This is a genomic window from Pseudomonas sp. MDT1-16 (genome assembly GCF_054898115.1).
Genome location: NZ_CM142717.1, coordinates 5,853,790 through 5,911,460 on the forward strand (window position 1 = coordinate 5,853,790; position 57,671 = coordinate 5,911,460).

Annotated in this window: 51 protein-coding genes and 1 pseudogene (2 of these 52 only partly in view); 20 read left to right on the top strand and 32 right to left on the bottom strand. The window is 57.2% G+C overall.

Annotation, left to right across the window (positions count from 1 at the left end; all coding sequences use genetic code 11):
* Positions 1 to 1,706 carry the 3' portion of a malate synthase G gene (locus ACYZT3_RS27125; protein ID WP_462031107.1) on the top strand. 472 nt of this gene lie to the left of the window's left edge, so 1,706 of the gene's 2,178 nt are visible here — the last part of the coding sequence; the start codon falls outside the window, past its left edge; the stop codon is at positions 1,704 to 1,706.
* 185 nt (positions 1,707 to 1,891) lie between these two features.
* Here ACYZT3_RS27125 and ACYZT3_RS27130 read toward each other — a convergent pair whose 3' ends face one another.
* A complete protein-coding gene (locus ACYZT3_RS27130; RefSeq protein ID WP_282381373.1) occupies positions 1,892 to 2,338 on the bottom strand; it encodes a response regulator in 447 nt (148 codons plus the stop codon).
* Positions 2,339 to 2,597: 259 nt separating this feature from the next.
* Between ACYZT3_RS27130 and ACYZT3_RS27135 the strand changes: the two genes are divergently transcribed.
* The 9 genes from ACYZT3_RS27135 (at position 2,598) to ACYZT3_RS27175 (ending at position 13,224) form a co-directional block, all read left to right on the top strand.
* The gene (locus ACYZT3_RS27135; protein WP_462031108.1) at positions 2,598 to 4,532 is read left to right on the top strand and encodes a putative nucleotidyltransferase substrate binding domain-containing protein; all 1,935 of its coding nucleotides are present in this window, start codon (positions 2,598 to 2,600) and stop codon (positions 4,530 to 4,532) included.
* Complete coding sequence (locus ACYZT3_RS27140; RefSeq protein ID WP_282381370.1) at positions 4,529 to 5,236, top strand: 3'-5' exonuclease; 708 nt, start codon at positions 4,529 to 4,531, stop codon at positions 5,234 to 5,236. Before ACYZT3_RS27135 ends, ACYZT3_RS27140 begins: the two co-directional genes overlap by 4 nt.
* A gap of 237 nt (positions 5,237 to 5,473) precedes the next feature.
* Complete coding sequence (locus ACYZT3_RS27145; protein WP_462031109.1) at positions 5,474 to 5,992, top strand: RNA polymerase sigma factor; 519 nt, start codon at positions 5,474 to 5,476, stop codon at positions 5,990 to 5,992.
* A complete protein-coding gene (locus ACYZT3_RS27150; protein ID WP_282381365.1) occupies positions 5,989 to 6,960 on the top strand; it encodes a FecR domain-containing protein in 972 nt (323 codons plus the stop codon). The genes ACYZT3_RS27145 and ACYZT3_RS27150 overlap by 4 nt, the downstream gene beginning before the upstream one ends.
* 228 nt (positions 6,961 to 7,188) lie before the next feature.
* Positions 7,189 to 9,618 (top strand): TonB-dependent siderophore receptor, encoded by a 2,430-nt coding sequence (locus ACYZT3_RS27155; RefSeq protein WP_462031110.1) that lies wholly within the window; start codon positions 7,189 to 7,191, stop codon positions 9,616 to 9,618.
* A 72-nt stretch (positions 9,619 to 9,690) separates the two neighbouring features.
* Positions 9,691 to 10,821, top strand: coding sequence for a PepSY-associated TM helix domain-containing protein (locus tag ACYZT3_RS27160; RefSeq protein WP_462031111.1), 1,131 nt, complete (start codon positions 9,691 to 9,693; stop codon positions 10,819 to 10,821).
* Positions 10,818 to 10,997, top strand: coding sequence for a hypothetical protein (locus tag ACYZT3_RS27165; RefSeq protein ID WP_462031112.1), 180 nt, complete (start codon positions 10,818 to 10,820; stop codon positions 10,995 to 10,997). The genes ACYZT3_RS27160 and ACYZT3_RS27165 overlap by 4 nt, the downstream gene beginning before the upstream one ends.
* A 287-nt stretch (positions 10,998 to 11,284) precedes the next feature.
* Complete coding sequence (locus tag ACYZT3_RS27170) at positions 11,285 to 11,914, top strand: glutathione S-transferase (RefSeq protein WP_462031113.1); 630 nt, start codon at positions 11,285 to 11,287, stop codon at positions 11,912 to 11,914.
* Positions 11,915 to 12,228: 314 nt separating this feature from the next.
* Entirely contained in the window at positions 12,229 to 13,224 is a 996-nt protein-coding gene (locus ACYZT3_RS27175) for an IS110 family RNA-guided transposase (protein WP_462031114.1), read from the top strand.
* Between the two features lie 150 nt (positions 13,225 to 13,374).
* On the opposite strand, the gene creD is transcribed toward ACYZT3_RS27175, so the two are convergent.
* The 5 genes from creD to ACYZT3_RS27200 form a co-directional block, all read right to left on the bottom strand.
* Positions 13,375 to 14,745, bottom strand: a complete 1,371-nt coding sequence (gene creD / locus ACYZT3_RS27180) for a cell envelope integrity protein CreD (protein ID WP_462031115.1) — start codon at positions 14,743 to 14,745, stop codon at positions 13,375 to 13,377.
* An 88-nt stretch (positions 14,746 to 14,833) separates the two neighbouring features.
* Positions 14,834 to 16,252, bottom strand: a complete 1,419-nt coding sequence (creC, locus tag ACYZT3_RS27185; protein ID WP_282380511.1) for a two-component system sensor histidine kinase CreC — start codon at positions 16,250 to 16,252, stop codon at positions 14,834 to 14,836.
* Complete coding sequence (gene creB, locus ACYZT3_RS27190) at positions 16,252 to 16,932, bottom strand: two-component system response regulator CreB (protein WP_462031116.1); 681 nt, start codon at positions 16,930 to 16,932, stop codon at positions 16,252 to 16,254. The genes creC and creB overlap by 1 nt, the downstream gene beginning before the upstream one ends.
* Positions 16,933 to 17,006: 74 nt before the next feature.
* Complete coding sequence (gene rloA2 / locus ACYZT3_RS27195) at positions 17,007 to 17,513, bottom strand: retropepsin-like aspartic peptidase RloA2 (RefSeq protein ID WP_282380515.1); 507 nt, start codon at positions 17,511 to 17,513, stop codon at positions 17,007 to 17,009.
* A 98-nt stretch (positions 17,514 to 17,611) separates the two neighbouring features.
* Entirely contained in the window at positions 17,612 to 18,163 is a 552-nt protein-coding gene (locus tag ACYZT3_RS27200; protein WP_282380517.1) for a DUF2780 domain-containing protein, read from the bottom strand.
* A 215-nt stretch (positions 18,164 to 18,378) separates the two neighbouring features.
* On the opposite strand from ACYZT3_RS27200, the gene ACYZT3_RS27205 reads away from it, so the two are divergent.
* From ACYZT3_RS27205 to ACYZT3_RS27215, 3 genes are read left to right on the top strand one after another with little or no spacing between them, the layout of a single operon-like run.
* Entirely contained in the window at positions 18,379 to 18,969 is a 591-nt protein-coding gene (locus ACYZT3_RS27205) for a fasciclin domain-containing protein (RefSeq protein ID WP_462031117.1), read from the top strand.
* Positions 18,970 to 19,023: 54 nt separating this feature from the next.
* Positions 19,024 to 19,659: an RNA polymerase sigma factor gene (locus ACYZT3_RS27210; RefSeq protein WP_462031118.1), complete on the top strand. Its 636-nt coding sequence runs from the start codon at positions 19,024 to 19,026 to the stop codon at positions 19,657 to 19,659.
* Positions 19,656 to 20,330, top strand: a complete 675-nt coding sequence (locus ACYZT3_RS27215; protein ID WP_282380522.1) for an anti-sigma factor — start codon at positions 19,656 to 19,658, stop codon at positions 20,328 to 20,330. Before ACYZT3_RS27210 ends, ACYZT3_RS27215 begins: the two co-directional genes overlap by 4 nt.
* 55 nt (positions 20,331 to 20,385) lie before the next feature.
* On the opposite strand, the gene fdhA is transcribed toward ACYZT3_RS27215, so the two are convergent.
* From fdhA to ACYZT3_RS27255, 8 genes are all read right to left on the bottom strand, one after another.
* Positions 20,386 to 21,585 carry a formaldehyde dehydrogenase, glutathione-independent gene (gene fdhA / locus ACYZT3_RS27220; protein WP_461966767.1) on the bottom strand — a complete coding sequence of 400 codons (1,200 nt, stop codon included), beginning with the start codon at positions 21,583 to 21,585 and terminating at the stop codon, positions 20,386 to 20,388.
* Positions 21,586 to 21,791: 206 nt separating this feature from the next.
* Entirely contained in the window at positions 21,792 to 22,649 is an 858-nt protein-coding gene (gene purU / locus ACYZT3_RS27225; protein WP_462031119.1) for a formyltetrahydrofolate deformylase, read from the bottom strand.
* Between the two features lie 191 nt (positions 22,650 to 22,840).
* Positions 22,841 to 23,473 (bottom strand): sarcosine oxidase subunit gamma, encoded by a 633-nt coding sequence (locus ACYZT3_RS27230; protein ID WP_282380528.1) that lies wholly within the window; start codon positions 23,471 to 23,473, stop codon positions 22,841 to 22,843.
* 134 nt (positions 23,474 to 23,607) lie between these two features.
* Positions 23,608 to 26,625 carry a sarcosine oxidase subunit alpha gene (locus ACYZT3_RS27235; RefSeq protein WP_462031120.1) on the bottom strand — a complete coding sequence of 1,006 codons (3,018 nt, stop codon included), beginning with the start codon at positions 26,623 to 26,625 and terminating at the stop codon, positions 23,608 to 23,610.
* Positions 26,622 to 26,951 carry a sarcosine oxidase subunit delta gene (locus ACYZT3_RS27240; RefSeq protein WP_131060659.1) on the bottom strand — a complete coding sequence of 110 codons (330 nt, stop codon included), beginning with the start codon at positions 26,949 to 26,951 and terminating at the stop codon, positions 26,622 to 26,624. The genes ACYZT3_RS27235 and ACYZT3_RS27240 overlap by 4 nt, the downstream gene beginning before the upstream one ends.
* Positions 26,952 to 26,965: 14 nt before the next feature.
* The gene (locus ACYZT3_RS27245) at positions 26,966 to 28,216 is read right to left on the bottom strand and encodes a sarcosine oxidase subunit beta (RefSeq protein ID WP_038981138.1); all 1,251 of its coding nucleotides are present in this window, start codon (positions 28,214 to 28,216) and stop codon (positions 26,966 to 26,968) included.
* 23 nt (positions 28,217 to 28,239) lie between these two features.
* Positions 28,240 to 29,493 (bottom strand): serine hydroxymethyltransferase, encoded by a 1,254-nt coding sequence (gene glyA, locus ACYZT3_RS27250; RefSeq protein ID WP_282380536.1) that lies wholly within the window; start codon positions 29,491 to 29,493, stop codon positions 28,240 to 28,242.
* Positions 29,494 to 29,684: 191 nt separating this feature from the next.
* Positions 29,685 to 30,401, bottom strand: coding sequence for a TraX family protein (locus tag ACYZT3_RS27255; RefSeq protein ID WP_282380538.1), 717 nt, complete (start codon positions 30,399 to 30,401; stop codon positions 29,685 to 29,687).
* A 133-nt stretch (positions 30,402 to 30,534) separates the two neighbouring features.
* Between ACYZT3_RS27255 and ACYZT3_RS27260 the strand changes: the two genes are divergently transcribed.
* From ACYZT3_RS27260 to ACYZT3_RS27270, 3 genes are all read left to right on the top strand, one after another.
* The gene (locus ACYZT3_RS27260) at positions 30,535 to 31,575 is read left to right on the top strand and encodes a threonine aldolase family protein (protein ID WP_282380542.1); all 1,041 of its coding nucleotides are present in this window, start codon (positions 30,535 to 30,537) and stop codon (positions 31,573 to 31,575) included.
* Between the two features lie 249 nt (positions 31,576 to 31,824).
* On the top strand, positions 31,825 to 32,358 hold the full coding sequence (locus tag ACYZT3_RS27265) for an REP-associated tyrosine transposase (protein ID WP_462031121.1): 534 nt from the start codon (positions 31,825 to 31,827) through the stop codon (positions 32,356 to 32,358).
* 230 nt (positions 32,359 to 32,588) lie between these two features.
* Positions 32,589 to 33,413, top strand: a complete 825-nt coding sequence (locus ACYZT3_RS27270; protein WP_462031122.1) for an SDR family oxidoreductase — start codon at positions 32,589 to 32,591, stop codon at positions 33,411 to 33,413.
* Positions 33,414 to 33,457: 44 nt separating this feature from the next.
* On the opposite strand, the gene gbcB is transcribed toward ACYZT3_RS27270, so the two are convergent.
* Positions 33,458 to 34,558 (bottom strand): glycine-betaine demethylase subunit GbcB, encoded by a 1,101-nt coding sequence (gbcB, locus tag ACYZT3_RS27275; RefSeq protein WP_462031123.1) that lies wholly within the window; start codon positions 34,556 to 34,558, stop codon positions 33,458 to 33,460.
* Positions 34,559 to 34,845: 287 nt separating this feature from the next.
* Here gbcB and gbcA point away from each other — a divergent pair, with 287 nt between their 5' ends.
* A complete protein-coding gene (gene gbcA / locus ACYZT3_RS27280; protein WP_282380548.1) occupies positions 34,846 to 36,141 on the top strand; it encodes a glycine-betaine demethylase subunit GbcA in 1,296 nt (431 codons plus the stop codon).
* A 708-nt stretch (positions 36,142 to 36,849) separates the two neighbouring features.
* Here gbcA and ACYZT3_RS27285 read toward each other — a convergent pair.
* From ACYZT3_RS27285 to ACYZT3_RS27315, 7 genes are all read right to left on the bottom strand, one after another.
* Positions 36,850 to 37,416: a GNAT family N-acetyltransferase gene (locus ACYZT3_RS27285; protein WP_462031124.1), complete on the bottom strand. Its 567-nt coding sequence runs from the start codon at positions 37,414 to 37,416 to the stop codon at positions 36,850 to 36,852.
* Positions 37,417 to 37,437: 21 nt separating this feature from the next.
* Positions 37,438 to 38,208 carry an electron transfer flavoprotein subunit beta gene (etfB, locus tag ACYZT3_RS27290; protein WP_282380552.1) on the bottom strand — a complete coding sequence of 257 codons (771 nt, stop codon included), beginning with the start codon at positions 38,206 to 38,208 and terminating at the stop codon, positions 37,438 to 37,440.
* A gap of 15 nt (positions 38,209 to 38,223) precedes the next feature.
* A complete protein-coding gene (gene etfA / locus ACYZT3_RS27295; protein WP_282380554.1) occupies positions 38,224 to 39,444 on the bottom strand; it encodes an electron transfer flavoprotein subunit alpha in 1,221 nt (406 codons plus the stop codon).
* On the bottom strand, positions 39,444 to 41,393 hold the full coding sequence (gene dgcB / locus ACYZT3_RS27300; protein ID WP_462031125.1) for a dimethylglycine demethylation protein DgcB: 1,950 nt from the start codon (positions 41,391 to 41,393) through the stop codon (positions 39,444 to 39,446). Before dgcB ends, etfA begins: the two co-directional genes overlap by 1 nt.
* A 173-nt stretch (positions 41,394 to 41,566) precedes the next feature.
* Positions 41,567 to 43,627, bottom strand: a complete 2,061-nt coding sequence (gene dgcA, locus ACYZT3_RS27305; RefSeq protein ID WP_462031126.1) for a dimethylglycine demethylation protein DgcA — start codon at positions 43,625 to 43,627, stop codon at positions 41,567 to 41,569.
* 15 nt (positions 43,628 to 43,642) lie between these two features.
* Positions 43,643 to 44,173, bottom strand: a complete 531-nt coding sequence (locus ACYZT3_RS27310) for a DUF5943 domain-containing protein (protein WP_003194877.1) — start codon at positions 44,171 to 44,173, stop codon at positions 43,643 to 43,645.
* Positions 44,174 to 44,251: 78 nt separating this feature from the next.
* Positions 44,252 to 45,229 (bottom strand): dipeptidase, encoded by a 978-nt coding sequence (locus ACYZT3_RS27315; protein WP_131060646.1) that lies wholly within the window; start codon positions 45,227 to 45,229, stop codon positions 44,252 to 44,254.
* A 234-nt stretch (positions 45,230 to 45,463) separates the two neighbouring features.
* Here ACYZT3_RS27315 and ACYZT3_RS27320 point away from each other — a divergent pair, with 234 nt between their 5' ends.
* A complete protein-coding gene (locus ACYZT3_RS27320) occupies positions 45,464 to 45,865 on the top strand; it encodes a lysozyme inhibitor LprI family protein (protein ID WP_462031127.1) in 402 nt (133 codons plus the stop codon).
* A gap of 11 nt (positions 45,866 to 45,876) precedes the next feature.
* Positions 45,877 to 46,107: pseudogene (locus ACYZT3_RS27325) on the top strand (helix-turn-helix domain-containing protein); the annotation flags it as partial.
* Positions 46,108 to 46,184: 77 nt separating this feature from the next.
* Here the strand turns inward: ACYZT3_RS27325 and ACYZT3_RS27330 are convergent.
* Positions 46,185 to 47,162, bottom strand: a complete 978-nt coding sequence (locus ACYZT3_RS27330) for a tyrosinase family protein (RefSeq protein WP_462031128.1) — start codon at positions 47,160 to 47,162, stop codon at positions 46,185 to 46,187.
* 231 nt (positions 47,163 to 47,393) lie between these two features.
* Between ACYZT3_RS27330 and ACYZT3_RS27335 the strand changes: the two genes are divergently transcribed.
* On the top strand, positions 47,394 to 47,810 hold the full coding sequence (locus ACYZT3_RS27335; protein WP_462031129.1) for a DUF3010 family protein: 417 nt from the start codon (positions 47,394 to 47,396) through the stop codon (positions 47,808 to 47,810).
* Positions 47,811 to 47,925: 115 nt separating this feature from the next.
* Here the strand turns inward: ACYZT3_RS27335 and ACYZT3_RS27340 are convergent, their stop codons facing one another.
* The 9 genes from ACYZT3_RS27340 to ACYZT3_RS27380 form a co-directional block, all read right to left on the bottom strand.
* Positions 47,926 to 48,291, bottom strand: a complete 366-nt coding sequence (locus ACYZT3_RS27340; RefSeq protein WP_462032433.1) for a helix-turn-helix domain-containing protein — start codon at positions 48,289 to 48,291, stop codon at positions 47,926 to 47,928.
* Positions 48,292 to 48,554: 263 nt separating this feature from the next.
* On the bottom strand, positions 48,555 to 49,904 hold the full coding sequence (locus ACYZT3_RS27345) for a KamA family radical SAM protein (protein ID WP_462031130.1): 1,350 nt from the start codon (positions 49,902 to 49,904) through the stop codon (positions 48,555 to 48,557).
* A gap of 162 nt (positions 49,905 to 50,066) precedes the next feature.
* The gene (locus ACYZT3_RS27350; RefSeq protein WP_462031131.1) at positions 50,067 to 51,194 is read right to left on the bottom strand and encodes a pyridoxal phosphate-dependent aminotransferase; all 1,128 of its coding nucleotides are present in this window, start codon (positions 51,192 to 51,194) and stop codon (positions 50,067 to 50,069) included.
* An 18-nt stretch (positions 51,195 to 51,212) separates the two neighbouring features.
* Positions 51,213 to 52,301 (bottom strand): aspartyl/asparaginyl beta-hydroxylase domain-containing protein, encoded by a 1,089-nt coding sequence (locus ACYZT3_RS27355; protein ID WP_462031132.1) that lies wholly within the window; start codon positions 52,299 to 52,301, stop codon positions 51,213 to 51,215.
* 128 nt (positions 52,302 to 52,429) lie between these two features.
* Complete coding sequence (locus ACYZT3_RS27360) at positions 52,430 to 53,770, bottom strand: MATE family efflux transporter (protein ID WP_462032434.1); 1,341 nt, start codon at positions 53,768 to 53,770, stop codon at positions 52,430 to 52,432.
* Positions 53,771 to 53,807: 37 nt separating this feature from the next.
* Positions 53,808 to 54,647 (bottom strand): hypothetical protein, encoded by an 840-nt coding sequence (locus ACYZT3_RS27365; RefSeq protein WP_462031133.1) that lies wholly within the window; start codon positions 54,645 to 54,647, stop codon positions 53,808 to 53,810.
* Between the two features lie 75 nt (positions 54,648 to 54,722).
* On the bottom strand, positions 54,723 to 55,835 hold the full coding sequence (gene blsG, locus ACYZT3_RS27370) for an arginine 2,3-aminomutase (protein WP_051414796.1): 1,113 nt from the start codon (positions 55,833 to 55,835) through the stop codon (positions 54,723 to 54,725).
* A gap of 145 nt (positions 55,836 to 55,980) precedes the next feature.
* The gene (locus ACYZT3_RS27375; protein ID WP_462031134.1) at positions 55,981 to 57,402 is read right to left on the bottom strand and encodes an asparagine synthetase B family protein; all 1,422 of its coding nucleotides are present in this window, start codon (positions 57,400 to 57,402) and stop codon (positions 55,981 to 55,983) included.
* A protein-coding gene (locus ACYZT3_RS27380) for an ATP-grasp domain-containing protein (protein ID WP_462031135.1) crosses the window boundary here: on the bottom strand, positions 57,403 to 57,671 show its 3' end. The gene runs 1,135 nt beyond the window's last position; 269 of the gene's 1,404 nt are visible here — the last part of the coding sequence; its start codon lies beyond the right edge, outside the window; it ends in the stop codon at positions 57,403 to 57,405.

Genomic DNA, 57,671 nt, shown 5'->3' on the forward strand with positions numbered 1-57,671 from the left:
AAGGCTACAACAAGGTTCGCGGTGACAAGGTCATCGCCTTCGCCCGCGCCTTCCTCGACGAAGCGGCGCCATTGGCTGCCGGTACTCACGTCGATTCCACCGCCTACAAGATCGTTGACGGCAAACTGGTGGTCGCCCTTAAAGGCGGCAGCAACACCGGCCTGCGCGACGATGCCCAACTGATCGGTTTCCACGGCGATGCAGCCGCACCGACCGCGATCCTGCTGAAGAACAACGGCCTGCACTTCGAAATCCAGGTCGACGCCAGCACCCCGGTCGGCCAGACCGACGCTGCCGGTGTCAAAGACATCCTGATGGAAGCCGCGCTGACCACCATCATGGACTGCGAAGACTCCGTCGCCGCCGTCGATGCCGATGACAAAGTGGTGATCTACCGCAACTGGCTTGGCCTGATGAAGGGCGATCTGTCGGAAGAAGTCTCCAAGGGCGGTCAGACCTTTACCCGCACCATGAACGCCGACCGCACTTACACCGGTGTCGATGGTAAAGAACTGAGCCTGCACGGTCGTTCGTTGTTATTCGTGCGTAACGTTGGTCACCTGATGACCATCGACGCAATCCTCGATAAGGACGGCAATGAAGTGCCGGAAGGCATTCTCGACGGCCTGGTCACCAGCCTTGCGGCGATCCACAGCCTCAACGGCAACAACTCGCGTAAGAACAGCCGCACTGGCTCGGTCTACATCGTAAAACCGAAGATGCACGGCCCGGAAGAAGCGGCGTTCACCAACGAGCTGTTCGGTCGCATCGAAGAAGTACTCGGTCTGCCGCGCAACACGCTGAAAGTCGGGATCATGGACGAGGAACGCCGTACCACGGTCAACCTCAAGGCCTGCATCAAGGCTGCCAGCGAGCGGGTAGTGTTCATCAACACCGGTTTCCTCGACCGTACCGGTGATGAAATCCACACCTCCATGGAAGCCGGCCCGATGGTGCGCAAGGCGGACATGAAGGCTGAGAAGTGGATCGGCGCCTATGAGAACTGGAACGTCGATATCGGTTTGAGCACCGGCCTGCAAGGTCGCGCGCAGATCGGTAAAGGCATGTGGGCCATGCCGGACCTGATGGCAGCGATGCTCGAACAGAAAATCGCTCACCCGATGGCCGGCGCCAACACCGCTTGGGTTCCGTCGCCGACCGCTGCTGCGCTGCACGCGCTGCACTACCACAAGGTCGACGTGTTCGCCCGTCAGGCCGAACTGGCCAAACGCGCGCGCGCTTCGGTGGATGACATCCTGACCATCCCGTTGGCCGTCAATCCAGACTGGACTGCAGAGCAGATCAAGAACGAACTGGACAATAACGCCCAGGGCATTCTCGGTTACGTGGTGCGCTGGATCGACCAGGGCGTCGGTTGCTCGAAAGTGCCGGACATCAATGACATCGGCCTGATGGAAGACCGTGCGACGCTGCGGATTTCCAGCCAGCACATCGCCAACTGGCTGCGCCACGGCATCGTCACCGAAGACCAGGTCATGGAAAGCCTCAAGCGCATGGCGCCAGTGGTTGACCGTCAGAACGCCAATGACGCGCTGTATCGTCCGCTGGCACCGAACTTCGACAGCAACATCGCCTTCCAGGCGGCGGTCGAACTGGTGGTCGAAGGCACGAAACAGCCGAACGGCTACACCGAGCCGGTTCTGCACCGTCGCCGCCGCGAGTTCAAGGCTGCCAATGGCCTGTAACTGAGCGCTGACGCGGGACAAAAAAAGCCCTGATCGAAAGATCAGGGCTTTTTTGTTTGTGGATTAGATCGTTCCCACGCTCTGCGTGGGAATGCCTCCACGGACGCTCCGCGTTCGGCACTGAATGGGACGCGGAGCGTCCCGGGCTGCATTCCCACGCAGAGCGTGGGAACGATCATCAGAACCTACACATCCATTCCCAACTCATGCTTGACCAGCGCCACCAGCTTGCCGGTATCGACAGGCTTGAGCAGGAAGTCGACCACGCTCAAATGCATCGCAGCGATCGCATCTTTCACGTCGGCGTCACCGGAAACAATGATGATCGGCATTGCCGCCCGAACCGACTCACGCACCTGGCGGATCAGGTCCAGGCCATCGACATTCCTCATCCGCAGATCCGTAATGACCAGACCGATCGATGGCGTCGTCTCCAACATCTTGAGTGCAGTTTCGCCACTGGCCGCCGTCATGCAGCGAATCCCGTCCAGCGCAAGAATCTCCGACAGCAACTCGCGTGCGTCTTTATCGTCGTCGACGATCAGTACCCGCTGCGGCGGCAGGTCAGGTTCCTGCATGACGGCACTCAGCGCCTCGCGCTCGGCGTCGCTCAAAATATCGTGGTCGGACATGGCTTTCTCTGCGTTTTCAATTCAATTGCCTATCACTTCCGTGTGACATCACCCAGCAGACCTTCAGGGTGCACTTCGTCGGAAAGTTTTCCTATAGCCAATGCAGGAGGTTTTTCCCACAGTTGCGTCAGACATTTCCCAAATACCGACAGCTTCATTGCCTACCTAGACTTACGTCCAATGGGCACCCTGCACGCAGGGGCCGACCATGTGTGAGTCATCCGACAACAACAATTCAAAAAAGACTGCGGTAATAGTTATGAGTAAAGCGGACGCCTTCACACAGGCAGGGAAAACCGCGGTGTTGCAGAACATCCAGGGCACTTTGCAATTCCTTCAGCGCTTCCCGCCCTTCAATCAAATGGAACACGCCCACCTGGCGTACCTGGTCGAGCAGTGTCAGCTGCGCTTTTATGCCCCCGGCGAGAGCATCATCAAGCCCGCCGACGGCCCGGTTGAACATTTCTACATCGTCAAACAAGGCCGGGTCGTGGGTGAACGTCCCCACACGGCCAAGGGCGGGACCGAAACCACCTTCGAAATCACCACCGGCGAGTGTTTTCCCCTCGCCGCGCTGCTGGGGGAGCGTGCAACCCGCACCGAACACCTCGCGGCCGAAGACACCTTTTGCCTACAGCTGAACAAGCTGGCGTTCATCAAATTGTTCGCACTTTCCAACGCGTTTCGCGACTTTTCCCTACGCGGCGTGAGCAGCCTGCTGGATCAGGTTAACCAGCAAGTCCAGCAAAAAGCCGTGGAAACCCTTGGCACCCAGTACTCGCTTAATACCCGACTGGGCGAATTGGCCATGCGCCACCCGGTGACCTGCAGCCCGACCACGCCGCTGCGTGAAGCCGTGACCCTGATGCACGAGCAGCAGGTCGGTAGCATCGTGGTCGTCGACGAACAGAAAGCGCCGCTGGGGATTTTCACCCTGCGCGACCTGCGCCATGTGGTGGCCGACGGCACTAACGACTTCAACGAAGCCATCGAACGGCACATGACCCAAGCGCCGTTTTTCCTGTCGCCGGACCACAGCGCCTTCGATGCGGCGATTGCCATGACCGAGCGGCACATCGCCCACGTCTGCCTGGTGAAGGATCATCGCCTGTGCGGCGTGGTCTCGGAACGTGACCTGTTTTCCCTGCAACGGGTCGACCTGGTGCATCTGGCGCGGACCCTCCGCAGCGCCCAGCGCGTAGAAAACCTGGTGGCGATGCGCGGCGAAATCGGCCAACTGGTGGAGCGCATGCTGGCCCACGGCGCCTCTTCAACCCAGATCACTCACATCATCACCCTGCTCAACGACCACACCGTGTGCCGGGTGATCGAACTGACCCTCGCCGAAAAAGGTGACCCCGGCATTCCGTTCAGCTGGCTGTGCTTTGGTAGCGAAGGTCGCCGCGAACAGACACTGCACACCGATCAGGACAACGGCATTCTGTTCGAAGCCCGGGACGCGGCCCATGCCGCCGAGATTCGCGGCAAGTTGTTGCCCATCGCCCAGCAGATCAACCAGAGCCTGGCGCTCTGCGGTTTCACCCTGTGCAAGGGCAACATCATGGCCGGCAACCCAGAGCTGTGTCTGTCCCGGGCCGAATGGTCGCGACGTTTTGCGGCGTTTATCCGCGAGGCAACGCCGGAGAACCTGCTGGGTTCGAGCATTTATTTCGACTTGCGGGTGGTCTGGGGCGACGAGCAAGGCTGCGAGCAGCTGCGTCAGGGCATTCTCGATCAGGTGAATGACAACCGACTGTTCCAACGGATGATGGCCGAGAACGCCCTGCGTAACCGTCCGCCCGTAGGACGTTTCCGTGAGTTCGTACTGGCTCGCAAGAATGGCGAGAAAGCCACCCTGGATTTGAAAATCCAGGGGCTTACACCGTTTGTGGACGGTGCCCGACTGCTCGCGTTGGCCCATGGGATCGAGGCAAACAATACGTTGGAGCGCTTTCGCCAACTGGTGGAAAAAGAAGTCATCGAACGGCTGGACGGTGCGGCGTACGAAGAGGCTTATCACTTCATCCAGCAAGCCCGCATGCAGCAACATCAGCTACAGACCCGGGAGAACTTGCCCTACTCCAACCGGGTCGACCCTGACAGCCTCAATCATCTGGATCGACGGATCCTGCGTGAATCCCTGCGCCAGGCACAACGCCTGCAAAGCAGCCTGGCCCTGCGGTATCAGCTATGAGCCTGTTTTCATGGCTGCGCCCGGCAGGTCCGAGCCTTCCCGGCGAACTTCAACAACGTCTGCAACGCTTGCCCTTGGCGGCAGAGCTTGGCGAATGCAGCCTGCGCGAACAGCGCTGGGTGGTACTCGACCTGGAAACCACCGGGTTGAACCTGAACAAGGATCGGGTGTTGTCCATCGGCGCGGTGGTGATCGAGGACGGCGCGATCGATTTCAGCCAGCAGTTCGAACGCACGTTGCGATGCGCCGACATGAAGTTGGCGCCCAGCGTGTTGATCCATGGCTTGGGGCCGAGCGCGATTGCCGCTGGCAGCGATCCGGCTCAGGCCTTGGTCGAGTTTATGGAGTTCGTCGGCGACAGCCCGGTGCTGGCGTTTCATGCGCCGTTCGATCAGCACATGCTCGGGCGCGCGCTGAAAGACCATCTGGGCTACAAGTTGCAGCATCCGTTTCTGGATGTAGCAGACATCGCGCCGCTGCTTTGCCCTCAGGCGCACATTCGCGATGCCGGGCTGGATGAGTGGATCGACTGGTTCAAACTGGAAGTGTTCGAGCGCCACAATGCCAGTGCCGATGCGTTGGCCACCGCTGAGCTGGCGTTGATTTTGTTCAGCCGGGCGCGGCAGTTGCAGATTCATAGCCCGTTGAATCTGCAGCAGCGGATGAATCAGTGGAAGCGGCGACAGCGAGCGCCTTCCTTTTAGATCCGCTGCGCCTGTTCCGGCCCCTTCGCGGGCAAGTCGGATCGCCGCACCGCTCGCTCCTACAGGATTTACGCAAGCTCTTTGTAGGAGCGAGGCTTGCCCGCGAAGAACGATGACGCGGTCCAACTGAACACTTCGTCAAAACCACCCGACCAGCGCCAATTGCTTACCTCCCCCGCCTCTGCCACAATCGCGAACAATTCTCGTTAGTTAACACTTCCCAATCGGTGATGCTGCGTGTCGTCAGTCCAAAGCCCTCAAAGTGAGCTCGTTGGTGCGTTATATCGCGACCATCGCGGTTGGCTATTGGCTTGGCTGCGACGCAACGTGGCCTGTCCGCAACGAGCCGAAGACCTGAGTCAGGACACTTTTGTGCGCTTGCTGGGGCGTGAAGAGCTGAAGGAACCACGCGAGCCACGCGCGTTTCTGGTGGCGATTGCCAAGGGTCTGCTGTTCGACTATTTCCGCCGCGCCGCGCTGGAGCAGGCCTACCTCACGGAACTGATGCTGATCCCTGAAGGTGAACAACCGTCAGTGGAGGAACAGCACATGACCCTCGAAGACCTCAAAGCCATCGACCGTCTGCTCGGCAAACTCTCAAGCAAGGCCCGGGCGGCGTTTCTCTATAACCGTCTCGACGGCCTCGGCCACTCAGAAATCGCCGAGCGTTTGGGTGTGTCAGTGCCGCGAGTTCGTCAGTACCTGGCTCAGGGCATTCGTCAGTGCTACAGCGCTTTGTACGGTGAGCCGGTATGAGTCCGGTCAGCTCCAAACCCGTCTCGGCGCAGGTGCTGGATGCCGCGATTGCCTGGCAATTGTCCCTGGACTCTGGCAACCCGGTGGAGCGCGAAGAATTCGCCAAATGGCATGCCGCCCACGAAGAACATGCGCGGGCATGGCGCCAACTGGGCATGCTCGACCAGCGCTTCAGCGTTGCCAGCGGCCCGGCACGCACCGCGTTACTGCAATCGCGGGAGAGTATCCGCCGTCGAGTGCGCAAACTCGGCAGCGGCGTGGCCAGCATCGTCGCGGTGATCGGGTTGGCGCTGTTCGCCGGTGATCGTTATCTGCCGATCGACTATTGGCTGGCCGACCAGCGCACCGCCACCGGTGAGCAACGCACCCTGCACCTGACCGACGGCACGCTGATCAACCTCAATACCCACAGTGCCGTGGACGTGCGTTTCGATGAAACGCAGCGACTAATCATCCTCCATGAAGGGGAAATCCTCGTCGAAACCGGCCATGGTGACGCCCGGCCGTTCATCGTCGAAACCCGCGAAGGCAGCCTGCGCGCACTGGGGACAAGGTTTCTGGTCAAGCGCGAAGAACAAGGTACGCGCTTGAGCGTGCTGAAATCGGCAGTGGCGGCTCATCCCGAGTCGAGTCCTGAAGAACAGGTTCTGCGTGAAGGCCAGCAAGTCCTGATGCGCAGCAATGGCCTCGGGCCGATCGTCGCGCTCAACCTCGGCGCCGATGCCTGGACCCGCGGCATGCTGGTGGTGGACAACACACGGCTGGAAGACCTGGTCCATGAACTCGGTCGCTATCGCCGCGGGCATTTGGGTGTTGCACCCGAGATTGCCGACCTGCGAATCACCGGCAGCTTCCCGCTGCATGACACCGACAAGGCGCTGAGCGCGCTGTTGCCGACCCTGCCGGTGCAGATCGAACAGCACACGCCGTGGTGGGTGACGGTCGTGGCGAAGACTGACCCCAAGTGATGTGATTGATCGTTCCCACGCTCCTGCGTGGGAATGCAGCCCGTGACGCTCCGCGTCACATGCCGTAGCGGACGCAGAGCGTCCATTGAGGCATTCCCACGCAGAGCGTGGGAACGATCTTTATAAAGACTTTACTGAATCGAAATTATTTTCAATCAGCCCTATCACTTTTGAATTCTCGTTCGGCACCTAGGCAATTGAGAAATATTTCCATTCAGGAGCCGCCTTATGTCCCGTTCGCTAGACACCTTGTTGCGCCCCAGTTTGCTGGCAATCGCCATTGCCCTTTGCGCCCCTCTGGCCAGCAGTCAGCTGATCGCCGCTGAACAGGCGTCCAGCGTTCGCGCCTACAACCTGCCGGCCGCGCCATTGGCCAGCACCCTGAACCAGATCGCCAGCCAGGCGGGCCTGGCGCTGTCGTTGAATCCTTCACTGGCGGCGGGCAAGACTTCGGCACCGGTCAAAGGCCAGTTCGACGCAGCTGGCGCCCTGCGTGAGGCCTTGCGCGGCACCGGTCTGCAACTGGAACAGAGCAGCGCTGGCACCTACAGCCTGGTGGCCGTGCCCGAAGGCGTGATGGCCCTGCCGGAAACCGCCGTCATTGGCGTTGAAAACACTGAAAGTGCCTGGGGCCCGGTGGAGGGTTATTTGGCCACCCGCACCGCCGCCGGTACCAAGACCGATACCGCGCTGGTCGAAGCGCCGCGCTCGATTTCGGTCGCCACCCGCGAGCAAATGGACGACCGCAGCGTGCATAGCCTCGATGACGCGGTGCGCTACATGCCCGGCATCACCGCCAGCAGCTACGGCAGCGACACCCGCACCGACTGGTTACGCGTGCGCGGTTTCGAGCCGACTCAATTCCTCGATGGCCTGCCGCTACCAAAAGGCGTGTACGCCAACCCGAAACAGGAAACCTGGAACCTGGACCGCCTCGCCCTGCTGCGCGGCCCGGCCTCGTCGGTTTACGGCCAGACCCCGCCAGGCGGCTTGCTCGACATGGTCAGCCGGCGCCCCAGCGCCGAGTCGAGCAATGAAATCCAGGTGCAATATGGCAGTGACAACCATCGCCAGATCAACTTCGCCAGCACCGGCAAGATCGACGACGAAGGCCAGTTCCTCTACGGTCTGAGCGGTGTGGTGCGCGACAGCGGCACGCAGATCGACCACGTCGACAACAAGCGCTACAACATTGCGCCGAGCCTGACCTGGAACATCGACGAAGACACCCGGTTCACCCTGCTCACGCAGTTCACCCGTGACGATACCGGCATCACCAGCCAGTTCTTGCCGGTGCAGGGCACCAAGATCCATTCGCCCCTCGGCAAGATCTCCCACCACAAGAATCTGGGCGACCCGGACTGGGAGTTCTACGACCGCACCTACTACGCGCTGGGCTACGCCTTTGAACATCGTTTGAACGATGTCTGGCAGTTCAAGCAGAACCTGCGTTACACAAAATCGGACCTGTCCTTCCAGGCCCTCACCCCCGGCGCCTATCCGTTCACCCAAGTCGATGCCGAGGGCAATGTGGGTCGTTCGAGCACCAGTGTCGACGAGGACATCAGTCAGTTCGCCGTGGACAACAACTTTCAGGGCGACTTCGCGACCGGCGACCTCCGTCACACCCTGTTGATCGGCCTCGATCACCAACGCACCAACACCCACTACACCTCGATCTTCGGCGACGGTCTGACCACCAACGTCAACAACCCGATCTATGGCCAGCCCATCGTTCGTCCGCCACGCTCGGCGGCGTTCTACGATTACGACCAGAAGACCTACCAAACCGGTCTGTACATCCAGGACCAGATGGCCCTCGACCAATGGCGCCTGACGTTGGGAGGTCGTGAAGACTGGGTTCACACCAGCACCCAGTTCTTCAACAAGGGCGACGCCACCAACACCGAACGGGACAAGCACTTCAGCGGCAACGCGGCGATCAGCTATGTGTTCGACTCAGGCTTCGTGCCCTACTTGTCCTACGCCGAGTCGTTCCAGCCGACCAGCAAAGCCACGGCATCACCGACCGATTCGTTCAAGCCGACTGAAGGCAAGCAATGGGAACTGGGCATCAAGTACCAACCGCCTGGCAGCAGCACCCTGCTGACCGCTGCGGTCTACGACCTGACCCAGAAAAACGTCTCCGTCACCACGACCAACTCGAACAACGTTTCGATCACCAGCCAGACCGGTGAAGTGAAAGTCAAAGGTCTGGAACTGGAAGCCGTCTCCGACGTGACCGAGAACCTCAAGGTCATCGCAGCTTACACACTGGCCAAATCCGAAGTGCAGAAAGGCGACTTCAAAGGCAATCGCCTGCAACTGATGCCCAACCAACAGGCTTCGCTGTGGACCGATTACACCTGGCACAACGGCGTGCTGGACGGTTTCGGCATTGGCGCCGGCGCTCGTTACACCGGCAATACCTACGGTGACCAGGGCAATACTTCGCTGGGCAAGGCTGACGCCCACACCGTGTTCGACGCCGCTGTTCATTACGACCTGGGCCGTCTCGACAACAGCCTGAAAGGCGCGTCCCTGGCACTGAACGCCACCAACCTGTTCGACAAGGACTACATCTCCACCTGTGACAGCTTTTATTGCTACTACGGCGACCAACGCAGCGTCGTCGCCAGTGCAACTTACTCGTGGTAATCGCCTGACCTGACACGCCCAAGACCCGAGCCGTCCGAAATGGACGGCTTTGGTCTTTCTGAAGGCCAAGAAATGAAAAGTAAAACAATTCGCCGCTGGTCCTTCGTCCACACCTGGACCAGCCTGATCTGCACGGTCTTTCTGCTGTTGCTGGCGCTGACCGGCTTGCCGTTGATCTTCCACCACGAAATCGACCATCTGCTGGGCGATGCCGCTGAATTGAAGGCAATGCCGGCGAACACCCCGCCGCTGAATTTGCAGCAGTTGGTGCAGGCGGCTGAACAGCATCGTCCCGGCGAAGTCATGCAGTATTTCGGCTTTAACGAAGATGAGCCCAACGCCGCGATTACGATCATGGCGGCCACCGCCGGCACTGAACCGAACTCGTCTCACACTTTCATGCTCGACGCCCGCACCGGTGAAGCGCTGGAGATGCCGTCAGCCAACGGCGGTTTCATGATGATCATGTTGCGCTTGCACGTGGACATGTTCGCCGGTCTGCCGGGCAAGCTGCTGCTGGCATTCATGGGCATTCTGTTCGTGGTGGCGATTGTGTCCGGGACGGTGCTGTATCTGCCGTTCATGCGCCGTTTGAAATTCGCCACCGTGCGCCAGAACAAATCCACCCGCCTGCGCTGGCTCGACCTGCACAACTTGATCGGCGTGGTGACCTTGACCTGGGCCTTGGTGGTCGGCGTCACCGGCGTTATCAGCGCCTGCGCCGACCTGTTGATCGCGGCGTGGCGCAACGACAGTCTGAGCGCGATGATCGCACCGTACCGCGACGCGCCGCCGCTGATACAACTGGCGCCCGCGACCCGTTTGCTCGACATCGCCAAGGACGTCGCACCGGGCATGCAGCCGGACTTTATCGCCTTCCCCGGCACACGATTCTCCAGCGAACATCATTACGCGGTGTTCATGAAAGGCAGCACTCACCTGACCTCGCACCTGCTGACACCGGTGCTGATCGACGCCAGCACCCTGCAAGTCACCGCCGTGGCCGAACGGCCGTGGTACATGGACGCCATGGGCATGTCACAACCGCTGCACTTCGGTGATTACGGCGGCATGCCGATGAAGATCCTTTGGGCGACCCTGGATGGGCTGACCATTATCGTCCTCGGCAGCGGGGTTTACCTGTGGGTGGTGCGGCGCAAGGCTGCAAAACCTTTGCTCGAGAACGCGGAGCGTCCAGCATGAGGCCGAGGCAGTCGAATTTCTGGAAGGTCTTCTCCACCCCCTCGGTTATCGCCCTGCTCAGCGTTGCGGGGCTGTTCGCCGCATTGCTGGGCGATGGCGTGTGGGATGCCTTGAGCTGGCTTGGCCTGGGTGTTCCCGCAATCCTCGCCCTGCGCGGTCTCTTGCAACGTCGCTGATCCAAATCGATTGGCGGACTCCTGTAGCAGCTGCCGAGCAGCGCGAGGCTGCGTCCGGCTGCGCAGCAGTCGTGAATCCCGCGACCGAGTTGTTTCAGACAAATCGCGTTCGCCGGGCTGCGGCCGCTCCGCAGCCGAACGCAGCCTCGCGCTGCTCGGCAGCTGCTACAGAGCCGCAGATCACTGGAGTCACACGACGACATCCGCTTTGGGTTCGACGCCAACTGCTTGAGCTCCCGGACCAACGCGCTATGCTGCCCAGCACTGCCCTAGACCGAGACGCTGCCATGTCCGCCCCCAGCATGACCCTGTTCCACAACCCTTTGTCGCCCTTCGTTCGCAAAGTCATGGTGCTGTTGCACGAAACCGGTCAACAGGACCGCGTGGCGCTGCAAACCAGCGTGCTCACGCCGGTCAGCCCGGACCTTACCCTCAACGAAGACAACCCGCTGGGTAAAATCCCGGCCCTGCGCCTGGCCGATGGCAACGTCATCCATGACAGCCGGGTGATCCTCGATTACCTCGATCACCAGCACGTCGGCAACCCGCTGATACCGCGCGACGGCTCGGCCCGCTGGCGGCGCCTGACCCTGGCCTCTCTGGCCGACGGGATCATGGACGCTGCGGTGCTGATTCGTTATGAAGTCGCACTGCGTGCCCCGGAAAAACACTGGGACGAGTGGCTTGATGGCCAACGCGACAAGATTCGTCGTGGCCTGGCAGTGCTGGAAGCCGACGCGATTGCCGAGCTGACCAGCCATTTCGATGTGGCGGCAATCAGTGTGGCGTGTGCTTTGGGCTACCTGGATTTGCGCCATCCTGATCTGGAATGGCGCACGGCGAATCCGAAGCTGGCCGAGTGGTTTTTCGAGGTGAGCCAGCGGGCTTCGATGCTGGCGACGATGCCGAAGGTTTAATTTTTTGCGGTGACGATGCGGCCGCCTTCGCGGGCAAGCCTCGCTCCTTGTATGTTGACCCTGATTCCAACGAGAGAGGTTACGCTCAAGGATTCATACAACAGCAAGTGCGTTTCTGGGGGAGGCCGATCGCTCCTAAAGGCAGGATTTGCTCCTGACCTTGTCTGTAGAGAGGCCCCCCCGCCTCATTGCCCACCACGAAGAGTATCGAGAAGCCGACAAGTCGGACTTCGCATTACAAGGTTGCAGTGGCATGAAGTTCGAGGTCGGGGGAACCGGAAGCAATCTTACCTAAAGTCAGGGAAGTGAAAAGCATGAATACTCATGTCGGCATAGACATTGGTGCCAAAACGTCTGCCATGGGATGGCGGCAGAACGGCAAAACAGTCGGCCAGTGGGACATTCAGCACACGCCCAAGGGTCGTAAGGCCGCGGTGAATAAGATGATGGGCCTCAAACCGCTGAGCGTGGTCATGGAGGCCACCGGTATTTACTACCTGGATCTTGCGTTGGAGTTGCATGCCGCGGGCTTACCGGTCTCGGTGATCAACCCAAAAAGCTTCCACAACTTTGCCAAGTTGATGTTGCAAAACAGCAAGACTGACCAGATCGATGCGCAGTTGCTGGCTGAATATGGCGAGCGCATGGCACCCAGGCTTTGGGTCCCGCCTACGGCGGATCAAATGATGCTGCGTGCGATTGGCCGTCATATCAATCGACTGATTGGCCATCGGACCAGAGCCAAGAACGAATTGCATGCGCTACAAGCGACAGATACGAGTATTGAGTTGCTAATCGCAGATGAGAAAGACGCGATTGCAGCGCTGGACACACGGATTGATCGTTTGAAGAAAGCCGCACTTGATGCCATCGCCAAGTGCCCGAACCTGACCTTGCAGTTTCGCTGCATGATGGCGGCACCCGGCGTGGGAGAGGCTTCAGCGATTGCTGCACTGGCTGAGTTGACGACGCTACCTGTAACGCTCAAATCGGCACAGGTGAGCCGTTATGCGGGGCTGGACGTGAGATTGACCCAGTCAGGAACAAGTGTGAACCGCCCTGGCCGAATGTCGAAATGTGGCAACGCCTACTTACGCGCAGCGATGTTCATGCCGGCAATGACGGCAATCCGTTGCGATGAGAACGTGAAAGCCTTCTACGAAGCTCTGGTGGCCCGGGGCAAGAAGAAAATGCAAGCCATCGGAGCAGTGATGCGCAAGTACCTGACGGGTTTATGGGCTTGCATGCGCTCCGGCGAAGAATTTGATACGGCCAAGCTTTTTAGCGAAAAACATCTCGCGAAAGCTTGACCGTGAACAGAGTATCTACAGGTCTAGGTGATCTGTAGGAGCGAGGCTTGCCCGCGAAGGGATCGCCCCAATCCGGAGAAAACAAATTAGCTATCCGCATCGCCAGTAATTCGCCCTCTCGCTGATCCTCGCGCAACCCCAACGACCGGCTCATTCCACCGCTCCAATATCAAACGCCAGCGGCTGGGCCGACTTCTGCCCAATCCCATACCAGTCCAGCTTGCGGGTCAGCACCATGAACACGCCCAGCAAACCGAACAACAGCAGCGACCCCATCAACAACGCGTAATCCTCTGCACTCAGCAAGCCGTAGAGCAAGCCGTACAACGCCGCCAATCCCGCCGAAAAACTCAAGCCGTGACGTACGCTGCGCAACACATGGCAGACATAAAAGCCGATCAACAACACACAGCCGCTTGCCGACAACAGGTACGCCAGGGTAAAGCCGATGTGTTCGGACAGCGACAGCAACAGCAGATAGAAAAACGCCAAGGCCACGCCCACCAGAGCGTATTGCACTGGGTGTACCGCGAGGCTTTTCAGCACTTCGAAGAGGAAGAAACCAGCGAAGGTCAGGACGATAAACAGCAACGCGTATTTGATGGCCCGATCGCTTTTCAGGTACTGATCCACCGGGTCGATGAAGCTCACCCCGAAACTACGGCCGGTGTAGGCTTCGCAACCGCCGCCGGACACGCAGCTGCTCAAGGCCTCTTGAAGGTTGGTCGAGAAAAACGAGGTCTGCCAATGGGCAGTGAAGCCCTGATCGCTGACTTCACGTTGGGCCGGCAGGTAATTGCCGATGAAGCTCGGATGCGGCCAATTGGCGGCCAGCGAAACCTTGCTGGTCTTGCCCACCGGCAGGATCTGTAACTGACCAGTGCCTTGCAGACGCAGGTCGAAACCGAAGGCCAGTTCCGTGGTTTGTTTCGCGTTGAGCGCCGGCAGGGTGACATGCACGCCCTCCCCCAACCAGCCCACCTGGCTACCGGGGACGAAGTCGAGTTTCTGGCCATTGAGCTCGAGTTTCAGGGCATTTTCGATGCCGCGAATGTCGCTGATCCCGACCGCCAAAAACGGCTGGTCGAACTGGTAATCGACGAAGTCGTCCTTGATACCCAATTGAGCCGGTACCGAAAAATGCCCACTGATGCGGTTGTCCGCATGAAACAGACGCGCCTCATAAATGCCTCTAGCACGCAGTTCGGTCTGGACCTTGCCGTCGAGTTCGAAGCGCTCCGGGAGGAAATACAAACGGCCGCGTTCTTCACCCACTTCCTGGTAACGCTGGTTGGTTTTCTCGTTGAGCTTCCAGGTGCGCACCACTTTGCGATACGGCACCACCATCAACGGCCCGCTCAGTTGCTGGCTGTAGCTGGAACTGCGGGCGATGTCTTCGAGGACACCGTCGCGCAGTTGCTGACGGTCCTGGATGATGCCGTTGATCATCAGGAGCGGGATCAGCAACAACAGAATCAGAAGGGCAATTGCCCCGAGTTTTAGGGTCAGGCTGCGGTTCATGGGACTCTCCCTGTTTGGATGGGGAGAGTCTGGGATGGGCGTGTGGGGAATTTATGGGAGAACTGTGGAGAGTGTGTGGAGACTGGCGCTAAGGCAGGTGCAACATGACCTCTACACCACCATCGACGTTACCGATGCTCATCACGCCACCATGCAGCTTCACCACTTCCTCAACAAAGTTAAGCCCCAACCCCGTGCTCTTGCGCCCGCTGTCCGGTCGCGGCAATGAGTAAAACCGCTCACTCAACCTCGGCAGCGCATAGTCGGGAATCGCTTCCGCCTGGTTAAACAGTCTGAACTCGATCTGCTCCCCAATGCGCTCGGCACTGAATCGCAGCAAGCCATGAGTCGGAGTGAAATCCAAAGCATTTTCCAGCAGATTCCCCAGCGCCTGACGCAACAGAAACGGTTCGCCGAGCAGGTTCAAATCCGCCGCAATCCGTTGTTCCACGCGCAACTGCTTGCCTTCGATGCGCGCCGCCTGAGCGCTCAGCCATTCATCTACCAACTTCGCCAGCGGCACCGCCACCCGCTCCTCCAATCCTTGGCGCTGTTCAACTTGAGCCAGGTTCAACAGCCGCTCGATCAACTGCTGCATCCGCACACTTTCGCTGTCGATATTGCTGACAAAGCGCTGCCGCTGGGCCAGCGGTATCTCGCCTTGCAGCAACTCCGCCGCGCCGCGAATCGCCGCCAGCGGGCTTTTCAGTTCGTGGGTCAATGTATGTACGTAACGCTCGACGTAGGCTTTGCCTTCGAGTTGCGTACGCATCTGCTCAACCGCCGTCGCCAGTTGTTCCAGTTCGCCGCCACGATAGTGCGGAACCTCGACCCTGCGGCCCTCACTCACCGCTTGGGCGTACACCGTCAACCGCCGTAAAGCAGCGCTCAACCACCAGGACAACAACGCGCCGAACAGCAGACCAAGGCCGATCAGCCCGGCCCCCCAGGCGAGTAATCGCCGTTCAGTGCGATCAACGTAAGGCTGCAACGAGCTGTTGGGTTTGGCGACGGTGACCACGCCGATGATCTGGCCGTTGTCGCGAATCGGGGCACCGACGTGCATCACCGAGGCGTTCGGATCGCTCGGATCGCTGCGGCTGGAACGCGCGCCATATTCGCCACGCAGGGTCAGTAAAACGTCGTTCCAGCGCGAGTAGTCCTGGCCCACCGCGACGCCACTGGAATCCAGAACGACAATGCCCTTGGCATCGGTGACGTAGATGCGGTGGTTGACCTGGTTCTTCGGCAATCCCCAGATGCTCGCCTTCGGTTGCCGTTCGCCATAGGCCTTGAGCAGTTCGGGCCAGCGGTTCTGATTCAGGGTACCGGCCTTGAAGTCGTCGCGCAGGATTTCGGCCATCAGGTTAGCGGTGTCGACCAGCGTTTCTTCGGTGGACTGGCGCACGCCGGGACGGATTTCTTCCATCACGGTGTTCAGCACAAAGTAGCCGGTCAGGCCGATAAACAGCACGTAGACCAGAAAAATCCGGATCCCCAGCGGCATCAGCTACGCCCCGGGCTGTAGCTGTAACCGAGGCCGCGATGGGTCTGGATGGGTTCCGCGTCGGCCTTTACCCGGCGCAGTTTGGCGCGCACGCTTTTGATGTGGCTGTCGATACTGCGTTCGTAACCGGCATCAGCGGCGACCCCCAGCGCGTCGAGCAATTGCTCGCGGCTGAAGACGCGTTCGGGTTGGTCCAGCAGGCAGTGCAGCAGGCGGAACTCATGGCGCGTCAGGGTTAGTGGCTGACCGCGATAGTTGATCTGCACCCGCTCGCTGTCGATGCGAAACAGTGCCGATGACACCTCGGCCGCCGCTCGCGGCGCCATGCGTTTGAGAATCGCCCGGACCCGCGCCGCCACCTCTCGTGGGCTGAACGGCTTGACCACATAATCGTCGGCACCGATTTCCAGGCCCACAACGCGATCGATTTCCGCATCACGGGCGCTGAGGAAGATCACCGGCACTTCGCTGAAACGCCGCAATTGCTTGCAGGTCTCGAAGCCGCTGATATCCGGCAGACCAATGTCGAGAATGATCAGGTCGGCCGGGGTCTGGCGCTGATGCGCAAGCGCCGCCGCGCCAAGGCTCAACCAGGTGGTGGTGAAGCCCTCGCCCTGCAACGCGAACGTCAGGGTGTCAGCAATTGCCACTTCGTCTTCGACAATCAGGATATGAGGCATGGCGTCCGAGCCCGGCAGTTAAGTGGGCGAACGGTGCCCCAAGGCTCACGTCACGTCAATGAGCGCCCTTGAAATCAGCAGTCGGGTTTGTCCGCCGTAAAGCGCCGCGCCGGGTTCACCGCCGCGCCGAATTCACGCAAGGCTTTGGCACCGATCAACAAAGGGTAGTTAAAGCTGCTGCGGTCGGTGAGATTGACCTCCACCGTGCGTTTAACGTTGCCCAGGCACAATTCCAGATCGACTACCGGACGTTTGGTGGGTGCGCTGTCGTCCTTCTCATCCTCGTCTTCTTCGGAGCGGGTCTTGATCTTGCTGATCCGCGCGACTTTGTGTTCGTAGACTTTGTTGCTCGCGTCTTTGGTGCCGAGGCGGAAGCGCACCCACTCGTCGCCATCGCGGGTGAAGGTTTCGATGTCTTTGGCCGACAGCGACGCCGTCAGGGCACCGGTGTCCATTTTGGCCTTGAGGACTTCGCCGCCGATTTCCGGCAGTGCGATGTATTCGTAGCGCCCGTACAGGGTCGGCTCAGCGGCCAGGACCGGCAGGGCCACGAGGGAAAGCAGTGCAAGGAGGGATTTCACGTATTGGGCTTCCTTGAGAAGTGGACAACGGGATTTTAGACCGTTGTTGAGTTGATCGTTCCCACAAGGTTAACGATCCCAAGGTGAAACATTCGTCGTCAACTACCGGTGCCTGCGCCCCAGATCCCGCCCAGGTTTGCCAGCAGCGAACCGCCGACACCCTGCTGACCGAAAAATTGCAGAAGCACAGGGGCAAACAGGCCGATCATGCCAGTGTCCATGCCCAATGCGCTGAAGGCACTGTTCAGGTCGTTGGTGTTGTTCACGTTGCCCAAGACGTTGTTCAGACCTGCCGCTGTACCGGACGAGCCAAGCAAGCCGCTGAGGACGCCCAGTTCACCGCCACCCGACAGTAAGTCGATTCCGGGCACGCTTTTGGACAACTCCGAGTAGTCGGTCGAACTCAATTGATTCTTCGCCAGACCGAGCATCGCCCCGGCACCGCCAATGGCTTGTTGTGGCGTCACGTTCAATTGGCTGAGCGCACTCAGCAGACCGGCCGTCTGCGAGGTCGGCGCGGCTGCGGTGGCGTCATCGCCCTGCGTGCCGGAGATGGCATTGGCCGCATCGAACAGGCTGAACTGAGCAAAGACCGGGCTGGCCGCCAGACACATCAGCGAAGCCAGTACAAAACTGCGTGAAATCTTCATCCAGACATCCTCAAGTGCCATGAAAACCACCCGGCAATGGGCGGCGAAAAACTGTGTGTTTGACTGGCACCCCAGGGGATTGTTCCCAGCCTTGGCGAGCCCCAGACGAACAGTCAAAAAAGAATTTACCGGCGCTGCATCCACTCTGGCCCCGCCCGCGTATATCAAGCACGGACAGACATTCCTGACCGATTCCCTGCACGAGGATCATCACCATGAAACGCACTTCGATCAAAACGCCATTGATTGCCAGCCTGCTGACCCTGGCCTTGGGCGGCGGGGTCGCCCTGAACACCGTGCAAGCGGCAGACACGAACCATGCTGTCATCGTCGGCGGCCAGAGCATGCTGCCGAGCAAAGACATCATCGATAACGCGGTGAACTCCGCCGACCACACCACCCTGGTCGCCGCCGTGAAAGCCGCTGGCCTGGTGGAAACCCTCAAGGGCAAAGGCCCGTTCACCGTGTTCGCCCCGGTTAACTCAGCCTTCGCCGCCCTGCCCGCCGGCACTGTCGACACCCTGCTCAAACCCGCCAACAAGGCGACCCTGACTCACGTCCTCACCTACCACGTCGTCGCCGGGAAACTCGACATGATGACCCTGGCCGAGAAGATCAAGGCCGGTGGCGGCAAAGCCGAACTGACCACCGTCGCGGGCGGCAAGCTTTGGGCGATGATGAACGGCCCGCACAACATCACGATCAAGGATGAAAAAGGTGACGTCGCCGACATCACCACCTATGACGTGTACCAGTCCAACGGCGTGATTCAGGTCATCGACAAAGTGTTGATGCCGAAAAGCTGAGGGCTGCCGCCGACCCTGTCCATCGGGGTCGGCGGTTTTGCGAGGTGGCCACCCGTGAATGGAACAACCGCGCACCGTGAACTAACCTCTGCCTGCAACCGGCACCTCACGCAGCCCACCTCGATTGCCTGGAGAACTGCTATTCCCACCGTCGACGCCGATCAGCTCAGGCAGCTTCTGGCCCAGTGTTCACTGGGCGACCGCCGCGCTTTCGAGACGCTTTACCGCAGCGTCGGCCCTCGGCTGCATGGCGTAGCGCTGCGGTTCATGGGGCGGCCGGACCTGGCTGAAGAAGTGCTGCAGGAAAGCTTCGTGCGCATCTGGAACAATGCTTCGCGCTATGAGGCGCATCTGTCGGCACCGCTGACCTGGATGATCAACATCACCCGTCATCAGGCCATCGATCAGTTGCGCAAGCACCGCGACCGTCCGTTGACCGACCTTGAAGAACAGGCGCTGGAGGATGAAAGTCCTTCGGCCCACGAACAGCTCAGCAGTGCCCGTGAGGCCCGCGCCTTGAACCGGTGCCTGGAAAGCCTTGAAGGCATGCAGCGTCAATCGATCACCGTGGCTTACTTTCAGGGGTTGTCGTGTTCCGAACTGGCCGAACATTTGGCCGCGCCACTGGGCTCGGTGAAATCCTCGATCCGCCGCGGTATGGAGCGCCTGCGCAGGTGCCTTGAATCATGAACTATCAAACCCCGACCCTGCGCCGCGCCCTCGCCGCCGATTACGCTATTGGCTTGATGCCTTCTGCCGCTCGTCGGCGTTTTGAACAGTTGCTGCTGGCAGACACAGCGCTTCGCGCGGAACTGGCGCAGTGGCAGGAAAGCCTCGCGAGCCTGACCGAAGCCCTGCCGGAGCAACCGGTGCCGGATCGGGTGTGGCAGGGAATTACGGCGCGGATTGAGCCGCAAGTGTTGCATATGCCGGAGAAACGTCCGTTCTGGAGCTGGATGCGAGTGACGGCGGCGGTTTGCTCGCTGGTAATCGCCGTCACCTTGGGCCTGCTCTACAACCGCGACAGTGCGCGTTACAGCGCCACGCTGCTGACTGCCGACGCGCAGCCTGCGCTGAAGGTTGAAGCGCATGAGGATTATTTGAACGTCGAGCCGTTGACGCTGGCAGCGGTTGATCCGGGGCGCAGTCTGGAGTTGTGGGCGATTCCGGCGGATGGCAAGCCGATTTCACTTGGGGTGATTCCGACGGGCGGTAAGGGCCGCGTAGCGCTGAGCGATGTGCAGAAGGTGTTGATCGGCAAACCGATTGGATTGGCGGTGAGTCTTGAGCCGAAGGGGGGGTCGCCGACTGGGCAACCGACTGGGCCAGTTCTATATCAAGGCGCGTTGGCAGCCCTTTAATGACCGAACAAAAAAACGGCGACCCGAAGGTCGCCGTTTTGCATTGCCTGAAGCCTTACGCCGCACTGAACAACTTGTGCGGATCAATCACAAACTTCTTCGGTACGCCCGCATCAAACTCGCCATAACCACGTGGCGCATCATCGAGGCTAATGACCTCCACACCCACGATGTCGGCAATATGAATGCGGTCCCACATGATCGCCTGCATCAGCTGGCGGTTGTACTTCATCACTGGCGTCTGGCCGGTGTGGAAGCTGTGGGATTTGGCCCAGCCCAGACCGAAGCGGATGCTCAGGCTGCCCATTTTTGCGGCTGCATCGACTGCACCTGGATCTTCGGTCACGTACAGGCCAGGAATGCCGATTTTGCCGGCCACGCGAACCACGCCCATCAGCGAGTTGAGTACGGTTGCCGGAGCTTCGTGTTTCACACCGTCATGGCCGTGACCGCGGGCTTCGAAACCCACCGCATCGACGGCGCAATCCACTTCTGGCTCGCCCAACAGCGCAGCGATTTGTTCGTGCAGAGGGGTGTCTGTCGACAGGTCGGCGATTTCGAAACCCTGAGCCTTGGCGTGAGCCAGGCGGATCGGGTTGACGTCACCGATGATCACCACCGCAGCGCCCAGCAGGCGAGCGGAAGCGGCAGCCGCCAGACCGACCGGGCCGGCACCGGCGATGTACACGGTGCTGCCTGGACCAACGCCGGCCGTCACTGCGCCGTGGTAACCGGTCGGCAGGATGTCGGAGAGGCAGGTCAGGTCACGGATTTTTTCCATGGCCTTATCACGGTCAGGGAGTTTCAGCAGGTTGAAATCGGCATACGGCACCAAGGCGTATTCAGCCTGGCCACCGGTCCAGTCGCCCATGTCGACATAACCGTAGGCACCGCCGGGACGCGCCGGGTTAACGCTCAGGCACACACCAGTGTGCATTTCCTTGCAGGAACGGCAGCGCCCGCAAGCGACGTTGAACGGCACCGACACCAGGTCGCCGATCTGCAGGTTTTCGACGTCGCGGCCCTTCTCGATCACTTCACCGGTGATCTCGTGACCCAGTACCAGGCCGGTTTGAGCAGTAGTACGGCCACGCACCATGTGCTGATCCGAACCACAGATGTTGGTAGAGACTACGCGCAGGATGACAGCGTGTTCGATCTTCCTGCCGCGCGGGTCCTGCATTTTGGGATAGTCGATTTTCTGTACTTCGACCTGGCCATTGCCGAGATACACGACACCACGATTACCAGACATGCTTTCACCTCGCTGTTGTTTTTATGTAGCGGTCGCGTCGCCATGGATCGGCGGCGCGTTGATTGCTCGGGTTATTGCCTGTGTCTTTTTGCGTTGTTTGTCAGGGCCTCTTCGCGGGCAAGCCTCGCTCCTACAGGATTGAGGTTGTCTACATTTCCGCGATCGACCTCAATCCTGTAGGAGCGAGGCTTGCCCGCGAAAGCGATCTAGAGAACGACGGTGCGATTGGCGTTGAGGAACACTCGTCTTTCGATGTGATAACCAACAGCCCGGGCCAGGGTCAGCCCTTCGATATCCCGCCCCTTGGCGATCAGGTCTTCGGGGTAATGACTGTGGTCCACGGCCTCTACGCCCTGGGCGATGATCGGGCCTTCGTCCAGGTCGTTGTTGATGTAATGCGCCGTGGCGCCGACCAGTTTCACGCCCTTGTTGTAAGCCTGGTGATAGGGCTTGGCGCCCTTGAAACCCGGCAGCAGGGAGTGATGGATGTTGATCGCCTTGCCGTCGAGTTTGCGGCACAGCTCTGGCGACAGGACTTGCATGTAACGGGCAAGGATCACCAGTTCGGCGCCCGACTCTTCAATCACCTGCCAGACCTGACGCTCCTGCGACGGTTTGTCGTTCGGGTCCAACGGGAAGTGGTAGTACGGAATCTGATGCCAATCCGCCAACGGTTTGAGGTCCGGGTGGTTGGACACCACGGCGGCCACATCCATGGACAACTGGCCGATGCGCTGGCGGTAGAGCAAGTCGTTGAGGCAGTGATCGGCTTTGGACACCATGATCACCACTTTTGGCCGGTAGTTCGGCGCAGTCAGTTCGAAGATCATGCCGAAGGCTTGGCCACGCTCTCCCAGGCCTGCGCGGAAGGCTTGTTCGTCGAAGCCGTCGGGCTGGCGGAATTCCACACGAATGAAGAAACGGCCCGAGAGCCGGTCGTCGAAGGAATGGTGCTCGGTGACGTAGCAGCCCTGCTCGAACAAAAAGCGGGTCACCGCGTCCACGGTGCCGAGAACGCTTGGGCAGTCGGCGGTCAGAATCCATGTGTCTGGGGCGCGGCTCATAGTGCGGTGACTCCTGTTCGAAAGTGCAGCAACGCCGCTTTTGTAGCAGCTGCCGAAGGCTGCGTTCGGCGGCGCAGCCGTCGTAAAATCTGAATCCCGTGTCAACCTGATCGGACGCTACCGCAGGTTTCACGACGACTTCGTCGCCGAACGCAGCCTACGGCAGCTGCTACAGGGTTCTCGACTACTCATCAAGCCTGGACGCTAAGCCCGAACTCGGCAGAAGCATCCTGCAACCACAACCACCAATAATCCGAGAAGCTGCGACGAATCAGCAGTTCCCAGGTGTCTTCGGCGGTGTGGCGGATGACCAGTTGCGACTTGGCGAACACGGTGCCCACAGCCTTGCCCACCGGGAAGCTGTTGGGGTGCACGTCGTAGCTGGTGGACTTCATCAGCACCTGGCGCACGTTCGGGCCGCTCAGCTCGAGGATCTGCTGGCCGCCGCTGACGTTGGTGATCGCGATGTGCAAGTCACCCAGCGCTTCGCGCAGTTTTTGCTCGGCGGCGAATTCTTCACCGGTCGGCACGATCAGCAGCCATTCATCCGGCCCCATCCATTGCAGGCTGGTTTCGCCTTTGACGACGACGGTCAGCGCACCCGGCAATTCGATGCCGAGGGCCTTGTGCACGCCAGCGGCGAAGGCGGCATCGTGGCCATTGCCACGAATGGTCAGGTGGCCGAGGAGTTTTTTCTCACGCACGATCACGCCGGCGCTTTTTCGGCCCTTGCCCACCAGGCTGGCGAGGTCGGCATGATGCAGCGACGACTCGGCCTTGGCCCCAGTGGTTGGGCGTTGTTGGTAAACATTGGCTGCGGTCATAAAGCACCTGTCCTGAATTCTTGCATTTCACCTGTGGGAGCGAGGCTTGCCCGCGAAGGGAGCCACGCGGTCTGGCTGATGCACCGCGTTATCGTTCTTCGCGGGCAAGCCTCGCTCCTACAGGGGCTGTGGTGTCAGACGTTCTGGCGATCGCCTTTCGGATCGAAGAACACCGAAGAAACGATTTCCGCCTCGATCACGCTGCCATCCGCCAGCGGTGCGAACACGCGCTCACCGATGCGCTTCAAGCCGCCCTTCACCACACCCATGGCAAACGAATAGCCGAGGGAGTTGTGCAGGTAGCTGGACGTCACGTGGCCGACCATCGTCATCGGAATCGCTTGCTTGGTGTTGAACACCAGTTGCGCGCCTTCCGGCAGCCATTTGGTCGGATCGATCGGCTTCAGGCCGACCAACTGTTTGCGCTGATCACGCACGCAGTCTTCACGGTTCATGCCACGCTGGCCGATCCATGAGAACGGTTTAGTGCGACCGACGCACCAGCCCATGTTCAGGTCGTCCGGAGTCATCGAGCTGTCAGTGTCCTGACCGACGATGATGAAGCCCTTTTCGGCTCGCAGAACGTGCATGGTTTCAGTGCCATATGGCGTCAGGTTGTACTGCTTGCCAGCATCAACAATTTTTTCCAGAACGCCCATCGCATAGTCGGCTTGCACGTTGACTTCGTACGACAGTTCACCGGTAAACGAAATCCGGAACACCCGCGCCGGCACACCGCCGACCAGGCCTTCTTTCCAGGTCATGAACGGGAACGCTTCGTTGGTCAGGTCGATGTCGGTAACTTGGCTGAGCAGCTTGCGGCTGTTCGGCCCGGACAGGGTCATGGTTGCCCAGTGATCCGTCACGGAAGTGAAGTACACCTTCAGGTCTGGCCATTCGGTCTGGTGGTAGATTTCCAGCCATTGCAGCACGCGTGCAGCGCCGCCGGTGGTGGTGGTCATCACGAAGTGGTTGTCGGCGAGACAGGCAGTTACGCCGTCGTCGAAGACCATGCCGTCTTCTTTGCACATCAGGCCGTAGCGAGCCTTGCCCACATCGAGCTTGGTCCAGGCGTTGGTGTAGATGCGGTTGAGGAACTCGCGTGAGTCCGGGCCCTGGATGTCGATCTTGCCCAGGGTCGAAGCGTCCAGCAGGCCGACGCTGTCGCGCACGGCTTTGCATTCGCGTTTCACGGCGGTATGCAGGTCTTCACCGTTTTTCGGGAAGTACCAAGGACGTTTCCACTGACCGACGTCTTCGAACTCGGCGCCGTTCTTCACGTGCCAGTGATGCAGCGCGGTGAAACGCACCGGCTCGAAGATGTGCCCACAGTGACGGCCGGCCACGGCGCCGAAGGTGACCGGTGTGTAGTTCGGACGGAACATGGTGGTGCCCATCTGCGGGATGGTCACGTTCAGCGAACGGGCGGCGATGGCCAGACCGTTGACGTTGCCGAGTTTGCCCTGGTCAGTACCGAAGCCCAGTGCGGTGTAGCGTTTGACGTGTTCGACCGACTCGAAGCCTTCGCGGGTTGCCAGTTCGATGGCGGCTGCGGTGACGTCGTTTTGCAGGTCGACGAATTGCTTCGGCGCACGTGCGGTGTTCTTTTCATGCGGCACCTGAAACAGCGCCAAAGTAGGCTCTTCCAGACGACTCAGGGCTTTCGGCAAGGTGCCTTCGACCACGCTGAAACCGGCTTCGCTGGCTGCGCGAGCGCCGCCTTCAAAGCCATCGGCCAGGGAATCACCGAGCCCGTAGACGCCGTTGATGCCACCGACGCACACGCGTTTCTGCGGTGCTTCGCCCGGTACGAAACCGAGGATGTCTTCACGCCAGGTCGGCTTGCCGCCCAAGTGCGAAGCCAAGTGGACCACCGGGCTGTAACCGCCGGAAGTCGCAACCAAGTCGCAATCAAGCCATTCGCCAGGACTGGTCACCGCGTGAGCTTTGACATCGATCGCGGCAACGCGAGCAGCGGTCACGTGCTTGCTGCCACGGGTTTCGATTACAGCGCTACCGGTCAGGATGCGGATGCCTTTGGCGCGTGCTTCTTCCACCAGCGCACCGCGCGGATTGCTGCGGGCATCGGCGATGGCCACGACTTGCAGGCTGGCGTCGAGCCAGTCCAGAGCAACGCGGTAGGCGTGATCGTTGTTGGTGCTCAGGACAAGCTTCTTGCCTGGTGCCACGCCGTAGCGACGCACGTAAGTCGACACAGCGCCAGCGAGCATGTTGCCCGGCACGTCGTTGTTGCCGTAAACCAGTGGACGCTCGCAAGCGCCGGTCGCCAGCACCACACGCTTGGCGCGAACACGGTGGATGCGCTGACGCACCTGGCCAATCGGTGCGCGGTCGCCGAGGTGATCGGTGAGACGCTCGTGAATGGTCAGGAAGTTATGGTCGTGGTAGCCGTTAACCGTGGCACGCGGCAACAGCAGCACGTCCGGGGTGTCTTTGAGTTCAGCGATGACGCTGGCGACCCATTCGGAAGCAGGCTTGCCGTCGAGGCTTTCGCGGGAATCGAGCAGGCTGCCGCCGAACTCTTCCTGTTCATCGGCGAGGATGACGCGAGCACCGCTGCGAGCTGCTGCCAGTGCAGCGGCCAGGCCAGCAGGACCACCGCCGACGATCAGCACGTCGCAGTGCTGGTTCATGTAGTCGTAGGTGTCCGGATCGTTCTCGGTCGGCGAGCGGCCAAGACCGGCTGCCTTACGAATGTACTTTTCGTAAGTCATCCAGAACGATTGCGGGTACATGAAGGTTTTGTAGTAGAAGCCCGGCGGCATCAGCTTGCCGCCGACCTTGCCGAGAATCCCCATCATGTCGTTGTTCACGCTCGGCCAGCCGTTGGTGCTGGTGGCGACCAAACCTTGATACAGCGCTTGTTGCGTGGCGCGTACGTTCGGGATCTGCGTGGCTTCGGTCGCGCCGATCTGCAGCACGGCGTTCGGCTCTTCAGCACCGGCGGCAAAGATGCCGCGCGGACGGGAGTACTTGAAGCTGCGGCCGATGATGTCGACGCCGTTGGCCAGCAGTGCAGCGGCCAGCGAATCGCCTTCAAAGCCTTTGTAGGTCTGGCCGTTGAAGGTGAAGCTCAGCACTTTGTTGCGGTCGATCCGTCCGCCGTTGGACAGGCGATTGATCTGGCTCATACCTTCTCTCCCAGAGCCGTCGTGGCCGCTTTCGGGCTATCGGTCTTGTCGGTGAACTGCGGCTTGGCGCCGATCTTGTAGGTTTCGAGAATCTCGTAGGTCACGGTGTCACGGGTGGCGTTGAAGTACTGACGGCAACCGGCGACGTGATCCCACAGTTCGTGGTGCAGACCGCGAGGGTTATCGCGGAAGAACATGTAGTCGCCCCACTCCTCGTCGGTGCAAGTAGTTGGGTCCAGTGGGCGCGGGATATGCGCCTGGCCGGAGGCGTGGAATTCCTCTTCGGAGCGCAGCTCGCCGCAGTGAGGACAGAAGATATGCAACATGGGGATTTCTCCTGTTAGTGGGCAACCGCAGCAGCGCCGTGTTCATCGATCAACGCACCGTTGTGGAAACGGTCGATGGAGAAAGGTGCAGCCAATGGGTGCATTTCACCCTTGGCCAAACTCGCGGCAAAGACGTTGCCCGAGCCAGGTGTTGCCTTGAAGCCACCGGTACCCCAACCGCAGTTGAAGAACATGTTCGGTACAGGTGTTTTCGAAATGATCGGGCACGCATCCGGCGTGGTATCGACGATGCCGCCCCACTGACGGTTCATGCGTACGCGGGACAAGACCGGGAACATCTCGACGATGGCCTGAACGGTGTGCTCGATCACCGGGTACGAACCACGCTGGCCGTAGCCGTTGTAGCCGTCGATGCCGGCGCCGATCACCAGGTCGCCCTTGTCGGACTGGCTGATGTAACCGTGTACGGCGTTGGACATGATCACGCTGTCGATAATCGGTTTGATCGGCTCGGACACCAGCGCTTGCAGCGGATGGGATTCGATCGGCAGACGGAAACCGGCAAGTTTGGCCATGTGCCCGGAGTTACCGGCGGTCACGACACCGACGCGTTTGGCGCCGATGAAGCCTTTGTTGGTTTCAACGCCGATGCACACGCCATTTTCCTTACGGAAACCGATCACTTCGGTCTGTTGAATCAAATCCACGCCCAAGGCGTCGGCGGCACGGGCAAAGCCCCACGCCACGGCATCGTGACGGGCCACGCCGCCGCGACGCTGGACGGTTGCGCCCATCACCGGGTAGCGCGTGTTCTTCGAGCAGTCGAGGTACGGAATCTCGTCGGCCACTTGTTTGGCGTCGAGCAGTTCACCGTCCACGCCGTTGAGGCGGTTGGCGCTGACCCGACGCTCGGAATCACGAATGTCCTGCAGGGTGTGGCACAGGTTGTAAACGCCGCGCTGGGAGAACATCACGTTGTAGTTCAGGTCCTGGGACAGGCCTTCCCACAATTTCATCGCGTGTTCGTACAGGTGCGCCGACTCATCCCACAGGTAGTTGGAGCGAACGATGGTGGTGTTGCGCGCGGTGTTACCGCCGCCCAGCCAGCCTTTCTCGACCACGGCCACGTTGGTGATGCCGTGCTCTTTGGCCAGGTAGTAGGCGGTCGCCAGACCATGCCCGCCACCGCCGACGATGACCACGTCATAGACCTTTTTAGGGGTCGGCGTGCGCCACATTTTCTGCCAGTTTTCGTGATGGCTGAGGGAGTGTTTGAAGAGGCCGAAGCCCGAGTAGCGTTGCATAGTCATTTACTCCAAAACCGCGCTCAGCGATAAACCGGGAAGTCCGCGCACAGGGCCGACACTTGCTGCGCGACGTTCGCCTCGACATCGGCGTCGCCGAGGTTGTCGAGGATGTCGCAGATCCAGCCGGCCAGCGTGACGCACTGGGTCACCTTGAAGCCGCGCGTGGTCACCGCCGGGGTGCCGATGCGCAGGCCGGAGGTGACGAACGGCGACTGCGGATCGTTCGGCACAGCGTTCTTGTTCACGGTGATGTGGGCGCGACCCAGTGCTGCATCCGCCTCTTTACCGGTGAGGCCCTGACGGATCAGGCTGACCAGGAACAGGTGGTTGTCAGTCCCGCCGGACACTACATCGTAGCCGCGTTTTATAAAGATGCCGGCCATGGCCTGAGCGTTGTCGATCACTTGTTGTTGGTAAGCCTTGAAACCTGGCTCCAACGCTTCCTTGAAGCACACCGCCTTACCGGCGATCACGTGCATCAGCGGGCCGCCCTGACCACCGGGGAATACGGCAGCGTTGAATTTCTTTTCCAGCTCTTCATTGGCCTTGGCCAGGATCAGACCGCCACGAGGACCGCGCAGGGTTTTGTGGGTAGTGGTGGTGACCACATCAGCGTACGGCAGCGGGTTCGGGTAGAGGCCGGCAGCGACCAGACCGGCAACGTGAGCCATATCAACAAAGAGATAAGCGCCGACTTTGTCAGCGATCTGACGGAAGCGCGGAAAGTCCAGGGTCTTCGAGTAAGCGGAGAACCCGGCGATGATCATTTTTGGCTTGTGCTCGACCGCCATGCGCTCGACTTCGTCGTAATCGATCAGGCCGGTGGCGGTGTCGATGCCGTACTGCACAGCGTTATAAAGCTTGCCGGAGAAGCTGACCTTGGCGCCGTGGGTCAGGTGACCGCCGTGGGCCAGGCTCATGCCCAGCACGGTGTCGCCAGCCTGCAGCAGCGCAAGGAATACCGCGGCGTTGGCCTGGCTGCCGGAGTGCGGCTGCACGTTGGCGTAGTCGGCGCCGAACAGCTGCTTGGCGCGTTCAATAGCCAGCGCTTCAACCTTGTCGACGTGCTCGCAGCCACCGTAGTAGCGCTTGCCCGGATAGCCTTCGGCGTATTTGTTGGTCAGGCCACTGCCTTGCGCTTCCATGACGCGTTTGCTGGTGTAGTTCTCGGACGCGATCAGCTCGATGTGATCTTCCTGGCGTTGCTCCTCGGCATTCATCGCCGCCAGCAGTGCATCGTCGTAACCCTGGATCTGGTCTTGCTTGCTGAACATCGCGTCTCTCCCAGCGGCGGCAGTGCGCCATTCGTCTCGGTGAGGCACGTACCTTTCGGCAGTGCCCTTTGGATGCGATGGTATGACCGGCGCAGACAGGTCAAATGCCTATGGACGCCACGCAAAGGTGCGTTTACGACATGAGCGCAATTGGCTGGTCAGACACTGCCCTCAAACCCACAGGGACTATGTCAGGTCAGGAGTTGGCGCAGGACCAACAGTGCGAGGAAATGCGCGGGATAGAGCGCATACGCCCAACGCCGCATCGGTGGTGGCTTGAGATGTTTGGCATGTCGCAACAAGACCAGCCCCAGCAATGGCGCGATCAGACAAGTGGTGATACCGAGGATGGCCGCACGGTTACCAAATCGGGCGGAGTAATACAGCACCTCCCATTGGTTGGCGGCCAGACAGACCAGTCCGGGCAGCAGACTGAAGTACCAGGGCCGCTTGATCACCAGCAACATCCCCAGCGGCAACAATACGCCGAAGAAGCCGAACATCAGGCGTTCCGGGAACAGCGCCGCCAGCGTCAGAGCGCCGACCGCGAGCAGTCGCGATTGCAGCGCTTCCTGCTGCCAACCACGCGCTACCAATAGCCCCAGAACCAACGTGGGCAGCACGTTCAAGGTGTTGGGATCAGGAATGTACATCCGGTAGGGAATTTCGCTGATGGCGCTAAACAGCAACAACCAGCCCAGATAACGCCACTGGCCGTCGGTCGTCACCGCGCGGGCCCGCGAAAGGTTTGCGGCCATCGCCAGACAGAACCACGGAAAGGCCAGCCTGCCCGGAACATACAGAATATCGACGGAATAACCGACATATCGCAGGTGATCGAGCACCATGCTCAACAGCGCCAGCCACTTGAGCAGATCCAGTGCCCCGTCCCTTTGCGTCATGTGCATAATTGCCCGGCGTCTTTGTATTTTTCTGACAGCATCATCGCGTGTGCTCTCCTGACGATCTTGGGTAAAGTGCGCACCATCATTGACCACGGAACTCTTCACCATAAGAGCCCCCCGAACACGGAAGCCGGCCATGACCGATAAGAGCCAACAATTCGCCAGCGACAACTATTCCGGTATCTGCCCTGAAGCCTGGGCTGCCATGGAACAGGCCAACCACGGCCACCAGCGCGCCTATGGCGACGACGAGTGGACCGCACGCGCGTCCGACGATTTCCGCAAACTGTTCGAAACCGACTGCGAAGTATTCTTCGCCTTCAACGGCACTGCCGCCAACTCCTTGGCCCTGTCGTCGCTGTGCCAGAGTTACCACAGCGTGATCTGCTCGGAAACCGCCCACGTCGAAACCGACGAATGCGGCGCACCGGAATTCTTTTCCAACGGTTCCAAGCTGCTCGTCGCCCGCACTGAAAACGGCAAGCTGACCCCGGAATCGATCCGCGAAATCGCGCTCAAGCGCCAGGACATCCACTACCCGAAACCGCGCGTAGTCACCCTGACCCAGGCCACCGAAGTCGGCAGCGTCTACACCCCGGAAGAAATCCGCGCCATCAGCGCCACGTGCAAAGAGCTGGGCCTGAATCTGCACATGGACGGTGCGCGGTTTTCCAATGCGTGTGCGTTCCTCGGCTGCTCGCCAGCGGACCTGACCTGGAAGGCCGGTGTCGACGTGTTGTGCTTCGGCGGCACCAAAAACGGCATGGCCGTCGGGGAAGCGATTCTGTTCTTCAACCACGCACTCGCCGAAGACTTCGACTACCGCTGCAAACAGGCCGGGCAACTGGCCTCGAAGATGCGTTTCCTCTCGGCACCCTGGGTCGGGATTCTGGAAAACGACGCCTGGCTCAAATACGCCAAACACGCCAACCACTGCGCGCAGTTGCTGGCGGAACTGGTGAGCGATATTCCAGGCGTGGAACTGATGTTTCCAGTGCAGGCCAACGGCGTGTTCCTGCAACTCTCGGAACCGGCGATCGCTGCATTGACGGCCAAGGGCTGGCGCTTCTACACCTTCATCGGCAACGGCGGCGCACGCTTCATGTGCTCGTGGGACACCGAAGAAGAACGCGTACGGGAACTGGCGGCGGATATTCGCGAGGTCATGTCCCGCTAACTTCCCACATGATCGTTCCCACGCTCCGCGTGGGAATGCCTCTCGGGACGCTCCGCGTTCCTGCTTCACCGCCGATGTAGAGTCGGACACTGTTGTGACGCAGAGCGTCACGGGCTGCATTCCCACGCAGAGCGTGGGTACGATCATTACGGGCGTGTCGCAATTTCCCACTCGCTCCGCGTCGCTGTCTGCTAGCCCCATCACACTACGGCGCCCACCCTAGTCATTCCCGCGCAAAGGAATGCACCCATGGGCCGAAGCCGCTACACCATCACCGAACCCGACAAACCCCACTTCCTGACCTGCACCCTCATGGAATGGCTTCCGCTATTCATCCGCCCCTACATCGTCGACCACCTGCTCAATTGCTGGCGCTATCAGCAATCCCATCGAGATCTAAAACTGTATGGCTATGTGGTCCTGGAGAACCATCTCCACTTCGTTGCCGAGGCTCCAGACCTAAGCAAATGCCTCAGCCAATTCAAATCCTTCACCGCCCGACAAATCATCGACGATCTGCAAAACAAAGGCGCCGAGCGCGCTTTGCGGCGCCTGCGCTTCAGCAAACGTGCACACAAGCAGGACCGGGTGTATCAGCTATGGCAGGAAGGTTCGCATGCGGAAATGGTGTACAGCGAAGCGGTGATGCGCCAGAAGCTGGATTACATCCACTACAACCCCGTAAAACGCGGTTATGTGGATTTGCCGGAGCACTGGCGCTATTCCAGTGCCAGGAATTATGCCGGGATGGAGGGGTTGATCGAGATTCAGCGCTGGTATTGACGCATACGGCACTGATGATCGTTCCCACGCTCTGCGTGGGAATGCAGCCCGTGACGCTCTGCGTCACAACGGTGTTTGGCTCCACGCAGGCGGTGAGGCTGGAACGCGGAGCGTCCCTGGAAGCATTCCCACGCGGAGCGTGGGAACGATCAGTGGCGGCTGGGGAGTTAGTCTACATTGACTGCGAGCTGCTTCGATCCGCTCAGATAACAATAATCAGGAGCGCACGCATGTCATTGAAAGGCAAAACCCTGTTCATTACCGGCGCCAGTCGCGGAATTGGTCGCGAGATCGCACTGCGGGCCGCGCGGGATGGGGCCAACATTGTGATTGCCGCTAAAAGCGCCGAGCCTCATCCCAAACTGCCGGGTACGATTTTCAGCGTGGCGAAGGAAGTCGAAGCCGCGGGCGGCAAGGCGTTGGCCTTGCAGGTAGATGTGCGTGATGAAGTCGCGGTGCGTGAGGCGCTGGCCCAGACCCATGAACATTTCGGCGCCATTGATGCACTGATCAACAACGCCGGGGCAATCAAGTTGACCGGAGTCCAGCACATCGAACTCAAGCGCTTCGACCTGATGCACCAGATCAACACCCGCGCCGTGCTGCTGTGCAGTCAGGCCGCCCTGCCCTACCTGAAAAAAACCAGCGGCCACATCCTCAACCTGTCTCCGCCGCTGAACCTGGCCACCAAGTGGTTCGCCCAGTACAGCCCGTACACCGTGACCAAGTACGGCATGAGCATGCTGACCTTAGGCATGAGCGAGGAATTCAAGAACTACGGCATCAGCGTCAATTCATTGTGGCCGCAGACGATGATTGCGACCGCCGCCATCGAGTTTCAACTCGGGTCACGCGAGTCCTTCAAGCATGCGCGCACGCCTGCGATCATGGCGGATGCCGCTCACCTCATTCTGGACAGCAGCGCTCGCAGCATTACCGGTCGTTTGCTGATCGATGAGGAAATTCTGGGTGAACACGGAGTGACGGATTTTGAACAGTATCGATTTGCACCGGATACAACCGACACACTGATGCCGGATCTGTTTGTCGACTAAACGAAAGCGATCCCATCCCGATATCGGGATGGGATAACAAAGGCTTAAAACTCGATCCGCACATCACCCTTCGGCACGCTGCAGCACGAAAGAATAAACCCCTCGGCCTCATCTTCCTCGGTGATCCCGCCGTTGTGATCCATCTCAACCTCGCCACCCAACTTCATTACCTTGCACGTCCCGCAGATCCCCATCCCGCAAGCCTTCGGAATCAACAGACCCAGCTTGGCCGCCGCCGCATGCACGGTTTCACCCGGTGCAACGCGAATGCTCTTGCCGGACGCGGTGAATTCCACTTGATGCAGGTCCGCCACATCGATGTCCGGTGCATCTGCTGCTATTTCGGCTTGTTCAACCGCATCGGCACGGGCTTCCGGTGGCGTGGCGCCGAAGGATTCCTCGTGATAACGGCTCATGTCGAAGCCGACCGCTTCGAGCATGCGCTTGACCGCGTTCATGTACGGCGTCGGGCCGCAGCAGAACACTTCGCGCTCAAGGAAGTCCGGCGCCATCAGTTCGAGCATCTTGTGGTTCAGGTAACCGCGATAACCGGCCCACGGCTCGCCCAGACCATGCTTCTCGCAGATCAGGTGCAGGCTGAAGTTATCGATCCGCGACGCCATGTGTTCCAGTTCGCGGTGGTAAATGATGTCTTTCGGCGAACGGGCGCTGTGGATAAACACCATGTCGACGTTGCCGTTGGTGTCATAGAACCAGCGAGCCATCGACATGACGGGCGTGATACCGACGCCACCGCTGAGGTACAGAACCTTCGGCGCAGTGAAGTCCATGGCGTTGAACAGCCCGACCGGCCCGTGCACGGCCAGCTCCTGGCCTTCATGCAGGGTGTCGTGCAGCCAGTTCGAAACCTTGCCGCCCGGTACGCGCTTGATCGTCACCGAAAAGCTGTACGGCACCGATGGCGAGCTGGAAATGGTGTAGGAGCGCATGATCGGCACGCCTTCGATCTCCAGCTCCAGGGTGACAAACTGCCCCGGTTTAAAGAAGAACAAAATCGGCTGGTCAGCCATAAAGCAGAAGGTGCGCACATCCCAGGTTTCCTGGATGACTTTGACGCAACGGACGATGTGTCGACCATTGGCCCAGGTCTGGGTGGTTACCGGATTCAGGAAGCTGTTGGACATGCTGTTCTCCACCGCCGATGCTCGGCCTTATGTTGGCAATTCTGCGTAACGCGCGAACCACCCATTTACCTATCTGCGACATTCACATACTTATCGCGACCAGCCCTTAACTACCGGGGGTTGCGCGTCGGGAACAGAGTGGGCCATGTCGCTCGTGGATAAGGTTCTGGCGTGCGCCGGCCCCACACTCGGCCCCACACAAAGACGTTTTCTTTACACCCTTGCGTAGCAAACCGTATCAGCCACTATTTCGCCGGCCACACAAAATGGCCTTGAGGATCAAATCGATGGACGTCACCGCAAAAATCAGTCTGGGCGATCCGCTGGAACCCGCACGCAAGGCCACCGCGCAAATGCTTCAAGAGCGCGAACGCACTTTCTCGCTGCCGCAGCCGTTTTACTCTGACGAGCGGCTGTTTGATATCGACATGCAGGAAATCTTCTCGAAAGAGTGGTTGATCGCCGGCATGACCTGCGAGATCCCGACCAAGGGCAATTACCTGACCCTGCAAGTCGGCAAGAACCCGATCATCGTGATTCGCGGTGCCGAAGGTGTGGTGCATGCGTTCCACAACGTCTGCCGTCACCGCGGTTCGCGGCTGTGCACCAGCGAAAAAGGCAAGGTCGCCAAACTGGTTTGCCACTACCACCAGTGGACCTACGAACTGGACGGTCGCCTGCTGTTTGCCGGCACCGAGATGGGCGCCGACTTCGACATGAAGCAGTACGGCCTAAAACCGGTGAACGTGAAGACTGCCGGCGGTTACATCTTCATCAGTCTGTCGGAGAATCCGCCGGCCATTGATGACTTCCTGTCGACGCTGAACCATTACATGGAACCGTACGACATGGAGAACACCAAGGTGGCGATCCAGACCACCTTGTTCGAAAAAGCCAACTGGAAACTGGTGCTGGAAAACAACCGCGAGTGCTACCACTGCAACGCATCGCACCCGGAACTGCTGAAAACCTTGCTGGAATGGGACGACGTTACCGACCCGCGCGCTGACCAGGCCTTCAAGGACCACGTCGCCGCCTCCGCCGCTGCCTGGGAAGCCGAGAAGATTCCTTACGCCCACGCCAGTTTCGGCCTGCGTAACCGCATCGTGCGCATGCCGCTGCTCAAAGGCACCGTGTCGATGACCCTGGACGGCAAACAGGGCTGCGCCAAACTCATGGGCCGCATCAAGAACCCGGACCTGGGCTCGATGCGCATCCTGCACCTGCCGCACTCCTGGAACCACTGCATGGGCGATCACATCATCGTCTTCACCGTGTGGCCGATCAGCGCGCAGGAAACCATGGTCACCACCAAGTGGATCGTGCACAAGGATGCGGTCGAAGGCGTGGATTACGACGTGGAACGCATGCGCAAGGTGTGGGATGCGACCAACGACCAAGACCGTCGCCTGGCCGAAGAGAACCAGCGCGGCATCAACTCCACCGCTTATCAGCCAGGGCCTTATTCCAAGACCTATGAGTTTGGCGTGGTGAACTTTGTGGATTGGTACAGCGAGCGTTTGCTGAACAACCTGGGGGCTGAGCCTGCGCCTTACCTCAAAGGCGTGCCGGTTCAAGGCTAACCGACCCCGCTGAGACAAAAAACCGCGAACACGTTTCGCGGTTTTTTATTGTTCAAATTTCGATCAATTGCATTGGAGCTGCCACGGGTGTGGGGCTGTAGAGGTTCGCGAACAAGTTATCCACACCTTCACCCACAGCAAATGGGGACAACTCGGTTTACAGCGAAAACTTTCTACACAGAAACCGAAGAAAATCCGTGACTTATCCAGAAGCAGGGTTTTGAACTGCGATTGGTTGTTTTTTGATCGGAAGCCTGTAAGGCACGAAATACGTGGCCTGCAGAGGATGGCGAACACCTTATCCACAGAAGCGCCAACAGACTTTGGGGGCAACTTCGATGGATCTGTGGAAAACCGTTGGAGGCCGCGATATATCGGGGTTTTCGCGCGGTTTATCGATCTAAAACGATGATTTGATCGTTTTTTGATCATCCACCTGATAAGCCCGTTTTATATGGCCTGTAGCGGACAGCGAACATCTTATCCACAGATGCGCTAACAGAGATTGGGGGCAAGTATTGGCTCGCGTGAAAAGTTATCCTCAGGAAAAAGCCTGAAAAAACCGCAAGTTAAGTTGGTCGTTTTTTATACGAAGGGTTGCAGGGCTTGATTTGTATGGGCCGTGGCGAACGGCGAACATGTTATCCACAGAAGCGCTCACAGGGACTGTGGGTAAACACATCATCCTTGTGGGATAGGATTCGTGCCTTAAGGCCGATACATCAGATAGGCCTCACCCGTGACCCGAATCATCGGGTGTGGCGTGATCTGGCAGGTATCGACGATACGGAAGCCGTGGCGCTCGTAGAACCGGCGGGCGCCGGTGTTCACGGCGTAGTCGATCAGGCTCAAGCCATTGAGCCCAAGCTGGTTGGCTCGGTCGTAGGCGTAGGCGAGGAACTGCTTGCCCAGGCCCTGATTTCGCCAGCCTTCATGAAGCGCCAGGCTGGAGATATAGAGGGTGTCGGGAATTTCCATCCTGGCATACGGCGCCAGGACCGGATCGGTCACAAGGGCCGCCAGCGGATCGTGACGCATCACGTAGCTGTGCATCATGCCAATGACGTTTCCCTCGGCCTCGGCAATGAGGCAGTTCTGCCAGGAAAAATCCACGTCTTCACGGGCGTACCGACTGGCACCGACATCCAATAGGTCCTGACCGGGCTGCGCCAGTTGACTCCAGATGTAATCCGCAGCGCCTTCTGATGAAATCTGAAACAAACGAGCAATCTCCCGCGCATCCGCGCGCAGGGCCGAACGAAATTCAACTGCCATTTAGCAGACTCCACAGGACCGTTAGCGAACGACGCCTTCCTCAATCAATAACTTGAGAATCGCCTCAGCCCCAGCGGCAGCACTCAACCCTTTAAGCACTTGTCCGCCTCCACCACTGGCCTTGGCCGTCGCGGCTTTCATCCGGTCCGCGCCACTCTTGGCCTTGATCACCTTCAAGCGTTTAGGCCGTGGCTTGGCCGGTTGCAGGGTGGCGACCGCCAGCAGTTCATCGTCGATCACTTCGACTTCATCCGCCTGCAACACCCCGCGTCGGGCCGGCCCGTAAGCGCTCTGCCGAGGTTTCGGCGCAGCGTTATCCACCGTCGCGAGAAACGGTAGCCGCACTTTCAAACGACGACGCTGACCGCGTGGCAAGGCTTGCAGCACCAGCGCCGAACCGCCGTCGATGGATTCAACTTGAGCCAGCCCTACGACGAGCGGCCAGCCTAGATTTTCCGCCAGCAGGAACGGCAACATGCCCGAGCCTTCGCCGGTTTCCGCCTGGCTGCCGGTCAGCACGACCTGAGCTCCGGCGTCACGCAAATACGCGGTCAATGCCGGCAGTGCATCGGTGCCTGAAGGTTGTTCAAGCACATGCAACTGTTCCAGGCCCATGCCCAGATACGCGCGCAATGCAGGCTCCGCGACATCGCCTGCATGCAGCACTTGCAGGTTATCCCCAGCCAGTTGCAGACCCAGTTCCACCGCCCGCGCATCCTGTTCAGCGCGACGTGGCCGGCCGGAAGTCGGGTGGGCGCCGATGGACACCAGGCTGATGATTTTCGTGCTCATAACCCTTTCCTTTCCTTAAGCCGCATCGCGCTTGGCTTCATTGCGGTAAGCCTCTACCGCATCGATCAAGGCTTGAAGAATTTCGGCGCTTTCACCGATCACCGACAGGTCGGCCCGTTTGATCATGTCGCAGCCAGGATCGAGGTTGATCGCCACCACCTTGTCGCAGGCACCGATGCCTTGCAGGTGCTGGATTGCCCCGGAAATCCCCACCGCCACGTAGACCCTTGCGGTAACCCAGGTGCCGGACGCACCGACCTGACGGTCGCGCGCCATGAAGCCGTCATCCACTGCCACACGGGACGCGCCTTCGGTCGCGCCCAACGCTTCGGCCGTCCTGTGGAAAAGTCCCCAGTCCTTGACCCCGTTGCCGCCGGAGAAGATGAATTCGGCTTCGGCCATCGGAATCGCCGCCGGGTCCACTGCCACCGCGCCCAAATCCTCGATGCGCGAGAGACTGCGCACCACCGCTGTGGATAACTCCACCGGCAAGGCTTCGTGACGGGTTTCGCTGACCGGTTCGGCGCATTCGACGGCGGCCAGAATCAAGCGAGCGACCGGGCGCGCAAGGTCTTGCAAACCAGCACCAGCGCGGCCGATGCACTCCTGATCCTTGACCTGCCAGACCCGCGTGGCCGGGCGCTCGCCCAGTGCTGCGGCAAAGCGTCGACCCAGTTCCCCCCCGCCGCTGCGGCTGTCCGGCAGCAACCAGTGACGCGGGCTGAACTGGTTATCCACAGCCCGCAGGCCCTGGACTCTTTGTTCCGGTGCATAACCGCTGAATTCGTCACCATCGAGCACCAGTAAGCGATCGACGCCCGCGGTGGCGAAAGCGTTTTCTTTGTGTTCGCCGAAGACCACGGCCAACACCGCGCCGTCCTTGCCGGCCAACTGATGGGCCAGACCGAGCAAGTCGCGATCGTGGCTGCTCAAGCGGCCGCCGACCATGTCCGGCACCACGCTGATGTAAAACGCAGGTGCAGGCACTTGATGCAGCGGCAATTGCACTTCAACCGCGGCCGAACGTTTTGTCGCCCCGCCCTGTTGAGCGCCGCTGCGGTCGATCCGTTTGATGCCGTTGGGACCGATAAAACCGATGCCATGGGGATTCTTGCGGATGATGCCATTAGGTCCCATCCAGCTGTGCTGCGCCGGTTGCATGGCCGCGTGCAGCGGGTGCAGGCGGTTGCGGGCGATCCATTCGGCGCGTGGGTCGCGGCGGATAATGTCGCTCATCAATGCACCTCCGCAGGTTCACGTTTGGCTGGTGTGGCCGGCTTGCCTGGCGCGGCGTCTTCGAGCAACGCATCGGCCACCAGTTCGGCGATGTCCTTGATCAGCGGCCGGGGTTCGACCACGCCTTCGAGCATCGCGGTGCATTGTGGACAACCCACGGCCACCAGTTCGGCGCCGGTTTCGCGGATGTCGTCCATACGCATGTCAGGGATCCGTTGTTTGCCCGGAATGTCGGTAATCGGTGCACCGCCACCACCGCCGCAGCAGCGCGAACGGAAACCGGAGCGTTGCATTTCCTTGATCTCGATCCCGAGGGCACGCAGCACTTCACGCGGCGCCTCGTATTCGCCGTTGTAACGACCGAGGTAGCACGGATCGTGATAAGTCACGCTGCTGCCTTTGTGCTGACCGAGGTTGAGGGCGCCAGCGCCGATGATTTCGGCCATGTAGGTGCTGTGGTGCTGCACGAGGTAGTGGCCGTCGAAGGCGCCGTACTCGTTTTTCAGCACGTGGAAGCTGTGCGGGTCGCAGGTGACGATACGGTTGAAGCTGTACTTGGCCAGGGTCTGGATGTTGCGTTTGGCCAACAACTGGAACGTCGCTTCGTCGCCCAGGCGTCGGGCCACGTCACCACTATCACGCTCTTCAAGACCGAGCACCGCGAAGTCGACCTTGGCTGCTTTCAGCACTTTGACGAAGGCGCGCAAGGTGCGCTGGTTGCGCATGTCGAAGGCACCGTCGCCGACCCAGAACAGCACGTCGACAGATTTCTTCTCGCTGAGCAGGTTCAGGTTCAAGTCCGCCGCCCAGTTCATCCGCCCGCCCGGCGCGAAACCGCCAGGGTTATCGGTGGCGATCAGGTTTTCGAGGACTTCGGCGCCCTTGTTCGGGGTTGCGCCTTTTTCCAGGGTCAGGTGACGGCGCATGTCGACGATGGCGTCGACGTGCTCGATCATCATCGGGCACTCCTCGACGCAGGCGCGGCAGGTGGTGCAGGACCACAAGGTTTCAGCGTCCACCAGACCGTTGACGATCGGTTGATGCGGGTTGCCGGCGTGTTCGCCAATCGGTTGGCCTGGATAAGGGCTGCCGGCGAACTTGGCATCGGTGCCACCCGCGAGGCCGACCACCATGTCCTGAATCAGTTTTTTCGGGTTCAGCGGCTGGCCGGCGGCGAATGCCGGGCACGCCGCTTCGCATTTACCGCACTGCACGCAGGCATCGAAGCCGAGCAGTTGGTTCCAGGTGAAATCCTTGGGTTTTTCCACGCCCAGTGGCGCGGTCGGATCATTCAGATCCAGCGGTTTCAAACCGGTGGAACGACCGCCGCCAAAACGTTCGGCGCGACGGTGCCAGGCCAGGTGCAGGGCACCGGCGAAGGCGTGCTTCATTGGCCCGCCCCAGGTCATGCCGAAGAACAGTTCGCTAACGCCCCACAGCACACCGACGCCAAGGATCGCCGCCAGCACCCAACCACCGAAGTTTTCCGGAAGAATGCCCGCCACCGGCAGGGTCAACAGAAAGAAGCTTGCAGAGAATGCCAACAGGCTTTTTGGCAGGCGCATCCATGGCCCTTTGGACAGGCGAGCCGGTGGGTTGCGACGACGCAGAAACATGAAAATCGCACCAACGAACATCACCGTCGAGGCAATCAACAGGGCAACACCAAGAATGCGACTGTGCAGGCCGAAACCGTGAACCAGTATCGCCAGCACCATTGACGCCACCGCACCACCCGCAGTCGCGACGTGGGTGTTGGCGATGTATTTGTCCCGCGCGACGACATGGTGCAAGTCGACCATGTAGCGCTTGGGCATGGCGAACAGGCCGCCGATCAGGTCGACTTTCGAAGCTCGACCTCGGCGCCACATAGCCACCCGCCGCAACGCGCCCAGGACAGCCAGGCCCAGGGCAGCGAACAACAGGATTGGAAGAAGGGTGTTCAACATGGTGGAGCTCCCAAAGACCTCGGGTCTTGCAGGCCTAACTAGCTGGATGCCTTGCTCGAATTCCTGTAGGAGCGAGGCTTGCCCGCGAAGGCGATGGATCAGCCGACATCAATGTTGAATGTCAGGAGGCCTTCGCGGGCAAGCCTCGCTCCTACAGGGTTATCCACAAGCTCTTAGAAATCCTTGCACAACCGCAGCGCGTCGTAGATCGCCGCGTGGGTGTTGCGTTGCGCCACGCAGTCGCCGATGCGGAACAGCAAGTAGCCGTCGCCCGCCTGGCTCAGCGAAGGTTGCGGTTTGATCGCGAACAAAGCTTCGATGTCCATCTGGCCTTTGTTGCGCGAGCCTTCCTTCAACGCGTAGTAGATTTCTTCGTCCGGACGCACGCCGTTTTCGACGACCACCTGGTCCACCACCCGCTCCTCTTTGGCGCCGGTGTATTCGTTTTCCAGCACCGCCACCAGCTTGTCGCCTTCGCGGTAGACCTTCTCCAGCATCATGTCCCCAGTCATGATCACTTCTTTGGGGTACATGCTGCGGTAGTAGGTCGGGAACGACGTACCGCCGATGGCCACACCCGGTTTGATGTCGTCGGTGACGATCTCGACCTGGCTGCCCTTGTCGGCGAGGAAGTCGGCGGTCGACATCCCGGTGAATTCGCAAATGGTGTCGTAGACCAGCACATTCTTGCCCGGTGCGACCTTGCCATCGAGGATGTCCCAGCTGCTGACCACCAGGCCTTCAGCCGCGCCCCAATGTTCGTTCTGCTCCAGGAATGGATGACCGCCGACGGCGAGCACCACCACGTCCGGACGCAAGTCCAGAATAGTTGCTGCATCGGCCGCCACGCCCAGGCGCAGGTCGACTTTCAAACGGGCCAGCTCAAGCTGGAACCAGCGAGTGATGCCGGCAATCTGGTCACGCTGTGGCGCTTTCGAGGCAGTGGTGATCTGCCCACCGATGAATTCTTTCTTCTCGAACAGGGTCACGTCGTGGCCGCGTTCGGCCGACACGCGAGCGGCTTCCATCCCGGCAGGACCGGCACCGACCACCACAACCTTGCGCTTCACACCGGTCGACTTCTCGATGATGTGCGGCACGCCCATGTATTCACGGGAGGTCGCGGCGTTCTGGATGCACAAGACGTCCAGGCCCTGGTACTGACGGTCGATGCAGTAGTTGGCGCCGACGCATTGCCTGATCTGGTCGACCTGACCCATTTTGATCTTGGCGATCAGGTGCGGGTCGGCGATGTGGGCGCGGGTCATGCCGACCATGTCGACGTAACCGCCTTCCAGAATACGGGTCGCCTGGTTCGGGTCCTTGATGTTCTGCGCGTGCAGTACCGGGGCCTTCACCACTTCTTTAATACCGGCCGCCAAGTGCAGGAACGGCTCCGGTGGATAACTCATGTTCGGGATAACGTTGGCCAGGGTGTTATGGGTGTCGCAACCCGAACCCACCACGCCGATGAAGTCGATCATGCCGGTGTCATCGTAGTACTTGGCGATCTGCTTCATGTCCTCGTGGGACAAGCCGTCCGGGTGGAACTCGTCACCGCACAGACGGATGCCGACACAGAAATCCGGGCCGACTTCAGCCCGCACAGCCTTGATCACTTCCAGGCCGAAACGCATGCGGTTCTCGAAGCTGCCGCCCCATTCGTCGGTCCGCTTGTTGACGCGCGGGCTCCAGAACTGGTCGATCATGTGCTGGTGCACTGCCGACAGTTCGACGCCGTCCAGGCCACCGGCCTTGGCGCGGCCAGCCGCGGTGGCGTAGTTGCCGATCACCCGCCAGATTTCTTCCGGCTCGATGGTTTTGCAGGTCGCACGGTGCACCGGTTCACGGATGCCCGACGGCGACAGCAGGGTTGGCCAATGCTCGCCATCCCAGCGCGAACGACGACCCATGTGGGTAATCTGGATAATGATCTTGGCGCCATGCTTGTGCATGGCATCGGCCAGGTTCTGGAAGTGCGGAATGATCCGGTCGTCGGCCAGGTTGACCGACTTCCACCAGCCTTGCGGGCTGTCGATGGCCACACTGGAGGAACCGCCGCAAATCGCCAGGCCGATCCCGCCCTTGGCTTTCTCTTCGTAATACTTGACGTACCGGTCGGTGGTCATGCCGCCGTCGGTGGCATAGACCTCGGCGTGCGCGGTGCTGAGCACGCGGTTACGGATGGTCAGTTTGCCGATCTGGATCGGCTGGAACATTGCTTCGAAAGCCATGACGGGGTCCTCGACTTACAACGGCTTGACGGTGAACAAACCGTCGTCGTGGCCTTCTTCGGAGCCACCGTAGACTTGTTCGGCAACCGTGCGAATGTTGCTGCCGCGGGCTTGCAGAATCTGGTCCATGGCACCGGCAAACCAGCCGGTGAACATGTAGTCGACCTTACGTCCGACCTTGCCGTAGACATAGACGAACGCCGAGTGTTCGAGCTTGACGCTGGCAGTGCCTTTGTCGAGGTCGATGTCCTGGATCTTGAACAGGCCCCAGCCGCGCTGCGACAGGCGCTTCATGTAGTGTTCGAACACCGCAACGCCTTCCAGGCCGTGGCATTCAGCTTCTTTTTCACACCAGTGCCAGGCGGATTTGTAGCCGGCCTTGTAGAGGATTTCGGCGTAGGCGTCGGCGCCCAGCACTTCCTCGATGCCCATGTGGTTGTTGACGAAGAAATGACGCGGTACGTACAGCATCGGCAGGGCGTCGGAGGTCCAGACACCGGTTTCGCTGTCAACTTCGATTGGCAATTGCGGGGCGATCTTGGCCATGGAAACTTAACTCCAGAAAATTCGTGGTGTTGCCCCCGGCACGGACGGCCGGGGGAAAGGATTCAGAGGTGCTGTGGCTTACTCGCCCCAGACGTCCTTCAAGACGTTGACCCAGTTCTCGCCCATGATCTTGCGGACCACGCGCTCGGGATGGCCGCGCTTGAGCAGGGTTTCGGTCAGGTTCGGGAACTCGCCGACGGTGCGGATGCCCAGCGGGTTGATGATCTTGCCGAAGCTGGTCAGGCGGCGGGCGTAGCCCTTGTCATGGGTCAGGTATTCGAAGAAGTCCTGGCCATGGCCCTGGGTGAAGTCCGTACCGATGCCGATCGCGTCTTCGCCGACGATGTTCATGGTGTATTCGATGGCTTCGGCGTAATCGTCGATGGTCGAATCGATGCCCTTGGCCAGGAATGGCGCAAACATGGTCACGCCGACGAAACCACCGTGATCGGCGATGAACTTCAGTTCTTCATCGGATTTGTTGCGCGGGTGAATTTTCAGACCCGACGGCAGGCAATGGGAGTAGCAGACCGGTTTCTTCGATTCGAGGATGACTTCTTCGGAGGTTTTCGAACCCACGTGGGACAGGTCGCACATGACGCCGACGCGGTTCATCTCGGCGACGATTTCACGACCGAAACCCGACAGGCCGCCATCGCGCTCGTAGCAGCCGGTACCGACCAGGTTTTGGGTGTTGTAGCACATCTGCACGATACCGACACCGAGCTGCTTGAACACCTCGACGTAGCCGATCTGGTCTTCAAACGCATGAGCATTCTGGAAACCGAAGAGGATGCCGGTTTTACCCTGCTCCTTGGCCTTGCGGATATCGGCGGTGGTGCGCACTGGAATTACCAGGTCGCTGTTTTCGCGGATCAGCTTCTGGCTGGCGGCGATATTGTTGACGGTGGCCTGGAAGCCCTCCCACACCGACACGGTGCAGTTGGCCGCGGTCAGACCGCCCTTGCGCATGTCTTCGAACAGCTCACGGTTCCACTTGGCAATAATCAGACCGTCGATAACGATGCTGTCGGCGTGCAATTCGGCTGGGCTCATCAGGCTGTCCCCTATTAGCGATTCGTGCGCCGAATCGTGTGTCGGCGCTTTGGGGCCAGCATATGCCTGAGGGACGGGGTAGCCGGGTGCAAAAACGACAGGGGGTTTGCCGAAAGCGTCAATCTGCGACAAAGGGTCATGGTCGGGCGTCATGAGCCACCTGTTCAAGGGCCTTCGCATGGGCCAGAATTCGCGGCATTACTGAATATGCACTGAAAAAGGGGCTGCGACGCAATGAAATCGATCTTCCTGGCGTTAGCATTGATAGCGACCGGCGTACACGCGGCTGAAGAGTCCGACGACAACCCCTGCGACAAAGTCGAAAACGACGTCCAGACCCTGGGATGCTCGGTCTTCAGCAAAAACACCGCCGAACAGTTGCTCAAAGACAACTACCAAAGCCTGAACGAGCGCATGCAGACGGTCTACGGCAAGAGCCCGGCGCAACTGGCCGACATCACCGCCAAGCTCAAGGGCGCACAACAGCAGTGGCTGAAGACGCGTGATGCGGATTGCGCGGTTGAAGCGTTTCCGGCGACCAGTGGTAGCAAGGCATTTACGATTGCGCAGAATGATTGCGTGGCACGGATGAGTGATGAGCGGTCGGAGTTTTTGGAGTCGATTGGGCAGGAGTAACAAACATAAGCATGGAGAATCATTTGATCCCACACGAAGTAGTCAGCCTTCTCGTTGATGGCGCGACACCTATTCGGGCCTGGCGTGAACATCTGAACCTTACTCAGGATGAAGTGGCCAAACGCATGGGTATCTCCCCACCGGCCTTAGCCCAGCAGGAGACTGTCGCCAAGCCACGCAAGGCGACCGGTGAAAGAATGGCAGTAGCGTTTGGAGTCAACGCCGATCAACTTGAGCTGTAAGAAATGAGCAACAAAATCGCAGCCTTCGGCAGGCTGCGATCTTTTGGCCCTCCCACCGATTTACTGATTTAGCCCTGTCACTCCTGGAACGGCGATTTATTAAGTCGCTGAGGTATCGCCATCACGCTCGGTGCCTGCTCGTACTCGTAATCCAACGCTTCAATGTCCATGACCTCGCTGATCTTTAGCGTCCAGGGTTTGAGTACGTCATGGTAATTGTGGCCCTCGGGGCCGTTTGTCAGTGGCGCGTAATGCGGTGCCCATTCATCGTTGTCTTGTGCCACCCGCGCTTGCCAGTCGGCCCAGACTTTGTCGACGAAACAGTGATGAAGAAAGAACACCGGGTCATCGGGGGAAGTCATCGGCAGCATGTTGCCACCCACCCAAAGATGAACCCGATTGTGCAACTGGGAACTCGAGGTCTTGACCTGAGGATCGCCTCGCTGCGTGATCCAGCCCTCCAGACGGTTTCTGAAACCGCGTACGCAATGACTGGAGTCATACGGGGGCGTGTCATACAGACTCTCGCGCATTGCCATCTGCAGATCTTCAGGGGTTGGCAAGGAGTTCACCACCAGACCGAACTGGCGCTTCAATCCCGGTCCTGGCAGACCGTCATCAGGGTATGACGGGACATGCCACTTCCCATTCTTGAAGGCAAAAGGACCGCTTGCCACCCGCCAGTCGTCGCTCTCGACACCATTGCCGCCCATGAGGTCGTCTTTCCACATCGGAGAGTTCAGAGGGTCGGGGAAATCCTCTGTCCAGTTCCAGTAGGGAATCGTGATCGAGGGGTCGATAGCCTGAAGGTCAGCTTCAAACTGAAGCAAGAACGCTCGATGCCACGGCAGGAATGACGGCCCCCGATGTGCACCGTTTCTGTAGTTGGGGTCGTTCGGCTCATGGGGTAGAACGGTGGGCACCGTGACGTGATGATGCTGATGCTGATGCACATACTGATCGTATTGCCCTGATTCCTTGAGCTGGAGACAAGCGGCGACAAATTTCTGCTTTTCAACATTGGTCAATGAACGAATATTTTTCCGAAGTTTCATCTGACCCGATCCTTGAATGATTAACAGAACAGATGGCCCTGAACGGGCCTGGTGTCGGTTAAACATAGGCATGGCACCGATCGGCGTCTACTGTCAGAAATAACAGGTCAATGTGGGTTGCCGACCAACGGCCTGAGTTAGACTGCTGCCACGCGGCGAGATGACTTCATGCCTCAACTACATCAACATCAACATCAAGGCCATCCGATTCGCTCATAGGGACACCTGTTCATGAAAATCTGCGGTATCGAAATCAAAGGCAGCGAAGCGATCATCTCCGTGGCTTCCCTGGACGGTCAGACGCTTAGCCACATCGCCCTGACCACCAAGAAAATCGCTTTGGACGATGACGACGAAGCCGCGAATGTCAAAGTCTTCGCCGCTCAGGTCGCATCATTCGTGCGTGAGAATTCCATCGACCGGATCGCGATCAAGAAGCGCAGCAAGAAAGGTGAGTTCGCCGGTGGGCCGACCACGTTCAAGATCGAAGGTGTTTTCCAGTTGCTGGAAAATTGCGAGGTCACGCTGCTGTCGCCACAGACCATTAATGCACAGAACAAGAAGTTCGATTTTGAACTGCCGGCGACGCTGAACAAATATCAGCATGAGGCTTACAAAGCAGCGTGCTCGGCGCTGATGAAGAAGTGAGTGCCACAAATTCTGTAGGAGCGTGGCTTGCCCGCGAAGAGGCCGGCACATTCAAAATTACTGTCGCCTGACACGCCGCCTTCGCGGGCAAGCCTCGCTCCTACAAGGGCCAGGCTCAGGCTTTTTGGCTTTGTCGGCGATCTTCCCGCGGACACCGCTCAAACCGCGCGCGATAACTACGAGTGAAATACGACGGCGATTCAAACCCGCACGCAATACTCACCTCCAGCACACTCATGTCCGTCTGTCGCAGCAACTGCCGCGCTTTTTCCAGCCGCAAGCGCAGATAGATATTGGCTAAAAGCGGTGAAATAGGCGCACCTTGTGGTGTGCCCTGCTTCGCAGGAGTTCGCTTTCCGTTTTCAAGAACAACTGTACGCAGCCATCGGACTATAAACGCTAACACCCGTCGATCCGCGATTCGGTGTTGCAGAAAGCACATCATCCACTCGTGATCGATGGTGTCAAAGAACGCGCGAATAGTTGAGCGGGCTGCTCACATTGAAGTCGGTGGGGTGTGGAGCGCTTACTCAAAACCCAAGGCAGGAGCCGTATGCGGTAATTCCGCACGTACGGATCTGTGCGGGGGTGGCAGGTGGCTGCCATTCCTACCGCGACCAGTTGATCTCGCGTCCCGCGGTTATGAAACGCGGATCCATGAAAACCGCGCACAGAGTATTGAGTGGGAGCACATTGTCCCAGGCTGGCAGTTTGATCATCAGCGGCAACGCTGGCAAAAACGGGTTAAGAAACTTCCCTCTCGAAAAAGAACGCAGTCTCCCCAAAAGCCGGTTTTAGTTGATCGAACCACGTAGCATCGGGATCAAATCGTGCGAAGAATGGCCTCTGCACCCAATCCGGGTTTCGTGCTTGGATAAAACGTAAAACAAACACCTTTTCTCCTCGAATTTCAGCTACACCGCAGACCTCAACTTTCCCCGGATCTGCGCTCATCGAAGGTCCTCGGGCAGTCCTGGCAATACCTGAAACTTGTTTGACCGCGTCCCGGTAAATTTCCCACGCACATACAAGAGGGACTTCAAAATATCGGCGGGCCCCGGTATCACGCTCGATAAACATATAGTAAGGAATAATGCCTAGTTGAATTTGCGTCTGCCAGAGTCGCGCCCAGACGTCAGCAGAGTCATTGATATGAGCCAGCAACGGGCCCTGGCTACGTATTTGAGCGCCTGTTTGTCGAACACGAAGAATAGCCTCTCGAGCAATGGCAGGCTCAAGTTCCGCCCAATGATTATAATGAGCCATTAACGCTAAGTGTTTACCGCTGTTGATGATCTTCCTAAATAGATCAAGAAGTTCACCTGCGTCGCTGTCAGTCACAAACCGCTGAGGCCAGAAAGAAAGCGCCTTTGTACCAATTCGGATAGTGTGGATGTGCTCGAATTCAGGCGTCAAAAGAGGTTCTAGGTAAGCACGTAGATTGCTTGTCTTCATAACTAGCGGATCTCCGCCAGTAATTAAAACATCAGTCACTTTAGGGTTGGCCCGAAGGTAATCCAATAGCTGGGCGTTTTCCTTAGCAGCAATCTTGAGCGATTGGTCACCCGTGAATTGGGCCCAACGGAAACAAAAAGTACAGTAGCTATGGCAAATCTGACCAGCGCTTGGAAAAAACAGCACAGTCTCACGATATTTGTGCTGGACACCCGTTACTGTCACGCCAGACAGTGAAGGAATATTACGCTCCAGCTGTCCTGCTGGATGGGGATTGAGTCTAGCTCTAACCGCTTTTATCGCGACCTCACAGGATGAGCGGTCGGAATTCCTTAAAAATAAAGATGCTATTAGATCAAAAGACTCGTTATCCAGCATATCTTTCTGGGGAAAGGTAAGCTGGTATATAGGATCGTTGGGAATATTGCTCCAGTCGATCAATTCTTTGATAACATATTCATTGACTCGAAATGGAAGAACGCTTGCCACCACCTTCATCGCCCAAATAGTCTGGCTGTCTAATTTAGCAAGCTGAGGAATCTGGTCAATTTGATTCAAGGTATAAACCTTGAAACGTTCAACCTCGAATTTTTCTGTGAGGTTTTCAACACTTACCGCTATATTTTCAATAGTATGCATAATTAGTGACCAATAAAATTTTAGGGCAGAACATTGCTGGCTATAAAATATGGAGCTGTCTTGACCTAAAATAAATGTCGGGACCAACAATAATATCTGATGAAACCATGGAGCCTCCAAGCGACAACGGTTTCCACACTAGTAACACCTGTCGTATGAAAATCAGCGATGGTGGACAAGATCAATAATTCTCCCGCATGCTTCTTTAATTTCAGCTTCATTTACGGAAGCAATAGAGATGCGGATATGGTCCTTCATACCGTAAGAAGACCCTGGCGTGGTCGAAACGGATTTTACATTGAGGAGATCGTCTACAAATTGGGTATCCGAATTCCAAGTAGCACCCAATACTCGGGAAATGTCAGGAAATAGAAAGAAACCACCCTGCGGCCGTACAATGTCAAACGTAGTGCTTAATAATTGATGGCAGTAATAGGCTCGGTGTTGCAACTCATCAACACGTTTTTTAAGAATGCTCTTAGGCAACGCTATAGCTGCCAAGGCACCGTGCTGCGCAAATGTACACGCATTGTCCGTCATGACGCCCTGAAGCGTGGAGCATCGGTCGATGATTTTTCTATCCGCGAACATATAGCCTATTCTAAAACCAGACATAGAGAACAGTTTTGAGAACGTACGTGTAACCACCAGCAGGCTAGAGTCCACCATAAGATCCAGAGGGCTAACATATTCACCGCTACCGAAAATGATGCCTTCGTAGGCTTCATCGGAAATGAGTAGAAAGCCATACTCTTGAGATAACGCCACCAAGACTAGAACATCTTGTCGACTGAGAATCAAGCCAGTGGGGTTGTGAGGTGAGTTAATAATCAACGCCTTGGTTTTGAGAGTCACCAACTTGCGAATTTCAACTATGTCGAGACCCTTATTTCCCATTTCGTAATCGACGGCAATACCCCCGTTAAGTTCTATGTAAGATCTATAGGCGGGCCAGCATGGATTCGGAATCAGAACCTCGTCCGCGTTGGATAATATGCATTTCATCAACATGAACAAAGCTTGGCTTGAACCATTAGAAACTAAAATTTCGGCCGGGTCGCACAACTTACTATGTTGTTGAAAGCATCTCTCGATCAACGCGTTTTTTAAAACATCTATGCCAGTAAGATTACAATAGCCAGTGTGCCTATTTATTAAGGCGTCAATCGTCGCGCGAGAAACTTCCTGCGGGACTTCAAGGTTGAGCTCACCGTCGTGCATCTGAATTAAGTCACGTATTTTAGGACCTTCACTCAAGACCTTCGATAACTGCTGGCTCGGGTTTGACATGATTTTCACCAACTGTAATTATTTTAAGTGTCGCAGCATCTGCCGCGAGTAAACTTCAGTGAAAAAAGCTTTCGCCGACGGGCTCAGGTCCCCGGGCCAGAAATCAAAGATCAGATTTACACGAGTACATTCACTATGGTTCCAAGACTCATGCTGAAAAGTCGTGTCAATGATTGCTATTTCACCCGTTCTCCAACTAACGATCTCTTCCCCGATTCTCAGTCCAGATAATCCATCGTCAGCGCAAAGGATAGGAAGATGTAACGTCAGCATAGGATAAACATAATCCAAATGCGGCTCGATGTGACCGCCCGGTTCTAGGCTTGAAAGCACAACCTCTCTGATAGTAGCGCCTGGCACAACATCCTCGACAAAGCGAATCGTATTTGGAACAAGGTCAGTGTATACAGCAATTTTTTGACCTCCTTTATAAAGTGGAACTGATTTCCACAAAGGATCGCCATGAAAGGGATATTTTTCCTGGGTGTTCTTGTGTTTTTCATAGAGCTGGATTAGTTCCTGCGTCATCTCGGCAAGAAGCGTATCAATGCCTGAGAGGAAGCAGAAATCGTCTTTAGACCAAAGAGGCTTTCTGAGTCCGAATGACGACTTAAATCCGTTGATATTTATATTCGTAGCATAAGGTATAGGCATGACAGGCTTAAGCAAACCGTTGGATAGGCGGCTAGAGCGTGATAACTTTCTTCCATGAAATTCCGACTCAATTAGATCGAGGATACACTCGCGAGTTTTATCATCAATATCGCCAAGCTCATCTAATGCCTCGTACCATAATGTGAGCACAGGTTCCCGCCACTTTAGAGCAGACCTGCAGGTAATCACAACCGTCGCATATAACCAGATTAGGAGGCAAAGTAGTAATAACTGGCTTGATAGTAAAAGTCCAAATCCGACTAATTCAGTTCTGCTGTAGAGTCCCGCCACCAACGTAAAAATGGAGAGCGGAACGAGCCAACAGGTGTAGCTACTAAAACGTCGCACGGTGGAATAAGGTACGACGATATTGAGCATATCAAATTGGGAGCGAATAATCGGCCAAGCGCTGATGGAATAGAGAAGAAAAAATAACAAGCAGTAGTAAGACACTGAATATATCGACAAAAAACCCTTCGGCACTGCCAGAACAAGCAATATAGATAGTAATACTAAGTAAGCTATCACGAATATACTGTGTTTCAGTATGTAATTTATACCTCGAATGCCGTATAGATTTCTCATGCCGCAACCTGCGCCGGAGCCTTGTATCGGATCCATCTAAATAGAAGTAGAGAGAACAGCGCTATAAGTCCAAGCCCTACGCCACACCATACACCCGCCGCTCCTAGGTCAGTATAAAATGCCAAGAAGAGAGCGAGCGGTAGTCCCACTAGCCAAAAACAAATAATCGAAAGCAACATCGGAAAGACGGTCTGTTTCAAGCCCCTAAATATACCGAGCAGTACCATTTGACTTCCATCAAAGAAATGGAAGATTCCTAAAATGCAGACAAAAAGGCTAGATAGCTTGATAAGCTCGTCATCTCCACCTTCACCGCGAGCAACAAATAGCTGAACAATATCATGGGAAAAAATAATCAGGATAGAAGATATTACAGTGAGTACTATCCATCCGAGCCATAAAGCACTCCATCCGGCGTCACTCGTCCGCCGCGAATACACACCCAAAGGAGAGCAGAGGCTTATTCTCGTAGTAGAAGCTTGAGAAATGCCATTAGGTATTGTAAATACGACTTGAAGAACTTGCATTGCGATACCATGAGCAGCCAACGCAACGATTCCAAACTTACCCACTATGATTGTGAGGATGAAGAAAAATAGAGTGTCATTTGCCTGCGTTAAAGAGACCGGAATACCGTTTCTTAAAATAGGCAGCATCAACCACCCTCTCACTACTGTCAATTTTATACAGTGCTGCCGCTCCCCGAACTGCGGATTCATTAAGCCTAATATGACCAGCAATATACAAAGCAAAATGTTTGTTAGCGTCGTGGCGATACCTGCACCGAACAAACCCAAGGGGGGTATCCACAAAAAGCCAAATATTAGAATCAGGTTAGCAACGAAGTTAAAGATCGCTGCTATAATAATTGCGATAACTGTATATCGCGCTGATCCCATTATTGATAAAACATTTCTGAGGTGTACAAATAAAATCGCTGGGCCGATGCTCCACATCAGGCTATTCATGTATCTCTGAGCTTCGAGAGACAAAAGCGGATCCTGGCCAAAAAAAACTAATATTTCTTTCGTAAAATAGAGCATTGCTAAGCATATTAAAAACGCAGCTACTATGAGCTGAATGCAGCTGGTCGATACAGATGCATATTGTTCTTCTTTTGCCTTAGATCCCAATGCATCAGTAATAAACGGGATGGTAGAGATGAGTAGCCCGGAAAATAATAAAAACAGAAGATAGTAGAGGCCCTGTGCCAAAGTCGACGCAGCTAACGCCTCGGTACTAATCCATCCAGCCATTATTACGTCCGTAGTCGCAATAATCACATGCGCGATATTGCCAGATACAAAGGCTAGCGAGAGCCGGGAACTCTCGCGCATCTCGGATGTATATCTACGGGAAAGCCTCGCGGCACGGTTATATATCAGTGATGATGTCAAGACTGTACTCCCGGTCTAGGTGCTTAGACACATCCTTGGAAATCTGTACTCTTTTCAGCCATCGATCCGTTCCATCGTACTTTGGCGTAAATTTTGGCCTGCCATGAGCGCACTTATAGTTGTTGATAAACAAAACCTGTGCTTCGTTCATTGATAAGTCAAAGGTTGCTGACTCAACCAGCTTGATAAAATCCTTAAAATCTAGTTCTTCGTAGTGAGACATTTTGCTGTAGTCAACGTAGACAGGATCATAAATGAAGCTGTAGCCCTCGGTAGGTGATTCTTGCAACACCGCCGTCTCTAGAGCTGTTGGCTTATATTCGATCGTAGAAGGTCGGTCGGAAAGAATGGTATAACGGCTCTCAGTTAACCTGTGCTTGAGTGTTGCATCAACAGCTGAAAAATCTGGGCAAGACAGCAAGTTGGGGACTTTATCGTCGTTTCTTACGCATAAAAAACCTAGTACATCTGCCCTATAAGGTAAAGCGGGGTCTTCAGTATGCAGTTCTAAATGCACAGAACCACTTCCCAACTGCTTATTTCTATCTTGGAAGATTGGGAATATTTCTTGAACAAGCTTACCGTTCTGCAGGTCGCTATAACCGAAGACATCACCAACATGCCTTGAAAGCTGAAGAAATAAATCATCGTAGTTTGAATGGCAGTCGTCTCTCCAATGTTTCGGCGTCGGTCGCTGTTGATTGGCTTTAGGAAAGTCTAATATTGTGACGTCAGATGAAAAATTAAAGTCCTCTTTAAATTGAGCGACAATAGATTCCGGGCTTAACATTGAGTAGTCTAATTTAGTAAATATCATATCTGTACCGAAGAAATGGTAAATTATTTAGTTTCAAAGCCACCAGGTAGTGACCCACTCGCGAGTCAGTTGACCTCAAGGGATTTCAAGCGTTTTATGATCATAGCCAAGCACAAAATTCTTAGAGCCAAGTTTATAGAAGTACTGGTTATTCAAAGGGATCTTCCCAAGTTTAGTGGTGTAAACATACTGTGGGACGCTGAAACCAGTTTCATAACCGTGCAGCTGCTCCATAATCTCAAGGCCCTTTTCTATCGACGTCCTAAAGTGCGACACGCCTTGAACATTGTCCGCGTGGTATAGGTAATAAGGCCTTACCCTGCCTTTCACCAGCATCCGGTTCAACGTTCTAAGTGTTTCGACGTCGTCGTTCACACCACGCAACAGCACTGTCTGGTTTTGCACCGGTATACCGTGGGAAAGTAGTTTATCTATCGCGCTTAAGGCCTCAGGAGTCACTTCCACGGGATGATTGAAATGGGTGCTAAACCAGATTGATTTGAATTCGGACAACATCTTACAAAAATCATCTGTTATCCGCTGCGGAAGAAAAACCGGGTACCGTGAGCCAATGCGTACAAAATCTACGTGAGGGATCGCATTGAGCCTAGAGATAATGCTATGCAAAAGCTTATCGGAAAGAATTAGCGGGTCGCCTCCAGTAAGTAATACGTCGCTGATGTTTTTGTTGTTTGCGATGTACTCTATGTCTTGATCATATGAGTCGGGAAGCTCTTTGTTGTAATAACTGCCTGACTTATCAGTTGTGTGAAACTTTCTAGTGCAGTGTCTGCAATAAACTGGGCAAGTATCCGACACTAGGAATATGACTCGGTTTGGATACTTATGTACGACGCGTCTGGTTTTCATATAAACCATATCACCCACAGGGTCTACATCCTCCTGCTGATTACTCTCATCAACTTCTTTTGGGTGGGGTATGCTTTGCAGCCGAATCGGACAATTCTCATTGGTCTCGTCCATCAGTGATGCATAATATGGAGTAATCATCCACTTATACTGGCTCTCTGTTTGCTCAATGCCCTTCAATTCTGTATCACTGAGAGTTACCCAGGCTTCCAGCTGAGCCTTGGTGCGAATGGCATTCTTCATTTGAAATTTGTGGTCGCCCCATTGGTCGGAAGACAGTAAATCCTGTTTACTCAAAGTGTCCTTTGCAATAATCATTTTTATTATCCTTCGCTGGTAGGGGAACTGACGAGGTTTTTATCAATGTCTTTAGTTGTCGAGGTCGTCCATCCGCCGCTATGATAGTCGAGACCTTGTACCTTATATCGATTGTCTGGAAGCTCAAAGCCGAACTCTTGGAATATCAAAGCAGCATTATTAATTGCATTATCTTCAAATGAAAAGGCTTGCTATCCAGGCTCTCACTTATTGATTGAAGTACGTCAAAGATCAGTCCGCCTATACCTGACCCTTCAGACATCCTCATTTTTGGTCGCCAAGTGATATAATCTGGTAATTCGAGGGAAAAAGCGTCCCTCAGTAGAACTTTTGTAAAATCATCTCTTACATGGAACTCCATCGGTGCCGATATTATAAAATCGAAAAGATCTTTGTCGAGAAACGGTACACGGCATTCCACTGTATTGAACATGCTCATTCTATCCACACGCTGTAGATCAGTTCGATACAAGTTCTTAACTTTATGTAGCTGAAGCGCACGACGGTCACTTGCCCCTTGAAAAAAGTCGTAACCAGCGAATAGCTCATCACTTCCATCTCCAGATAGAGCTATACGAATCCCGTCTTCTTTCATTCGGGAGAAAGCAGAATGTATAGTTAATGCATCAGTTATATCTACGGGTTCAAATTGTTCAGATACATATATGCTGGTTCTAATAGACTGCATCAGATCTACACGATCAACATCAGAAATAACTATCTTAATGTCAAGTTCTTTGCATAATCTCTGCGCGAATACTACGTCAGCTGAGCCAGTCACTCCGACCGTGTAGGCAGTGACGTTCTTATGGTATAGGTTAGCAAGATAAAGAATTATTGCGCTATCTAGCCCGCCAGAGAAAACTACGCCTATCGGAAGATCAGTATTGACTTGACGCTTTACCGAGAGGTGCAGTAGCTCATTGCATTTATTTACCGTAGACTTGTAATCTAGTCGCGGCCCTATGCTTTCGCTAATTAAATAATATGCGTTCTGTCGACCGTCCACCCAATAATGTCCAGGGAGGATTTCTTGTGTCTTGTTGGTCAACCCAATTAGTGCTTTCAGTTCCGATGCGAAATAGAGGACAGTTCCTTCTTGAGTCAAGTATAGAGGCTTTACGCCCAGCCGATCCCTCGCAGCGAAAACAGTGTTGTCTCCCGGTGAGTAGATAATAAACGCGAATATACCATTGAGTCGGGTCAGACAAGATTCCCCCCAGTGAGCATATGCCCTAAGAACTAGCTCGGTATCTGAACAGCCTAAAAACTTTACTCCGTGTGATAATAAAATTAATCGCAACTCATTCAAGTTGTAAATTTCACCATTAAATATAATTGCGCGACCAGAAATGTTATCTATGAACGGCTGATTGTTGTCTTCTCTCTCCACGATAGGCAAGCGATTGGTACCAATAGCAGCATGAGAAAATATAAAACGCTCTCCAAAGCTTTCAGCAGCGCCTCTATGGGAGATTCTCCCCAACATTTTTAATAAAGTAGCCTCAAAGTCGCGCTTTTCATTAGAGCGGGTAGAAGTCTCAAATATTGCAGCTATCCCGCACATCTAGCACTGCTCCAGTATTTTGTCTTCGCGATATTCAGATGTTTCGACTTTAATGTTTCTCTCATACTCTTTATGGACGTGAAGTATCTCGTCTATAGACGTTGCCCTCACCCACATTTTTGCGATATAAGCTTCTTCGTTCTCTACATCGAAGAATCCATCTTTGTGGCCGTTAGTAGTAGGCAGTACCTGCGATAAAATCTCACACGCAGAATCAATTTCTGGAAGCTTTATAGCTTTGATGTAGCCTGAGCGAGTTGGATAGAATA

Bases quoted from the DNA above. Each gene is read 5' to 3' on its own strand.
- ACYZT3_RS27130 (WP_282381373.1), bottom strand. From the start codon at position 2,338: ATGTCCGACCACGATATTTTGAGCGACGCCGAGCGCGAGGCGCTGAGT.
- ACYZT3_RS27135 (WP_462031108.1), top strand. From the start codon at position 2,598: ATGAGTAAAGCGGACGCCTTCACACAGGCAGGGAAAACCGCGGTGTTG.
- ACYZT3_RS27140 (WP_282381370.1), top strand. From the start codon at position 4,529: ATGAGCCTGTTTTCATGGCTGCGCCCGGCAGGTCCGAGCCTTCCCGGC.
- ACYZT3_RS27150 (WP_282381365.1), top strand. From the start codon at position 5,989: ATGAGTCCGGTCAGCTCCAAACCCGTCTCGGCGCAGGTGCTGGATGCC.
- ACYZT3_RS27155 (WP_462031110.1), top strand. From the start codon at position 7,189: ATGTCCCGTTCGCTAGACACCTTGTTGCGCCCCAGTTTGCTGGCAATC.
- ACYZT3_RS27160 (WP_462031111.1), top strand. From the start codon at position 9,691: ATGAAAAGTAAAACAATTCGCCGCTGGTCCTTCGTCCACACCTGGACC.
- ACYZT3_RS27165 (WP_462031112.1), top strand. From the start codon at position 10,818: ATGAGGCCGAGGCAGTCGAATTTCTGGAAGGTCTTCTCCACCCCCTCG.
- ACYZT3_RS27170 (WP_462031113.1), top strand. From the start codon at position 11,285: ATGTCCGCCCCCAGCATGACCCTGTTCCACAACCCTTTGTCGCCCTTC.
- ACYZT3_RS27175 (WP_462031114.1), top strand. From the start codon at position 12,229: ATGAATACTCATGTCGGCATAGACATTGGTGCCAAAACGTCTGCCATG.
- creD (WP_462031115.1), bottom strand. From the start codon at position 14,745: ATGAACCGCAGCCTGACCCTAAAACTCGGGGCAATTGCCCTTCTGATT.
- creC (WP_282380511.1), bottom strand. From the start codon at position 16,252: ATGCCGCTGGGGATCCGGATTTTTCTGGTCTACGTGCTGTTTATCGGC.
- creB (WP_462031116.1), bottom strand. From the start codon at position 16,932: ATGCCTCATATCCTGATTGTCGAAGACGAAGTGGCAATTGCTGACACC.
- ACYZT3_RS27200 (WP_282380517.1), bottom strand. From the start codon at position 18,163: ATGAAGATTTCACGCAGTTTTGTACTGGCTTCGCTGATGTGTCTGGCG.
- ACYZT3_RS27205 (WP_462031117.1), top strand. From the start codon at position 18,379: ATGAAACGCACTTCGATCAAAACGCCATTGATTGCCAGCCTGCTGACC.
- ACYZT3_RS27215 (WP_282380522.1), top strand. From the start codon at position 19,656: ATGAACTATCAAACCCCGACCCTGCGCCGCGCCCTCGCCGCCGATTAC.
- fdhA (WP_461966767.1), bottom strand. From the start codon at position 21,585: ATGTCTGGTAATCGTGGTGTCGTGTATCTCGGCAATGGCCAGGTCGAA.
- purU (WP_462031119.1), bottom strand. From the start codon at position 22,649: ATGAGCCGCGCCCCAGACACATGGATTCTGACCGCCGACTGCCCAAGC.
- ACYZT3_RS27230 (WP_282380528.1), bottom strand. From the start codon at position 23,473: ATGACCGCAGCCAATGTTTACCAACAACGCCCAACCACTGGGGCCAAG.
- ACYZT3_RS27235 (WP_462031120.1), bottom strand. From the start codon at position 26,625: ATGAGCCAGATCAATCGCCTGTCCAACGGCGGACGGATCGACCGCAAC.
- ACYZT3_RS27240 (WP_131060659.1), bottom strand. From the start codon at position 26,951: ATGTTGCATATCTTCTGTCCTCACTGCGGCGAGCTGCGCTCCGAAGAG.
- ACYZT3_RS27245 (WP_038981138.1), bottom strand. From the start codon at position 28,216: ATGCAACGCTACTCGGGCTTCGGCCTCTTCAAACACTCCCTCAGCCAT.
- glyA (WP_282380536.1), bottom strand. From the start codon at position 29,493: ATGTTCAGCAAGCAAGACCAGATCCAGGGTTACGACGATGCACTGCTG.
- ACYZT3_RS27255 (WP_282380538.1), bottom strand. From the start codon at position 30,401: ATGCACATGACGCAAAGGGACGGGGCACTGGATCTGCTCAAGTGGCTG.
- ACYZT3_RS27260 (WP_282380542.1), top strand. From the start codon at position 30,535: ATGACCGATAAGAGCCAACAATTCGCCAGCGACAACTATTCCGGTATC.
- ACYZT3_RS27265 (WP_462031121.1), top strand. From the start codon at position 31,825: ATGGGCCGAAGCCGCTACACCATCACCGAACCCGACAAACCCCACTTC.
- ACYZT3_RS27270 (WP_462031122.1), top strand. From the start codon at position 32,589: ATGTCATTGAAAGGCAAAACCCTGTTCATTACCGGCGCCAGTCGCGGA.
- gbcB (WP_462031123.1), bottom strand. From the start codon at position 34,558: ATGTCCAACAGCTTCCTGAATCCGGTAACCACCCAGACCTGGGCCAAT.
- gbcA (WP_282380548.1), top strand. From the start codon at position 34,846: ATGGACGTCACCGCAAAAATCAGTCTGGGCGATCCGCTGGAACCCGCA.
- ACYZT3_RS27285 (WP_462031124.1), bottom strand. From the start codon at position 37,416: ATGGCAGTTGAATTTCGTTCGGCCCTGCGCGCGGATGCGCGGGAGATT.
- etfB (WP_282380552.1), bottom strand. From the start codon at position 38,208: ATGAGCACGAAAATCATCAGCCTGGTGTCCATCGGCGCCCACCCGACT.
- etfA (WP_282380554.1), bottom strand. From the start codon at position 39,444: ATGAGCGACATTATCCGCCGCGACCCACGCGCCGAATGGATCGCCCGC.
- dgcB (WP_462031125.1), bottom strand. From the start codon at position 41,393: ATGTTGAACACCCTTCTTCCAATCCTGTTGTTCGCTGCCCTGGGCCTG.
- dgcA (WP_462031126.1), bottom strand. From the start codon at position 43,627: ATGGCTTTCGAAGCAATGTTCCAGCCGATCCAGATCGGCAAACTGACC.
- ACYZT3_RS27310 (WP_003194877.1), bottom strand. From the start codon at position 44,173: ATGGCCAAGATCGCCCCGCAATTGCCAATCGAAGTTGACAGCGAAACC.
- ACYZT3_RS27315 (WP_131060646.1), bottom strand. From the start codon at position 45,229: ATGAGCCCAGCCGAATTGCACGCCGACAGCATCGTTATCGACGGTCTG.
- ACYZT3_RS27320 (WP_462031127.1), top strand. From the start codon at position 45,464: ATGAAATCGATCTTCCTGGCGTTAGCATTGATAGCGACCGGCGTACAC.
- ACYZT3_RS27330 (WP_462031128.1), bottom strand. From the start codon at position 47,162: ATGAAACTTCGGAAAAATATTCGTTCATTGACCAATGTTGAAAAGCAG.
- ACYZT3_RS27335 (WP_462031129.1), top strand. From the start codon at position 47,394: ATGAAAATCTGCGGTATCGAAATCAAAGGCAGCGAAGCGATCATCTCC.
- ACYZT3_RS27345 (WP_462031130.1), bottom strand. From the start codon at position 49,904: ATGCATACTATTGAAAATATAGCGGTAAGTGTTGAAAACCTCACAGAA.
- ACYZT3_RS27350 (WP_462031131.1), bottom strand. From the start codon at position 51,194: ATGTCAAACCCGAGCCAGCAGTTATCGAAGGTCTTGAGTGAAGGTCCT.
- ACYZT3_RS27360 (WP_462032434.1), bottom strand. From the start codon at position 53,770: ATGCGCGAGAGTTCCCGGCTCTCGCTAGCCTTTGTATCTGGCAATATC.
- ACYZT3_RS27365 (WP_462031133.1), bottom strand. From the start codon at position 54,647: ATGATATTTACTAAATTAGACTACTCAATGTTAAGCCCGGAATCTATT.
- blsG (WP_051414796.1), bottom strand. From the start codon at position 55,835: ATGATTATTGCAAAGGACACTTTGAGTAAACAGGATTTACTGTCTTCC.
- ACYZT3_RS27375 (WP_462031134.1), bottom strand. From the start codon at position 57,402: ATGTGCGGGATAGCTGCAATATTTGAGACTTCTACCCGCTCTAATGAA.